At 43.2% G+C, this 56,832-nt stretch carries 68 protein-coding genes (2 of these 68 running past the window's edge); 62 read left to right on the top strand and 6 right to left on the bottom strand.

From position 1 onward, the window contains the following. The 3 genes from B9Y67_RS18515 to B9Y67_RS18505 form a co-directional block, all read left to right on the top strand. Positions 1-764: the 3' portion of a vitamin B12-dependent ribonucleotide reductase gene (locus B9Y67_RS18515; protein WP_085508845.1), read on the top strand. Its footprint begins 1,804 nt before the window's first position; only the last 764 of its 2,568 coding nucleotides appear in the window; the start codon falls outside the window, past its left edge; its stop codon occupies positions 762-764. A gap of 175 nt (positions 765-939) precedes the next feature. Beyond that, positions 940-1,368: a transcriptional regulator MntR gene (mntR, locus tag B9Y67_RS18510; protein ID WP_085508844.1), complete on the top strand. Its 429-nt coding sequence runs from the start codon at positions 940-942 to the stop codon at positions 1,366-1,368. Between the two features lie 117 nt (positions 1,369-1,485). After that, positions 1,486-2,376 carry a patatin-like phospholipase family protein gene (locus B9Y67_RS18505; protein ID WP_085508843.1) on the top strand — a complete coding sequence of 297 codons (891 nt, stop codon included), beginning with the start codon at positions 1,486-1,488 and terminating at the stop codon, positions 2,374-2,376. A 16-nt stretch (positions 2,377-2,392) separates the two neighbouring features. On the opposite strand, the gene B9Y67_RS18500 is transcribed toward B9Y67_RS18505, so the two are convergent. Next, positions 2,393-2,788, bottom strand: a complete 396-nt coding sequence (locus B9Y67_RS18500) for an SA1362 family protein (protein WP_085508842.1) — start codon at positions 2,786-2,788, stop codon at positions 2,393-2,395. Between the two features lie 33 nt (positions 2,789-2,821). Then, entirely contained in the window at positions 2,822-3,766 is a 945-nt protein-coding gene (locus B9Y67_RS18495) for a DUF1385 domain-containing protein (protein WP_085508841.1), read from the bottom strand. 146 nt (positions 3,767-3,912) lie between these two features. On the opposite strand from B9Y67_RS18495, the gene B9Y67_RS18490 reads away from it, so the two are divergent. The 29 genes from B9Y67_RS18490 to B9Y67_RS18350 all read left to right on the top strand — a co-directional run bounded on the left by B9Y67_RS18490 (position 3,913) and on the right by B9Y67_RS18350 (position 30,094). After that, the gene (locus B9Y67_RS18490; protein WP_085508840.1) at positions 3,913-4,422 is read left to right on the top strand and encodes a YqhR family membrane protein; all 510 of its coding nucleotides are present in this window, start codon (positions 3,913-3,915) and stop codon (positions 4,420-4,422) included. Positions 4,423-4,494: 72 nt separating this feature from the next. Next, positions 4,495-4,938, top strand: coding sequence for a type II 3-dehydroquinate dehydratase (gene aroQ / locus B9Y67_RS18485; protein ID WP_085508839.1), 444 nt, complete (start codon positions 4,495-4,497; stop codon positions 4,936-4,938). A gap of 2 nt (positions 4,939-4,940) precedes the next feature. After that, positions 4,941-6,002, top strand: coding sequence for a M24 family metallopeptidase (locus tag B9Y67_RS18480; RefSeq protein WP_085508838.1), 1,062 nt, complete (start codon positions 4,941-4,943; stop codon positions 6,000-6,002). Positions 6,003-6,031: 29 nt separating this feature from the next. Further along, a complete protein-coding gene (efp, locus tag B9Y67_RS18475; RefSeq protein WP_085508837.1) occupies positions 6,032-6,589 on the top strand; it encodes an elongation factor P in 558 nt (185 codons plus the stop codon). 326 nt (positions 6,590-6,915) lie between these two features. After that, positions 6,916-7,905 (top strand): stage III sporulation protein AA, encoded by a 990-nt coding sequence (gene spoIIIAA / locus B9Y67_RS18470; RefSeq protein WP_254901840.1) that lies wholly within the window; start codon positions 6,916-6,918, stop codon positions 7,903-7,905. Next, a complete protein-coding gene (gene spoIIIAB, locus B9Y67_RS18465; protein ID WP_085508835.1) occupies positions 7,850-8,362 on the top strand; it encodes a stage III sporulation protein SpoIIIAB in 513 nt (170 codons plus the stop codon). Before spoIIIAA ends, spoIIIAB begins: the two co-directional genes overlap by 56 nt. Before the next feature lie 17 nt (positions 8,363-8,379). Next, entirely contained in the window at positions 8,380-8,586 is a 207-nt protein-coding gene (spoIIIAC, locus tag B9Y67_RS18460; RefSeq protein ID WP_028783177.1) for a stage III sporulation protein AC, read from the top strand. A 6-nt stretch (positions 8,587-8,592) separates the two neighbouring features. Next, positions 8,593-8,982, top strand: coding sequence for a stage III sporulation protein AD (gene spoIIIAD, locus B9Y67_RS18455; protein WP_062446637.1), 390 nt, complete (start codon positions 8,593-8,595; stop codon positions 8,980-8,982). A 27-nt stretch (positions 8,983-9,009) separates the two neighbouring features. After that, entirely contained in the window at positions 9,010-10,176 is a 1,167-nt protein-coding gene (gene spoIIIAE, locus B9Y67_RS18450; protein ID WP_085508834.1) for a stage III sporulation protein AE, read from the top strand. A 12-nt stretch (positions 10,177-10,188) separates the two neighbouring features. Then, positions 10,189-10,794, top strand: a complete 606-nt coding sequence (gene spoIIIAF / locus B9Y67_RS18445) for a stage III sporulation protein AF (protein WP_085508833.1) — start codon at positions 10,189-10,191, stop codon at positions 10,792-10,794. Beyond that, positions 10,787-11,407 carry a stage III sporulation protein AG gene (gene spoIIIAG / locus B9Y67_RS18440; protein ID WP_085508832.1) on the top strand — a complete coding sequence of 207 codons (621 nt, stop codon included), beginning with the start codon at positions 10,787-10,789 and terminating at the stop codon, positions 11,405-11,407. The genes spoIIIAF and spoIIIAG overlap by 8 nt, the downstream gene beginning before the upstream one ends. A 15-nt stretch (positions 11,408-11,422) precedes the next feature. Further along, positions 11,423-11,971 (top strand): SpoIIIAH-like family protein, encoded by a 549-nt coding sequence (locus tag B9Y67_RS18435; RefSeq protein WP_085508831.1) that lies wholly within the window; start codon positions 11,423-11,425, stop codon positions 11,969-11,971. Between the two features lie 240 nt (positions 11,972-12,211). Beyond that, a complete protein-coding gene (gene accB, locus B9Y67_RS18430) occupies positions 12,212-12,724 on the top strand; it encodes an acetyl-CoA carboxylase biotin carboxyl carrier protein (protein ID WP_085508830.1) in 513 nt (170 codons plus the stop codon). Positions 12,725-12,737: 13 nt separating this feature from the next. After that, positions 12,738-14,093, top strand: coding sequence for an acetyl-CoA carboxylase biotin carboxylase subunit (gene accC, locus B9Y67_RS18425; RefSeq protein ID WP_085508829.1), 1,356 nt, complete (start codon positions 12,738-12,740; stop codon positions 14,091-14,093). A gap of 19 nt (positions 14,094-14,112) precedes the next feature. Beyond that, positions 14,113-14,511: an Asp23/Gls24 family envelope stress response protein gene (locus B9Y67_RS18420; protein ID WP_085508828.1), complete on the top strand. Its 399-nt coding sequence runs from the start codon at positions 14,113-14,115 to the stop codon at positions 14,509-14,511. Positions 14,512-15,330: 819 nt separating this feature from the next. Then, positions 15,331-15,711, top strand: coding sequence for a transcription antitermination factor NusB (gene nusB / locus B9Y67_RS18415; protein ID WP_085508827.1), 381 nt, complete (start codon positions 15,331-15,333; stop codon positions 15,709-15,711). A 20-nt stretch (positions 15,712-15,731) separates the two neighbouring features. Beyond that, entirely contained in the window at positions 15,732-16,586 is an 855-nt protein-coding gene (gene folD / locus B9Y67_RS18410) for a bifunctional methylenetetrahydrofolate dehydrogenase/methenyltetrahydrofolate cyclohydrolase FolD (protein WP_085508826.1), read from the top strand. 14 nt (positions 16,587-16,600) lie between these two features. Continuing rightward, positions 16,601-17,950: an exodeoxyribonuclease VII large subunit gene (xseA, locus tag B9Y67_RS18405; protein WP_085508825.1), complete on the top strand. Its 1,350-nt coding sequence runs from the start codon at positions 16,601-16,603 to the stop codon at positions 17,948-17,950. Continuing rightward, positions 17,943-18,179, top strand: a complete 237-nt coding sequence (locus tag B9Y67_RS18400) for an exodeoxyribonuclease VII small subunit (RefSeq protein ID WP_085508824.1) — start codon at positions 17,943-17,945, stop codon at positions 18,177-18,179. The genes xseA and B9Y67_RS18400 overlap by 8 nt, the downstream gene beginning before the upstream one ends. Then, positions 18,179-19,063, top strand: a complete 885-nt coding sequence (locus B9Y67_RS18395; protein WP_085508823.1) for a polyprenyl synthetase family protein — start codon at positions 18,179-18,181, stop codon at positions 19,061-19,063. The genes B9Y67_RS18400 and B9Y67_RS18395 overlap by 1 nt, the downstream gene beginning before the upstream one ends. Before the next feature lie 699 nt (positions 19,064-19,762). Next, positions 19,763-20,362: a hypothetical protein gene (locus B9Y67_RS18390; RefSeq protein WP_085508822.1), complete on the top strand. Its 600-nt coding sequence runs from the start codon at positions 19,763-19,765 to the stop codon at positions 20,360-20,362. 19 nt (positions 20,363-20,381) lie between these two features. After that, positions 20,382-22,274 (top strand): 1-deoxy-D-xylulose-5-phosphate synthase, encoded by a 1,893-nt coding sequence (gene dxs / locus B9Y67_RS18385; protein WP_085508821.1) that lies wholly within the window; start codon positions 20,382-20,384, stop codon positions 22,272-22,274. A gap of 4 nt (positions 22,275-22,278) precedes the next feature. After that, positions 22,279-23,103 carry a TlyA family RNA methyltransferase gene (locus tag B9Y67_RS18380; protein WP_085508820.1) on the top strand — a complete coding sequence of 275 codons (825 nt, stop codon included), beginning with the start codon at positions 22,279-22,281 and terminating at the stop codon, positions 23,101-23,103. Between the two features lie 160 nt (positions 23,104-23,263). Beyond that, entirely contained in the window at positions 23,264-23,713 is a 450-nt protein-coding gene (ahrC, locus tag B9Y67_RS18375) for a transcriptional regulator AhrC/ArgR (protein WP_062447998.1), read from the top strand. 67 nt (positions 23,714-23,780) lie between these two features. Further along, positions 23,781-25,523, top strand: a complete 1,743-nt coding sequence (gene recN, locus B9Y67_RS18370) for a DNA repair protein RecN (protein ID WP_085508819.1) — start codon at positions 23,781-23,783, stop codon at positions 25,521-25,523. A gap of 160 nt (positions 25,524-25,683) precedes the next feature. Next, positions 25,684-26,976 carry a SpoIVB peptidase gene (gene spoIVB / locus B9Y67_RS18365; protein ID WP_394460383.1) on the top strand — a complete coding sequence of 431 codons (1,293 nt, stop codon included), beginning with the start codon at positions 25,684-25,686 and terminating at the stop codon, positions 26,974-26,976. Between the two features lie 293 nt (positions 26,977-27,269). Further along, the gene (gene spo0A / locus B9Y67_RS18360; RefSeq protein ID WP_085508818.1) at positions 27,270-28,049 is read left to right on the top strand and encodes a sporulation transcription factor Spo0A; all 780 of its coding nucleotides are present in this window, start codon (positions 27,270-27,272) and stop codon (positions 28,047-28,049) included. Between the two features lie 127 nt (positions 28,050-28,176). After that, positions 28,177-29,148: a tyrosine-type recombinase/integrase gene (locus B9Y67_RS18355; protein WP_139823851.1), complete on the top strand. Its 972-nt coding sequence runs from the start codon at positions 28,177-28,179 to the stop codon at positions 29,146-29,148. A gap of 148 nt (positions 29,149-29,296) precedes the next feature. Then, positions 29,297-30,094: a helix-turn-helix domain-containing protein gene (locus B9Y67_RS18350; protein ID WP_085508817.1), complete on the top strand. Its 798-nt coding sequence runs from the start codon at positions 29,297-29,299 to the stop codon at positions 30,092-30,094. Between the two features lie 1,060 nt (positions 30,095-31,154). Here B9Y67_RS18350 and B9Y67_RS18345 read toward each other — a convergent pair. Continuing rightward, the gene (locus B9Y67_RS18345) at positions 31,155-31,376 is read right to left on the bottom strand and encodes a helix-turn-helix domain-containing protein (protein WP_085508816.1); all 222 of its coding nucleotides are present in this window, start codon (positions 31,374-31,376) and stop codon (positions 31,155-31,157) included. Positions 31,377-31,536: 160 nt separating this feature from the next. On the opposite strand from B9Y67_RS18345, the gene B9Y67_RS18340 reads away from it, so the two are divergent. The 23 genes from B9Y67_RS18340 (at position 31,537) to B9Y67_RS18255 (ending at position 44,561) form a co-directional block, all read left to right on the top strand. Further along, a complete protein-coding gene (locus tag B9Y67_RS18340; protein WP_085508815.1) occupies positions 31,537-31,794 on the top strand; it encodes a hypothetical protein in 258 nt (85 codons plus the stop codon). Next, entirely contained in the window at positions 31,791-32,159 is a 369-nt protein-coding gene (locus B9Y67_RS18335; protein ID WP_085508814.1) for a hypothetical protein, read from the top strand. The genes B9Y67_RS18340 and B9Y67_RS18335 overlap by 4 nt, the downstream gene beginning before the upstream one ends. Beyond that, on the top strand, positions 32,156-32,296 hold the full coding sequence (locus B9Y67_RS20810) for a hypothetical protein (protein ID WP_176224051.1): 141 nt from the start codon (positions 32,156-32,158) through the stop codon (positions 32,294-32,296). The genes B9Y67_RS18335 and B9Y67_RS20810 overlap by 4 nt, the downstream gene beginning before the upstream one ends. A 94-nt stretch (positions 32,297-32,390) precedes the next feature. Continuing rightward, positions 32,391-32,600, top strand: a complete 210-nt coding sequence (locus B9Y67_RS18330; protein ID WP_085508813.1) for a hypothetical protein — start codon at positions 32,391-32,393, stop codon at positions 32,598-32,600. A gap of 56 nt (positions 32,601-32,656) precedes the next feature. Then, positions 32,657-33,058: a hypothetical protein gene (locus tag B9Y67_RS18325; RefSeq protein ID WP_085508812.1), complete on the top strand. Its 402-nt coding sequence runs from the start codon at positions 32,657-32,659 to the stop codon at positions 33,056-33,058. A 770-nt stretch (positions 33,059-33,828) separates the two neighbouring features. Next, positions 33,829-34,044 (top strand): helix-turn-helix domain-containing protein, encoded by a 216-nt coding sequence (locus tag B9Y67_RS18320; protein WP_085508811.1) that lies wholly within the window; start codon positions 33,829-33,831, stop codon positions 34,042-34,044. 15 nt (positions 34,045-34,059) lie between these two features. Then, positions 34,060-34,296, top strand: coding sequence for a helix-turn-helix transcriptional regulator (locus B9Y67_RS18315; protein WP_085508810.1), 237 nt, complete (start codon positions 34,060-34,062; stop codon positions 34,294-34,296). Positions 34,297-34,310: 14 nt separating this feature from the next. Further along, complete coding sequence (locus tag B9Y67_RS18310; protein ID WP_085508809.1) at positions 34,311-35,222, top strand: replication/maintenance protein RepL; 912 nt, start codon at positions 34,311-34,313, stop codon at positions 35,220-35,222. A gap of 19 nt (positions 35,223-35,241) precedes the next feature. Next, positions 35,242-35,559, top strand: a complete 318-nt coding sequence (locus tag B9Y67_RS18305; protein ID WP_085508808.1) for a hypothetical protein — start codon at positions 35,242-35,244, stop codon at positions 35,557-35,559. A gap of 245 nt (positions 35,560-35,804) precedes the next feature. Continuing rightward, positions 35,805-35,945: a hypothetical protein gene (locus B9Y67_RS20805; protein ID WP_176224050.1), complete on the top strand. Its 141-nt coding sequence runs from the start codon at positions 35,805-35,807 to the stop codon at positions 35,943-35,945. Between the two features lie 21 nt (positions 35,946-35,966). Beyond that, a complete protein-coding gene (locus B9Y67_RS20800; protein ID WP_176224049.1) occupies positions 35,967-36,116 on the top strand; it encodes a hypothetical protein in 150 nt (49 codons plus the stop codon). Beyond that, positions 36,113-36,268: a hypothetical protein gene (locus tag B9Y67_RS20795; RefSeq protein WP_176224048.1), complete on the top strand. Its 156-nt coding sequence runs from the start codon at positions 36,113-36,115 to the stop codon at positions 36,266-36,268. Before B9Y67_RS20800 ends, B9Y67_RS20795 begins: the two co-directional genes overlap by 4 nt. Before the next feature lie 118 nt (positions 36,269-36,386). Next, complete coding sequence (locus B9Y67_RS18300; RefSeq protein ID WP_176224047.1) at positions 36,387-36,656, top strand: hypothetical protein; 270 nt, start codon at positions 36,387-36,389, stop codon at positions 36,654-36,656. A gap of 137 nt (positions 36,657-36,793) precedes the next feature. Then, the gene (locus B9Y67_RS18295; RefSeq protein WP_085508806.1) at positions 36,794-37,519 is read left to right on the top strand and encodes a hypothetical protein; all 726 of its coding nucleotides are present in this window, start codon (positions 36,794-36,796) and stop codon (positions 37,517-37,519) included. Beyond that, positions 37,512-37,805 carry a hypothetical protein gene (locus tag B9Y67_RS18290; RefSeq protein WP_085508805.1) on the top strand — a complete coding sequence of 98 codons (294 nt, stop codon included), beginning with the start codon at positions 37,512-37,514 and terminating at the stop codon, positions 37,803-37,805. The genes B9Y67_RS18295 and B9Y67_RS18290 overlap by 8 nt, the downstream gene beginning before the upstream one ends. Positions 37,806-37,936: 131 nt before the next feature. Beyond that, positions 37,937-38,566: a hypothetical protein gene (locus B9Y67_RS18285; protein WP_139823848.1), complete on the top strand. Its 630-nt coding sequence runs from the start codon at positions 37,937-37,939 to the stop codon at positions 38,564-38,566. A gap of 95 nt (positions 38,567-38,661) precedes the next feature. Continuing rightward, complete coding sequence (locus tag B9Y67_RS18280) at positions 38,662-38,964, top strand: hypothetical protein (RefSeq protein WP_085508803.1); 303 nt, start codon at positions 38,662-38,664, stop codon at positions 38,962-38,964. Between the two features lie 139 nt (positions 38,965-39,103). Next, positions 39,104-39,340, top strand: coding sequence for a hypothetical protein (locus B9Y67_RS18275; protein WP_139823847.1), 237 nt, complete (start codon positions 39,104-39,106; stop codon positions 39,338-39,340). Then, entirely contained in the window at positions 39,333-41,471 is a 2,139-nt protein-coding gene (locus tag B9Y67_RS18270; RefSeq protein ID WP_085508801.1) for a phage tail protein, read from the top strand. Before B9Y67_RS18275 ends, B9Y67_RS18270 begins: the two co-directional genes overlap by 8 nt. Before the next feature lie 27 nt (positions 41,472-41,498). Further along, positions 41,499-41,627, top strand: a complete 129-nt coding sequence (locus B9Y67_RS21075; protein ID WP_254901839.1) for a hypothetical protein — start codon at positions 41,499-41,501, stop codon at positions 41,625-41,627. A 202-nt stretch (positions 41,628-41,829) separates the two neighbouring features. Continuing rightward, positions 41,830-42,021, top strand: a complete 192-nt coding sequence (locus B9Y67_RS18265; protein ID WP_085508800.1) for a hypothetical protein — start codon at positions 41,830-41,832, stop codon at positions 42,019-42,021. A gap of 8 nt (positions 42,022-42,029) precedes the next feature. Beyond that, on the top strand, positions 42,030-42,383 hold the full coding sequence (locus B9Y67_RS18260; RefSeq protein ID WP_085508799.1) for a type II toxin-antitoxin system PemK/MazF family toxin: 354 nt from the start codon (positions 42,030-42,032) through the stop codon (positions 42,381-42,383). Positions 42,384-43,214: 831 nt separating this feature from the next. Next, entirely contained in the window at positions 43,215-44,561 is a 1,347-nt protein-coding gene (locus B9Y67_RS18255; protein ID WP_085508798.1) for an aspartate kinase, read from the top strand. Positions 44,562-44,604: 43 nt separating this feature from the next. Here the strand turns inward: B9Y67_RS18255 and B9Y67_RS18250 are convergent, their stop codons facing one another. The 3 genes from B9Y67_RS18250 to B9Y67_RS18240 all read right to left on the bottom strand — a co-directional run bounded on the left by B9Y67_RS18250 (position 44,605) and on the right by B9Y67_RS18240 (position 48,242). Next, a complete protein-coding gene (locus B9Y67_RS18250; protein ID WP_085508797.1) occupies positions 44,605-45,372 on the bottom strand; it encodes a 3'-5' exonuclease in 768 nt (255 codons plus the stop codon). Next, positions 45,372-47,282, bottom strand: coding sequence for a DUF294 nucleotidyltransferase-like domain-containing protein (locus B9Y67_RS18245; protein ID WP_085508796.1), 1,911 nt, complete (start codon positions 47,280-47,282; stop codon positions 45,372-45,374). The genes B9Y67_RS18250 and B9Y67_RS18245 overlap by 1 nt, the downstream gene beginning before the upstream one ends. A 735-nt stretch (positions 47,283-48,017) precedes the next feature. Continuing rightward, on the bottom strand, positions 48,018-48,242 hold the full coding sequence (locus B9Y67_RS18240; protein ID WP_062446592.1) for a DUF2627 domain-containing protein: 225 nt from the start codon (positions 48,240-48,242) through the stop codon (positions 48,018-48,020). A 158-nt stretch (positions 48,243-48,400) separates the two neighbouring features. Here B9Y67_RS18240 and B9Y67_RS18235 point away from each other — a divergent pair, with 158 nt between their 5' ends. The 7 genes from B9Y67_RS18235 to B9Y67_RS18205 form a co-directional block, all read left to right on the top strand. Beyond that, positions 48,401-50,470, top strand: a complete 2,070-nt coding sequence (locus tag B9Y67_RS18235) for a sigma-54 interaction domain-containing protein (protein WP_085508795.1) — start codon at positions 48,401-48,403, stop codon at positions 50,468-50,470. Between the two features lie 108 nt (positions 50,471-50,578). Then, positions 50,579-51,484, top strand: a complete 906-nt coding sequence (gene yqiS, locus B9Y67_RS18230; RefSeq protein ID WP_085508794.1) for a phosphate butyryltransferase — start codon at positions 50,579-50,581, stop codon at positions 51,482-51,484. Between the two features lie 12 nt (positions 51,485-51,496). Further along, positions 51,497-52,591, top strand: a complete 1,095-nt coding sequence (bcd, locus tag B9Y67_RS18225) for a branched-chain amino acid dehydrogenase (protein WP_085508793.1) — start codon at positions 51,497-51,499, stop codon at positions 52,589-52,591. Between the two features lie 30 nt (positions 52,592-52,621). Continuing rightward, positions 52,622-53,710, top strand: coding sequence for a butyrate kinase (gene buk / locus B9Y67_RS18220; RefSeq protein ID WP_085508792.1), 1,089 nt, complete (start codon positions 52,622-52,624; stop codon positions 53,708-53,710). A 15-nt stretch (positions 53,711-53,725) separates the two neighbouring features. Continuing rightward, positions 53,726-55,147 (top strand): dihydrolipoyl dehydrogenase, encoded by a 1,422-nt coding sequence (gene lpdA / locus B9Y67_RS18215; RefSeq protein ID WP_085508791.1) that lies wholly within the window; start codon positions 53,726-53,728, stop codon positions 55,145-55,147. A gap of 18 nt (positions 55,148-55,165) precedes the next feature. Then, complete coding sequence (locus tag B9Y67_RS18210) at positions 55,166-56,158, top strand: thiamine pyrophosphate-dependent dehydrogenase E1 component subunit alpha (protein ID WP_085508790.1); 993 nt, start codon at positions 55,166-55,168, stop codon at positions 56,156-56,158. Between the two features lie 14 nt (positions 56,159-56,172). Further along, positions 56,173-56,832, top strand: the 5' portion of a protein-coding gene (locus tag B9Y67_RS18205; protein WP_085508789.1) for an alpha-ketoacid dehydrogenase subunit beta. The gene runs 324 nt beyond the window's last position; 660 of the gene's 984 nt are visible here — the first part of the coding sequence; its start codon is at positions 56,173-56,175; its stop codon lies beyond the right edge, outside the window.

Raw genomic sequence — 56,832 nt, 5'->3', positions numbered from 1 at the left:
ATTTAGTAGGAGAAACCGATAAGGAAACGAACGAATTACGGCAGCAGTTTATCGATACAGGGTACATGAAACAAATGCCGGACGATATTCGTGAAGCAATACTTGAACATGGCATCCGCAACTCCCATCTGTTGACGGTAGCCCCTACAGGCAGCACAGGAACGATGGTAGGAGTTTCAACAGGACTTGAGCCATACTTCTCCTTCTCTTACTACCGAAGCGGACGGTTAGGGAAGTTCATAGAGGTGAAGGCGGACATCGTCCAGGAATATTTGGATCACCATCCAGAGCAGGATCCGGACCATCTGCCTGATTGGTTTGTAACTGCGATGGGGTTATCACCGGAAGCCCATGCGGATACCCAATGTGTGATCCAGCGCTGGGTCGACAGTTCTATCTCTAAAACTGTCAATGCTCCTAAAGGTTATTCTGTCGAGCAGGTGGAAAGTGTATACCAGCGTCTGTATCGCGGAGGTGCCAAAGGTGGAACGGTTTATGTCGACGGCAGCCGTGATTCACAGGTGCTGACGCTTAAAGCCGAAGAAAATGATTTTGAGGGCGAACAGACAGAATTTGAATTTGAAGAAGATAAAAAACCTCGGGTCGTATTAATGGATACCGTCCAGGAATTAACAAAAACGGATGTGACGATTGGGTCAGAAGTTGGTAATACTTGTCCTGTATGCCGTAAAGGGAAAGTGGAAGACATTGGCGGTTGTAATACATGCACGAATTGTAATGCCCAGTTAAAGTGTGGGTTATAATTTAAGTAATGAACCCTGTGGCAATCCAGCTGCAGGGTTTTTGCTATACGAAAAAACAAACCGGGTGAAAAGACTTTCCAATAGTTATTATGATAGGGTCTTTCTTGTCACTTTTTAGAAACTAGTGTATGATTTTTATTATACATATCCAGATAGGCAGTATTGGGGGATTAGCATGCCGACACCGAGTATGGAGGACTATATTGAACAAATATATATGCTGATAGAGGAGAAGGGATATGCACGGGTCTCTGATATTGCAGAAGCGTTGAGTGTCCACCCTTCCTCTGTAACAAAAATGGTACAGAAGCTGGATCGGGATCAATACCTGAATTATGAAAAATACCGGGGCCTTGTATTAACGGCGAAAGGGAAAAAGATAGGAAAACGTCTCGTTTACCGGCATGAGTTGTTGGAGCAATTCCTCGAAATCATTGGTGTAGCTGATGAAAACATCTATGAAGATGTTGAAGGTATTGAACACCATTTAAGCTGGAACTCCATCGATCGTATAGGTGACCTGGTGCAATACTTTGAAGAAGATGAAACAAGAATTAAAGGACTGCGGCAAGTACAAGAAAATAATGAAAAAGAAACCACATAAAACCAAGCAGTAAAGACGTACCTTGAAGAAAGGGCGTCTTTTTTTCGTGATTTTTCGGTTCTATACGAGCCTGTAACTCCTTATATATGAAACAAATGGCCTCTAAGGAGGGGACCTATGAAAATCGATGGTGTTTTTTCAGGGGGCGGGGTAAAAGCTCTTGCTTTTGTGGGAGCATTGCAGGTGGTGGAAAAAAGAGGCTATACCTTTCAAAGGATGGCTGGAACCTCTGCGGGTGCAATCACCGCCAGTCTGCTTGCAGCGGGTTATCGCGTCAATGAACTCGAAACTGTCCTAAGGGAATTAGATTTTGAAACATTCGTCGACCCTCCTTTGGTGGACCGGCTGATTCCTTTTACCAAATGGTTTTTATTGTATTTTCGCATGGGGTTATATAAAGGGGATCGGCTTGAACGTTGGTTATATGATCGCCTTGCGGCTAAAGGTGTCTATACCTTTCGTGATCTGCCTGATGGAAAACTGAAAATCATCTGTTCTGATTTGACCCTTGGAAGGATACTGGTTGTACCAGATGACTTAGAGACCTATTATAATATTGATCCTTACCAATTTCCAATTGCGAAAGCAGTAAGGATGAGTGCTGGACTTCCGTATTATTTTAGTCCAGTCAAATTACAAGGCAAGGGGAACGTCAAATCTATAGTGGTAGACGGTGGATTGCTTAGCAATTTCCCGATTTGGTCACTGGAAAATCGTGATGGAAAGCGGATCAGACCGATACTCGGTATGAAACTTAGCAATCCACCAAACCAGCTGCCGGAAAGGAAAATCAATAACTCAATCGAAATGTTCCATGCGCTTTTTTCTACTATGAAGCAAGCGCACGATGCGCGGTATATTTCTAAATCTAAGAGTGCAGATATTCTCTTTATTCCAGTAACTACAATTGATACTACGGATTTTCACTTGAATGAGAACCAAAAAGATGAGTTAATTCAAATTGGAAGAGAGCATGCGGAGATGTTTATGGGGAAATGGAGAAAATAAAAAATCGAGCTTCATCTTAAGATGAGGCTCGATTTTTTTTCTTGTTTTTATTGCCTTCGATAACGCGCAGGTGTGCAGCACTTGTTTTTCGTTTCTTTTTACTAAGGATAGGGGATGGGTTGAAGGTAGATTTTCCAGTAGGTTTTGTACTACTTTCATTCCCTTTGTACTTCTTTTTCGACTGCTTGACAGCCTGTTTGTATTTTTTCATTTCATCTGATGACCCACCTCTTCGTTTCATCAGAAAATGATTAAGCACGAAGTAAAGAACTGCTGCGATACCTACCATAATCAACAGGTTTGTCAAAAGACCCATGGCATCGGTCGCCAATTTCATTACAAGACCGACGACTGCAAGCCCAATCAAAATATAAATGACAGGAGTCATACGACTGCGTGGCATGATTTTCATGTGCCTCCCTTCCATTTTCAAATCGTTAAGAGATCACCCTACTATCTGTATACCACCTTTTCGGCCATTTTCATCATTTTCAAGCACTTTTTTAAAAGAATGTAATGCAACTTCAACTTGATCGTCTTTTGGTTCCTTGGTTGTCAGGAGCTGCAGCCACAGACCTGGATACCCTAATACCTTTAGTAGAGGAACGTTTCTTACTTTATTCGTTAGTTGTAAAACTTCAAAGGAAAGTCCAATAACGATAGGTATGAGAAAGATCCGGTTAACGATCCTCCACCACAGTGGATCTGTGGCAACGAACATGTAAACAAACATCCCAACTATAACTGTAAACAAAATAAAGCTGGATCCACAACGGTAATGGAGACGTGATTGCTTTTGTACTCCTTCTACGGTCAGTGGGGCACCATTTTCATACGCATTAATTACTTTATGTTCAGCTCCATGATACTGGAATACTCTCTTAATGATTGGTGTCATGGAAATGAAATAGATATAACCCAGTAATAAAATGAGTTTGAATAGGCTTTCCAATGCGACCTGGCCGAACCTTCCAGAGATGACAGGTTCAAAGAAGTCAGCTACTAATGCAGGAGTAACTGTGAAAATAAGCTTTCCAAAGAAAAAAGATAATACACCAATGGCCCCCACACCTAAGATCATAGCTAATTTAGAAGATTCTTCTTCTTTTTCGATCTGCTCGTCATCCTCTGGGTGTACATCATATCTTTCAGTAGAAAAATTCAAATGTTTGGTGCCATTTGCACTTGCTTGAATGAGAGAAACGAGACCTCTTAATAATGGGATCTTTTTTAAACGATTTGCTATTTTAGATTCTTTCCGTTCCAGCTCAAAATATTCAATACTTTTATCTTTTCTACGTATGGCAGTTACATAGCTTTTTTTTCCGGCGAACATAACGCCTTCTACTACAGCCTGCCCGCCGTATGCAGTTGAATTTTTTTCGGACATAGTACACCAACCTTACGTTGTAATTTACCTCTTAACTTATATTTTACAGCAAATCCCATAGTATCACTAGCCCCTTTTCTTCCTATGAGCCCTGTTTAAGAATTATTTGATGCTAAAGGGAGAAACTAGCAGATGGAGGTGTTGACATGGATAAGACACAATTAGAACAAAACCAACAGGAAAAACCAATAAGCATCATGAATAAATCTTTACTGACCGGGTTTGTCGGCGGGATGTTATGGAGTATATTCGGGGCACTATCTTACTATTTTAATTTTACGGAAGTATCGCCTGCTTCATTCTTAATTCGTTCATTCTGGCAGACTGGCTGGACGAGTTCCTTTTTAGGGGAAGTACTGGGTATCATTGGTGTCAGTCTGATATCCATAGCAGGTGCCCTTGTTTATTACTTAGCATTGAAAAAAACAAATGGTCTGGCGCCTGGTATTTTGTACGGGATAGCAGTTTGGGGGATCGTATTTTATTTATTGAACCCTATTTTTGCAGCTGTTCCTGCTCTTCCGGATATGACAAGTGATACGATTGTCACGACGATTTGCTTATTTGTTTTATACGGTACGTTTATCGGGTATTCCATATCATATGAATATCATGATCTTAATCAGCCAGCTGATGGCGATGCTTCAGGGAAATGATTATTAAAAGCCCATGGAAGTATGATAAGATTGATTTGTGTGAATATTCTACGAAGCACTGGAGAGATCATGATGAAACGCTTGCTGGTTTTAAATGGACCAAATTTAAATTTATTAGGAAAAAGAGAACCAGGTATATACGGGCATGGCACCCTGGATGATGCTGTAAAGCTGGCAAGAGAAACTGCCGCTGAAAAGGGAATCGAAGTGGATGAGTATCAATCGAACCATGAAGGTGACTTGATCGATGCCATTCAACAGGCAGAAGGGAAATATGAAGGTGTAATTTTTAATCCTGCTGCATATACGCATACGAGCATTGGCTTGCGGGATGCTATCAGTGCTATTGAAGTTCCTGTAGTGGAGGTTCATATTTCAAATGTCCATCAGCGGGAATCATTCCGGCATCAATCGATGCTCTCCCCAGTCTGCCAGGGGCAAATCGTCGGGTTCGGCCTCCTTGGTTATCGCCTGGCTGCGTTAGCATTAATGGAAAGTTTCGAAGGGAGAAGGTAAATATGGATAAAATCAGGGGCATTAGACAAAGCATACAAGACATGGATATTGACGCATTACTAGTGACGAGTGATAAAAACAGACGCTACCTGACTAATTTTACAGGAACTGCCGGGGCCGTACTAATTACAGCGGAAGAAGCGTTGCTCATTACGGATTTTCGGTACACAAAACAGGCAGAAGAACAGGCGAAAGGTTATGAAATAGTGGAACATAAGCAGTCATTAGTCGACGAGATTGCTGCCCAGGTCGACCGATTGGGAGTGAAGACTGCCGGTTTCGAACAAGACTTACTTACATACGGCAGTCATCGTCAGTACGAGGAGAAGTTAGGCGCTGAGCTCGTACCTACATCTGGTCTTGTGGAAAAGTTGAGGTTGATAAAGACAGATGAAGAGATTAGTATATTAAAGGATGCTGTTAAAATCGCAGATGACGCTTTCGACCACATCCTTTCCTACATTAAACCCGGTATCAGAGAAGTTGATGTGGCCAATGAACTGGAATTCTTTATGCGTAAGCAAGGTGCTACTTCCTCGAGTTTTGACATCATCGTAGCCTCTGGAGAAAGGTCTGCTTATCCTCACGGAGTAGCTTCGGAAAAAGAGATCCAGTCCGGAGAACTTGTCACCTTGGATTTCGGGGCATTATATAAAGGCTATTGTTCTGATATTACCCGCACAGTTGCTGTAGGGCAGATCAGTGATGAGCTGAAGGAAATTTATGATACCGTACTAGAAGCGCAGTTACGTGGTATGAAAGGGTTAGCTGCTGGAATTACAGGCAAAGAAGCAGATGACCTGACACGTGATTATATTAAAGAAAAGGGTTACGGTGAATATTTTGGTCATTCTACAGGGCATGGACTAGGATTGGATGTTCATGAAGGTCCTGGTTTGTCACCTCGCAGCGACAAAGTTTTGGAAGCTGGAATGGTAGTCACAGTAGAACCAGGTATCTATGTGCCGGGAGTAGGCGGTTGCAGAATTGAAGATGATGCTCTCATTACGGAATCGGGTAATGAGCGTCTGAGCCAATCACCTAAAGAATTAATTACGTTGTAAAGAGAACGCAGGGAAAAGGAGAGATATTAATGATTTCAGTCAATGATTTTAAAACCGGTTTGACCATTGAAGTAGATGGTGAGATCTGGTCTGTTGTTGAATTCCAGCATGTCAAGCCTGGTAAAGGTGCTGCATTTGTAAGGTCAAAACTTCGTAATTTAAGGAATGGGAATATCCAGGAGAAAACATTCCGGGGTGGAGAAAAAGTAGAGCGTGCCCATATTGAAACGAATAAAATGCAATACTTGTATTCATCCGGCGACGCCCATACTTTTATGGATAATCACACCTATGAGCAGCTCGAATTACAAACAAACCAAATCGAACGTGAACTTAAATTCTTGAAAGAGAATATGGAAGTAAGTATCCAAACCTATCAAGGGGAAGTAATTGGTATCGAGTTGCCAAACAATGTGGAACTTGAAGTTACAGAAACCGAGCCAGGTGTCAAAGGCGATACGGCAAGCGGTGGAACAAAACCAGCGACAGTCGAAACCGGACTCGTCGTCCAAGTACCATTTTTCGTAAATGAAGGAGATACACTGATCATCAACACTTCTGACGGAAAATACGTTTCTCGAGGCTAAATATAATAGAAGAGCTGTCCCATAAGTCTGCAATAGACTTTCCGGGGCAGCTTTTTTTATTTGTCCATACCAGGCAAGCTGGAACCAAATGGCCTTCTTGCTAATTTCTATGGATAAGGGAATGTATAGAGTTTCAGGGTATGAAATAGGGCTGCACCCGTAGCTGCGTGTTCCATTTTAACGTGTACATAAAAGAACACCAATCCTGTACTGGTGTTCTTTTTGTCTGCTTGTTAATAGTTTACTGGACATGATCTTTCCGTTCCAGAGATAGTCATATACCATCTCGTGGTGCATACATTTACATTAAAGAGTTGGTAGATGGGGTGGTCTTGTTGAGAGAGATTTTGAATTTATTTCCTCCCGTTATGCAGAAGGCGCTTGAGGAAGCGGTGGACTGGAAGACGGTTCATGAAATAAGGGTCAGGGTTGGACAGCCACTGGAGGTAGTCTACTACAAGGATTATGAATGGCTAGAACATCTGGTTCCTTCAGAAACGGAAAAAAACCATATTCTTAATCAAGTCAGTCAGTTTTCTCTTTATAGATTGGAAGATGAGTTGCGAGAGGGTTTTATCACAGTAGAGGGGGGACATCGGATCGGACTTGCAGGTAAAGTCAACACGAGCAATGGTGCTGTACAGGCCATCCGTTATATTTCTTCCTTCAATATTCGGATTGCAAGAGAAAAGCGCGGGGCTGCCCAGGGACTGATGGGTCGCCTTGTTCATCAAGGTAATTATTGCAATACGTTGATTATAGGGGCTCCACAGACTGGAAAAACAACTTTGTTGCGGGATATCACCTGCCATATCAGCACTGGATGGAAAGGAGTGGCAGCAAAAAAAGTTGCTGTTATAGATGAAAGATCGGAAATAGGGGCCAGCATCCATGGTGTTCCCCAACTTAATTTAGGGCGGCGGACGGATATTATGGATGCCTGTCCCAAATCAGAAGGAATGATGATGATGATCCGGTCCATGTCGCCAGACGTATTGGTGGTCGATGAAATCGGACATCAACGGGATGTAGATGCTATTCAAGAAGCAATCAACGCCGGCGTAACTTTGTATTGTACTGTGCATGGAAATAACTTAAAAGAATTACGAAAACGTCCTTCGATTAAACAGTTGCTGGACCAGCAGGTTTTCAAAAGGTTTGTCCTTTTACAGAAAAGCGGCAGTGGCAATCCGGCAGGCAGAGCGATGATTTTGGATGAAACTGAGAACATCATGGATGTGACTTCAGGAGGGAATGCGCATGAAGTGGATAGGAGCCCTGTTATTACTAGCCGCCACCACATGGGTAGGATTTGAGGTTGCACGCAAATTTAAACAGCGACCTAGACAAATTAAGCAATGGAAGCACGCCTTACAGATACTGGAATCAGAAATGGTTTATGGACAGACCCCGCTCCTGGAGGCGTGTTCCTACCTTTCTAAGCAGCTGCAGGAACCAATCTCCTGGTTTTTTCGGGAAGTTGCGTCAACCAAGCATAAAGGAGGTGTAGACTTCAGCCAGGTATGGACGGAAGAACTTGATCGTCATTGGGTCTACACTTCGCTAGGAGAAAATGAAAAAGAAATACTCAAACAATTTGGGCAGACACTTGGACAACAGGACCTTATACATCAAAGAAAACAAGTGCAGTTAGCATTAAGCCATCTGGACAGGGAGTTGGAAGAGGCTCTGAGTATTTATCATCAATACAACAAAACTGTCAAAGGACTAGGGTTCTTGACAGGCTTACTTATCGTATTGTTACTCATCTAAGGAGGAGGCCGAAGATCGTGATCCAAGATGCAACGGTTTTATTTCAAATTGCAGGAATAGGAATTATCGTAGCAATGATTCATAGCATATTAAAGCAAATGGGAAAAGAAGAAATTGCCCAAGTGGTTACTCTTGTCGGGTTCATCATCGTTCTTTTTATCGTTCTGAACGGACTAGCTGATTTGTTCCAGCAAATCAAATCGGTATTTTTATTTCAAGGATAATTTGAAATGGATATCTTACAAATTGTGGGAATCGGCATTGTATCCAGTATTTTGATATTGCTTTTAAAAGAACAAAAATCATCTTTAGCCTTCATGCTTGCTATCTTCACTGGGCTGATCATATTCCTGGCTCTCATCCAGCAAATCTCCCATATTTTTAAATTGATTGATTATATGGCGGGAAAAGCGAACATCCATGGGGTGTATGTCGAGACAATCTTAAAAATAATCGGTATTGCTTATATTGCGGAATTCGGCGCTCATTTGACAAAGGACGCAGGGTTGTCTTCTATCGCTTCAAAAATTGAGTTGGCAGGAAAGGTATTCATTCTGCTCTTATCCATACCGATTCTGACGGCTTTAATTGAAGCGATATTAGGATTTTTCCCTGGATAATGATGATAGAAGGGGGATGGGCATAAAATGAAATGGCCCTCCTTAGTTTTATTAATAGTGATAGGAATATTGATTGCACCTGACCCAATAGCTGCCGAGCCAAGTCAGCCGGCTGGACCCGAGCCACTGATGGAAAATATAGACTTTGGAGAATTAAATGAATATTGGAGTTCTATTGTCAGGGAGTATGGGGGCTATTTACCTGAATTGAAACAGATGAATATAAAAGATTTTGCCAAACAATCATCTGAGTTGACGGTCATGGATTGGTTAAAAGGATTCCTTAAATTTCTTTTTCATGAACTGATTGCGAACGGAAAATTGCTGGGAAGTTTGATTTTTCTCACTTTATTTATAACGGTCCTGCATACATTACAAAATGCTTTTGAACAAACTACGGTAAGCAAAGTTGCCTATATGATCGTTTACCTTGTTCTAATAATGCTAGCACTAAACAGTTTTCATTTGGCGGTATCTTATACCAGTGATGCTATCGATGCCATGAGTGGATTCATTATCGGGCTTTTACCACTGTTGCTTGGCATAATGGCAACGTTCGGGCACTTAGTGTCTTTATCATTTTTTCATCCTATTATAATCTTTCTTATTCAGATAAGTGGTGTCCTAATATCGAAGGTGGTATTACCGCTCTTTTACTTGTCAGCCCTGCTGTTAATGACAAGTTCATTGACAGATAAATATAAAGTGGATCAGCTGGCTCAACTGTTAAGAAATATTGGCCTTGGGCTAATCGGAACTTTCCTGACGATATTTCTAGGTGTCATTTCTGTACAGGGTGCAGCTACGGCCATACAGGATGGGGTGGCGATGAAAACGGCGAGGTTCGTTACAGGTAATTTCGTTCCTGTAATCGGCAGGCTGTTCACGGATGCAACAGATACCGTATTGGGAGCTTCATTACTATTGAAAAATACAATCGGTTTGGCGGGCGTAATCATTGTGATTGGACTAGCTTTATTCCCAGCTCTAAAAGTACTGGCAATTGCGCTCACTTTCAAAATTGCAGCGGCAGTCCTTCAGCCGATAGGAAACGGGCCGGTAGTAACAAGTATTTCTATTATCAGCAAACATATCTTATATATATTTGCTTGTTTACTGACTGTTACCTTTATGTTCTTCCTGTTAATTGCCATATTAGTGGCATCAAGTAACTTGACGATGATGGTTCGATAAGGAGGAAAAACCGTGGCATTCATTATTCAATGGGTGACGGAAATAGTTATCTTTTTACTGCTGGCAATGGTGATCGATTTCCTGCTTCCTTCGGGGCAAATGCAAAAGTATGCCAGGTTGGCAATATCTCTCATACTCGTCTTAATTTTCCTCAATCCATTGTTCCGATTATTCAATACGGATGTAAACCAGTTGATTCAAACCCAGGCTCAGACATTCTCGACTGAGATAATGGAAGAAGAAGCGTTAAAAAAATCAGTTGAAACAAAGAAAAGTGAAATACAAGCCACGCAGGATGCATATATATTAGAACAAATGGTTGTCCAAATGAAATCTCAGGCAGAAGAAAAGCTGGCCCAGGACTTCAGCGCAGAAATAATGGATATTACTTTCCTGTTCAAAGATGAAGTGAAAGACCTGGAACATCTGGAAACCGTACAGGTGTCTTTGAAAGAGGTTGAAACAGTGGAATCCATTGAGAACATTGATATTGACTTAGACAAACCTGCGCAAGAAAAGGACGAGCAGACTAAAGAAGCAATCGTATCTTATTTAGCAGAACTTTGGCAGTTGGACCAAGACAGAATCACGATTCAATGGGAGGGTGCAAATGAGTAAATGGCAGGAGATTTTTTCCTTCTTAAAAAAAGATGACGGTAAAAAGCTCAATAAAAGAGGCTATATCGTCCTAGTCGGATTGATTGGTCTTTTGCTGTTGATGGTCGGGAACATTTTTCAAAAATCTTCCCCGGACCCAATTGATTTGTCCACACAGCCAGATCCGGGCGCAGCTGCAGAAACTGCGGTTCACAACGCCGATACAGAAGAAGGGATCAAGGATCTTGAAGAAAGCTACGAAAAGCAGCTCACCCCCTTAATAGAAAATATAAAGGGAGTGAGTGAGGTGGAGGTAATGATCAACCTTGAAGCAACCAAAGAAAAGGTTTACGACAAAAACCTTATTATTGGAAAGCAGACCACTGAAGAATCAGATAAAAACGGTGGGGAAAGGAGTATCGAAGATTATTCCCGGGAGCAGCAGCTGGTGTTGGTAAGGCAAGGCGATCAGGAGCTTCCATTATTGATACAAACAAAAAAACCTAATGTCAAAGGGGTGTTGGTGGTAGCGAAAGGTGTAGATCATATGCAAGTGAAGCAATGGGTAGTCGAAGCAGTCTCAAGGGTGATGGATGTACCGAGTCATCGAGTATCGGTCATGCCTAAAAATTAATAAGGGGGAAGGGTAATGGTTAAAAAGCAAACCGTTTGGTTATTGACAATGTTAAGTCTGATGATTGTGTTGAGTGTTTATTACATGACGGCACCAGAAGGCGATGAAATGGCGTTCATTAATGATGAGGAATGGAGCCAGAACGAATCAGGAGATGACATGGCTGCTGATGCAAACAATGACGAGGGCACAATTATCAGCCAAATGTCAGCAGAAGAGATGTTTGCTGCCATCCGTATGCAAAAGCAAGATGCAAGAGACAAACAGCATGAGCAATTATCCGATATCGTAGCCTCCAGTGATTATAGCGCAGATGAAAAAAATGATGCTCTACAGGAAATGCAGCAGTTACAGGAACTTCAAACAAAAGAGTCGATTCTGGAAACCACTATTCAGGCAAATGCCCAGTATGATGATGTCTTGGTTCGAGTGGAAGAGGATGTTATTAATGTAACTGTCAAAGCAAATGAACTTTCTAAAAAAGAAACAAACAATATTATTAAAATGGCTGTCGATGAGTTTGGTGAAAAGCCAGTCAGGGTAAAATTTCAACCAGCTAACTAAATAGAAAAGATCTCTCCCGGAGAGGTCTTTTTTTATTTGTGAGATTAAACGATAAGGTGAATCAGTTCAAATGTGGTTACAGTTCTTAACACTAATGGAGTCTGACGCCGGAAATAGTTAACAAAATGGAAAACGCTTTAGTGCAAAGTTGAAGTTTCTACTGCTTTTATCGTAGAATGTTAAAAGGAGTTATTAATACCTGTTATTAAATCCGTAATAAAAAAACAAGGGGTGCCATCTATGTTGAAGGTTCAAGAAATCCGAGAATTAATTAGATTAATTGATGATTCTAAAATTGATGAATTCTGTTTCGAAACAAACGGAACAAAAGTAACCATGAAAAAACAAGGCGGACAAGTTGTCAGCCAGCAACTGCAAGAACCTGTGCAAGCTGCTGCTCCTGTTAAGGAAGAAAAGCAGCCACAACCAGAGCCGGTAAAAGAAAAAACAGAAGAAACACCTGCGCAGGAAGAGAACAAGCAAGAAGCACCAGCATCCTCCCAGTCTGATTATGATGCAGAGGTTACCTCACCGATGGTCGGTACCTTCTATGCTGCTTCCTCACCAGATAGTGATCCATATGTAAGAGTCGGCGATAAGGTAAAGCCTGACTCCGTGGTGTGCATTGTAGAAGCGATGAAATTATTTAATGAAATCGAAGCGGAAGTATCCGGAGAAATCGTAGAAATATTGGCAGAAGATGGAGAGCTAGTCGAATACGGACAGCCACTTTTCCGGGTTAAGACCGTTTAATGGGGGTAGCTGTATGATTAAAAAGTTGTTGATTGCCAATAGAGGTGAAATTGCAGTTCGTATCATAAGGGCTTGTAAAGAAATGGGCATTGAAACGGTGGCGATTTATTCAGAAGCTGATAAAGAAGCCTTACACGTTCAGCTGGCAGATGAAGCTTATTGCATCGGCCCGACACTGAGTAAAGACAGTTACTTAAATTATACAAATATTATGAGCCTGGCCAAATTGACAGATGTAGATGCCATCCACCCGGGATACGGTTTTCTCTCTGAAAATGCAGAGTTTGCGGAGATGTGCGAGGAATGTAATGTGACCTTTGTGGGGCCATCTGCATATGCTATTTCAAAAATGGGCACAAAAGATGTAGCCCGTGAAACAATGAAAGAAGCAGGTGTACCTGTAGTTCCAGGATCAGAAGGAATTATTGCAGATGAAGAAGACGGGCTGAAAGTTGCAGAGGAAATTGGATATCCTGTCATCATCAAAGCAACTGCTGGCGGTGGCGGTAAAGGAATTCGTGTTGCCCGTGACAAAGATGAACTGGTTAAAGGAATCCGTGTCACTCAAAATGAAGCAGAAAAAGCATTTGGAAATCCTGGTGTTTACATCGAAAAATTCATTGAAGATTTCCGCCATGTGGAAATTCAAGTACTAGCTGATAATTTCGGTAATGCGATTCATTTAGGAGAACGGGATTGTTCGATTCAACGTCGTTTACAGAAGTTGATCGAAGAAACTCCGTCCCCTGCCATCACTTCCGAAATCAGGGCAGATATGGGGGAAGCAGCTGTAAGAGCCGCACTTGCAGTCGATTATTCAGGAGCGGGGACTGTTGAATTTATATTTGACCAGGAGCAGAATACCTACTACTTCATGGAAATGAATACACGTATTCAGGTAGAACATCCAGTCACTGAGATGGTCACTGGTGTTGATTTAATTAAAGAACAAATCAAAGTAGCCTCAGATGAGAAGCTTGAATACACTCAGGAAGATATCACTTTTGAAGGATGGGCGATGGAGTGCCGAATTAATGCAGAAGATCCCTTCAAAGATTTCATGCCTTCACCTGGGAGAATAGAAATGTACCTGCCGCCAGGAGGTTTGGGGGTAAGGGTGGATTCTGCAGCCTACCAAGGTTACATGATCCCTCCATACTATGATTCGATGATTGCTAAATTGATCACTTATGGAAGAACGAGAGAAGAAGCTATCGACCGGATGAGCCGGGCGTTGGATGAGTATATGGTCGATGGCATCAAAACCACTATCCCATTTCATCAGCGAATGATGAAACACCCTGTTTTTGTCGGCGGAGACTTCAACACAAAATTTTTAGAGAAATATACTATAATGGATGATGAATAGTGGGGAAGGAGTGAATGGTATGAGTGAACAGCGCTTATTGAATGTAAGCAGTGATTCTTCACTAGGAAATGTTGAGATTGCCCCGGAAGTAATAGAAGTTATTGCGGGTATTGCTGCTTCTGAAGTAGCAGGGGTAGCATCTATGCGTGGAAACTTTGCTTCAGGGGTTGTAGAACGGTTAGGGAAGAAAAATCATGGGAAAGGTGTCAAAGTTGAGCTGGAAGATGACGGAATAAGCATTGATGTGTTTGTTGTTATGGACTATGGCATTGCAATCCCGGCTGCAGCTCAAAAAATTCAGGACAATATCCGCCAGGCTTTAATAAACATGACGGCATTAGAAATTAATGAAATCAATATCCATGTCGTCGGTGTCCAAATGGAATTGAAAGAAGACGAAGAAGTAGAAGAACAATAAAATAAAAGTCATAGGTCTCTCTAGCTGAGATCTATGGCTTTTTTAATTTGCAGCTCCTGTTAAATCAACGCATTGATTTTCCATAAAAGCTCCCTTTAATTGAAGACTCAGTTTCGAGATAAATTGTTTCCGTTACGATAGTAACAGTTAGGAGGTCCGGGAAATTACTCGCTTTCCATGGGCGTACGGTGAGCTTCCTCGGGCTTAAAGCCCTGCGGGATCTCACCATGTACTATCTTCCCACTGGAGTCTCTCAATTTCCCGGACCTCCTTGCGTTTATGAGAGATACGGAAACATCGGTATATCGTTCTTCAAACCAAGAGTGAGCTATGCATGAAATGTGAGCTTAAAACCGCGTCTTTATTCAATTATCCATTAAAAGTAGAAGACATCTGCAATATAACAGGGGTTCTTTTCTCCCATCCTTCGGATGGGGTGGCAGGGAAACTGCGAGACTCCCGCGGGAGAAGGGACTAGGCAAGACCCCACAGGGAGTGAAAACGACCGAGGAGGCTTGCCGGTTCCCCCGCAGGAAAGCGAGTAGTTTCCCGGACATCCCTGACGCTATTATGGTAAAGAACCCTCACTATCTTGAAACTGAGTCTTCCACAATTCGGCCCTTTAGTTGAATAAGCATCTTATGAAATAATAACTACGTTATTGTCCCCAAGATTCAATATGGCGAGATGAAAAGGGATTCATTAAAAATGATTCTTCTGAATGCAGGCCAGGTGTGGGTTTAATATAGCTTTTCGAGTGATAAAATGTTATCATGCATACGGATATAACGTTAAAGAGGATTTAAAGGAGATTAAAACATGAAACGACACCTAGCTCGCGAGAAAGCTTTTCAAGTATTATTTCAAGTGGACGTCAATGATATCGATATGGAAGAGGCAATCGAACATGTATTAGAAGAAACAAAAAGTGATGCATTTATGGAGCAATTAATCCATGGTGTTTTTGCTCAAAAGCAAGTATTAGACGAAAAAATTTCAAATCACCTGGAAAATTGGACAATAAAGCGTCTTCCACTGGTGGAAAAAACATTGTTACGAATGGCAGTTTATGAAATCGATTTTGTGGAAGACGTGCCTGAGCAGGTAGCTATCAATGAAGCAGTTGAATTGGCGAAAGTCTTCGGAGACGAGAAATCCGGAAAGTTCGTCAACGGTGTATTATCTAAAATGACCAAATAAATGTAGAGGGGTTGTTTCGTGTGGGTGCAAATATCATATATGGAAAAGAACTGGCAGCAGAGCTTCGAGAAGAAATGAAGCAGGAAGTAGCAGAGTTAAAAACAAAAAATATTATACCAGGATTGACCGTCATCATTCTCGGGGAAGATCCAGCATCACTTTCCTATGTAAGAGGAAAGCAAAAGGCTTCGGAAAAGGTCGGCATGGAATCCAACTTGATTGAAATGCCTGAAACAACTTCTGAACAAGAGTTATTAGATTTGATAGCAGAGCAAAATGCCAAGGAATCTGTACATGGCATTCTCGTTCAACTTCCGTTACCAGCACATATATCGGAACAGAAAGTGATTGAAGCGATAGATCCCGCAAAAGATGTTGATGGCTTTCATCCGATAAATGTCGGAAGAATGATGACAGGGCAGGATACTTTTTATCCTTGTACCCCATATGGGATATTAATGATGTTGAAAAAGGCGGAAATTGACATAAAAGGAAAGCATGTAGTAGTGGTTGGGCGCAGTAACCTCGTCGGTAAACCCGTAGGTCAACTGCTATTGAACGAACACGCAACCGTTACCTATTGCCATTCTAAAACTCCTGATCTGGGTTTTCATACAAGACAAGCGGATATTGTTATTGTTGCGGCAGGAAAAGCTGGGCTTGTTACTGGGGAGCATATTAAAGAAGGTGCGGTCGTTATTGATGTAGGTGTCAACCGGGTGGATGGAAAACTAGTAGGTGACGTCGACTTTAATTCAGTTGAGCCGATTGCATCCTATCTTACTCCAGTACCAAAAGGTGTTGGGCCGATGACAATTACCATGTTATTACATAACACGATTAAAGCTGCCAAAAAAATTTATAATGTCATATAAAAGGAGCTTTTCACGTGGACGATCGCTATTTAACAGTTACAGCTCTTACAAAATATATCAAGCGTAAATTTTCATCAGATCCTCATTTGAAGGAAGTATGGCTCCGCGGAGAAATTTCAAACTTCAAACATCATAGCAGGGGGCATATGTACCTTTCTTTAAAGGATGATAAAGCGAGAATACAGGCTGTGATGTTTGCGGGGAATAATCGATTTCTGAAGTTCACGCCAGAAAATGGGATTAATGTCCTCGTTAGAGGAGAAATCGGAGTGTATGAACCGATGGGCCAATATCAGTTATATATCCACGAAATGGAACCTGATGGAATAGGAGCATTGTATCTCGCTTTTGAACAATTGAAAGAAAAGCTTGAAAAAGAAGGACTGTTTGAGCCAGCCTTTAAAAAGAAGCTGCCTGTCTATCCGAAGCATATCGGCATTATCACCTCTCCTACAGGAGCCGCCATCCGGGATATTCTAACCACCATAAAGCGAAGATATCCGGTGGTGAAACGATCCGTATTGCCAGTGTTAGTGCAAGGAGAAAGAGCGAAAGATTCAATCGTCAAAGCTATTGAATATGCTAACCGTATAGGGGCATTCGATGTCTTGATTGTCGGCAGGGGCGGTGGATCGATTGAAGATTTATGGAGTTTTAATGAGGAAGCGGTTGCTCGTGCAATTGCAGAATCTCATATCCCTGTCATTTCAGCTGTAGGACATGAAACGGATTATACCATCAGTGATTTTGTAGCAGATATTCGTGCAGCTACGCCCACCGGTGCAGCGGAATTAGCGGTTCCATCACAAGTGGAGCTAAATCAAAGAATCATGGTATTGAATCAGCGTCTTCAGCGTGCTTTGTTAAATGAACACACGGCAGCATCGAAGCGTCTGGACCGCCTTAAACGATCTTATGCTTTTAAATACCCGGCACAACTGACACGTCAAAAAGAACAACAACTTGACCGGTTGATTGATTCATTGAACAAGCGTATGGAAGCACATCAAAAGCAAAAACTAGATACTTTAAAGCATATTAATACCAGGCTGCAACAGCATCACCCTGAACGACAAGTAAAACAAACGGAGGAACGGCTCGAACAATTGAGTCAGCGTTTAAACCGGGAAATAGGTATACAATTGAATGAAAAACAAAAACAGTTTAATAATTTACTGGAAAAAATGACCCTTTTGAATCCGCTGGAAATAATGAAAAGAGGGTATGCTATTCCTTTCAATGAAAACGGAAATGTAATCAGGGGAGTAGAATCGGTTCAGCCTGGAGAAGCCATCCAATTAAAACTTCAAAATGGAAGTTTGGACTGTCAGGTCTGGGGGATAGAGGAGGATGAACATGAGTGAAAACCATAAAGAGCTGAGCTTTGAAGAAGCGATTGAGCAACTGGAGTCTCTAGTAGAAAAACTTGAAGAAGGCGATGTCCCTTTGGAGAAGGCAATCAATTATTACCAAGAAGGAATGAAACTTTCGAAAACATGCAGTGAAAAATTGAATCGCGTGGAACAGCAAATGCAGCAGATCATGAATGAACATGGCGAATTCGAACCGTTTTCGGTGCAGGAGGAAGAATAGTGGATCAGTCACTTTCTTTATATTTAGAAAAACACCAGGCTCTCATCAATGATTATCTGGAAGATTATATTACCAATAAACCAATCCTGCCCAGCTTAAAAACCTCCATGCTATACTCTATCCGGGCCGGGGGTAAACGGCTGCGTCCTATTCTGATGATGGCTTCCTGTGAAGCCTTTGGCGGTAAGAAAAAGGATGTTCTCCCCGTAGCGGCGGCCCTGGAAATGATTCATACGTATTCTTTGATCCATGATGACCTGCCAGCTATGGATGATGATGATTTACGGCGGGGACAGCCGACCAATCACAAAAAGTTCGATGAAGCGACAGCTATCCTTGCCGGAGATGCTTTATTAACTTTAAGTTTCCAAGCGATCATGGAAGCGGAAGGTCTATCTGATAAACAGAAGGTACACCTGGTGAAAAAGCTTTCGATCGCAAGCGGTGCCCTTGGAATGGTGGCAGGTCAATTAATGGATATGGAAAGCGAGGGCAAAGAAATTCCACTGGAAAGCCTGGAAAAGATTCATCACTTGAAAACTGGAAGGCTGATCAGTTTCGCTTTAATGTCCGGGGCATACATTGGAGGGGCAAATGAAAGGCAGCTCCAATCGCTCGTAGAGACCGCTGACTTGTTAGGAATTATTTTTCAAATCCAGGATGATATCCTAGATGTTAGTGGTAACGCAGCTAAACTGGGTAAACCTGTGGGCAGCGATACTATTAATAACAAAAGTACTTATCCAGGTATACTTGGAATAGAAGGTTCCCTCAAAACTAAAAATATCTATGTGAATCGGGCAAAAAATTCGCTGAGAAAGGCTGAGGTGGGAAATACGATGCTGTTTACCTTGATTGATCACCTTAGCGACAGGGATCATTAATAGTATTGTTTAATTGAGGAAGTCTGACGTTTATGGTATATTATTAATTACATAAGGGATGGTGCAGTATTCTAGTCAGCCCTCCGTTCCTGAAGGCGGGCCTAAAAATCCGCCAAAGGGCATATCGATGAAGTTCCTTGTGTTGGCTTGAGGCGCCCAGCCTTGGGTCGATGCTGGGAGTTAAGGTAGTGGGGCGATCCACAAAGGCATGTGGGCGTTGACCCCGCTTCCGCGGAGGCCCATATCTGTGGTGGTTTCTTAGCCGGAAGCCACGATGGAATGGGGTATGAACCTGCTTTATATGGAGGAATTCTGTATGAGCAGCGTAGCCTGCCTTGAGTGGACTTGAGGGGATTATGGAATTAAAGATGCATAAAAATGGATGGCCACCATTTTATGCAGCCTTTTCGCCATATGAAATCAAGCCTGCAAAAGAGGCTAAGGAACGGTCGAAGGCTGTTGAGGAAATCTCCTAGACTGTTTGGCAAGACACACAATAGGAATTATAGTGCGGACTAAGTGGTAATCCAGTCCGACTTTCGGAGACGAAGTCGATCCGGGTTTAATGGGGAACCGCCAGAATGGTGACATTCGGTACCTGGATGGGAAAACCTACTGGACCTAAGCTGCAATTTTTACCTATTGGGTGACCATTCCTTTCCTTACATAAAATTATTACCAAACTGATAGAGGGTATAAATGGATAATCAATTAAAAAAATCATTAAGATTCAGTATAAGTATCGCCGTTATCACATTTGTGTTAGCGGCTATTTTTTCAGTGATTTCTTCTTCGGTGCTGAGCGGTGTATTCTGGTATATAGGGTTAGTTATCGTTTTCATTATAGTGCTGATTGGTGTTATATTTGATATGTTAGGAATTGCAGCAACTGCTGCCTCAGAACCGCCATTCCATGCAATGGCTGCAGAAAAAGTGCCGGGAGCCAAACAAGCTATTCTCATAGTCCGAAATGCCGACCGGTTCGCAAGCTTCTGTAATGACGTTATAGGGGATATTTCCGGTATCGTTAGTGGGACAGCCTCTGCTATTGTGGTTATCCAGCTGGCCAATTCCTTTGGGCATTCGGAAGGATCCACATTGCAAATAACTATTTCTGTTATCATGACTAGTATAGTTGCAGCACTGACTGTCGGCGGTAAAGCTATCGGCAAGTTTTTAGCTATTCACTCTTCTACGAAAATTATTTTTTTTGCGGCAAGAGTGATCGCATGGATTGAAAATAAATTGAAAATAAATATCGTATCGAAACCAGCCGAGGCTTCCAGAAAAACACGTTAATAAGATAGGAGGTCCATTTATGGATCTAAAAAAAATTCAAGATCCTTCGTTTGTCAGGGATCTATCCAACGAAGACTTGAAACAGCTAGCCTCAAACATCAGAACTTTTTTAATTGAAAACCTTTCAAAAACAGGCGGTCATCTTGGAGCCAACCTAGGCGTTGTGGAATTGACACTAGCACTTCACAAGGTTTACGAGAGTCCCAAAGACCGGTTTATTTTTGATGTTGGTCATCAATCCTACATTCACAAAATATTGACAGGCCGTGCAGGTCAGTTTGATACATTAAGGCAATATCAAGGATTATGCGGTTTCCCAAAACGGTGTGAAAGCGAGCACGACCTTTGGGAAACGGGTCATAGTTCCACCTCCCTCTCAGCAGCAATGGGAATGGCGATTGCCAGGGATGTAAGAGATGAAAAACATGCTATTCTGCCAATCATCGGGGACGGTGCATTAACGGGTGGAATGGCTCTTGAAGCATTGAATCATATTGGACATGAAAAAAAGAACATCACAGTGATTCTCAATGATAATGAAATGTCCATTGCCAAAAATGTCGGAGCGCTTCATAACGCTTTAGGACGAATGAGAAGTGCAGGGAAGTACAACCGGGCAAAAGATGACCTGGAATGGTTACTTAAAAAAATTCCTGCTGTCGGTGGAAGGCTTGCCCAGGCTGCCGAACGTCTTAAAGATAGTATGAAGTATTTTGTTGTGCCTGGTATGTTTTTCGAAGAACTTGGATTTACGTATTATGGTCCAGTGGATGGTCATGATTTTAACGATTTGTTAGAAAACCTTAATTATGCCAAGAAAACAGAAGGACCAGTAATCGTACATGTTATGACACAAAAGGGGAAAGGTTACCATCCGGCAGAGTCTGACCAAACAGACAAATGGCATGGGGTCGGGCCGTATAAAATCGATTCTGGAGAGAAAATCAAACCTGACGCCGCCCCGCCTGCATGGAGTTCTGTCATAACAGAAGCACTTCGTCGTGAGGCAAGAGGCGATGAACGTATAGTTGCTATTACACCAGCGATGATCCTGGGCTCTAAATTAGAAAAATTCGGTGAAGAATTTCCTGATCGCTTATTTGATGTTGGAATTGCAGAGCAGCATGCAACCACAGTCGCGGCAGGGTTGGCTACACAGGGTATGAAGCCGTTCCTGGCGATTTATTCTACTTTCTTACAACGTGCTTATGACCAGGTGGTGCACGATGTATGCCGGCAAAAACTCAATGTTGTATTCGGTATCGACCGGGCTGGACTTGTAGGAGCAGATGGCGAAACACATCAGGGTGTTTTCGATATAGCTTTTCTAAGAAGTCTGCCAAATATGACCTTAATGATGCCTAAGGATGAGAACGAAGCTCAGCATATGGTTCATACAGCAATGAAGCATGAAGACGGGCCAATTGGAATCCGTTACCCGAGAGGTAATGCGAAAGGCGTTCAGGTAGATCCGGAACATAAATTGATTGATATTGGGAGCTGGGAAGTACTCCAGGAAGGCTCAGATGCCGTCATTCTTACTTTCGGGACAACGATTGAACTGGCTTTAGAAGCAAGCGAAGAACTAAAAAAGCAAGGGATTTCAGTAAGGGTTGTAAATGCAAGGTTCATCAAGCCTTTGGATGAGGCAATGCTGCATGACATTATGCAGGCAGACCTGCCAATTCTTACAATCGAAGAGGCCGTGTTACAAGGTGGTTTCGGTTCAAGCATTCTTGAATTTGCTGAAGAAAACTTATATAGAAATCAAGTGATTAAACGTATGGGGATTCCTGATCGTTTCATTGAACATGGAAAAGTACCGGAATTACTGAAAGAAATTGACCTTACTAAAGAAGCTGCCGTTTCAAATTTAAAAGAAATGACACCAAGTAAACAAAAAAGGGCTTGAACATATGGCAAAGAAACTACGTCTGGATATATTACTCGTCGAAAGAGGCATAATAGAAACAAGAGAAAAAGCAAAACGAACCATAATGGCAGGGCTTGTGTATTCGGAAAATGCTCGCCTGGATAAGCCGGGGATGAAAGTGGAAGATGATATTCCATTACATGTAAAAGGAAAGCTGATCCCCTATGTCAGCCGTGGTGGATTGAAACTTGAAAAGGCTATTAAGCAGTTTGATTTAGATTTAAAAGATAAAATTATGATTGATATAGGTTCTTCTACAGGGGGGTTTACGGATTGTGCGCTGCAAAATGGTGTGAAGAACAGTTATGCCATTGATGTCGGATACAATCAGCTTGATTGGAAACTAAGAAACGACCCGCGTGTATATGTTATGGAACGCACCAATTTCCGTTATGTAACCCCAGAGGACTTAGAACACGGGCTTCCTGACTTTGCTTCTATTGATGTGTCCTTCATTTCACTTCGTTTAATTTTGCCAGTGTTGAAAGACCTGTTGAAAGATGAAAGTGATATCGTGGCATTGATAAAACCGCAATTTGAAGCCGGAAGAGAACAAGTAGGGAAAAAAGGGATTGTCCGCGATGCAAAGGTCCATGAAGAAGTGGTCAAGAGGATTCTTGATTTTGCTGAAGAGCAGGGTTACACGGTTGCGAACCTTTCATTCTCTCCTATTACAGGTGGAGACGGGAACATTGAGTTTTTAGCGCATTTTCGTTGGAAATCCAATAAGGAAGGTAATCGCAGCTCCGATGTCGAAATAAGTAATATTGTGAAAGAAGCACATGAGACACATCGGAAGCATGCGTAGTAATGGGGAGGGCTGCCTTGGTGTGTAGCCCTCCTTTTTTACGCCTTAAAAACCTTGAATTGGTTAAAAGATATAATGGATGCTAATTGCTATCAGGACTTGGTTTTCATCCAAGCTTGTCAAATATAGATTCGAGTGACTCAGATTGGAGGTAACTAACGTGAATAAAGGTCAACGACATATAAAAATACGTGAATTGATTACTAATAATGATATTGAAACACAGGATGAACTTGTCGATCGTTTAAAAAGTCTGGGATACAATGTTACACAGGCTACAGTTTCAAGGGATATTAAAGAATTGCACCTTGTCAAAGTACCAATGATCGATGGTCGCTATAAATACAGTCTTCCAGCAGACCAACGCTTCAATCCTTTAGAGAAACTTCGTCGTCTCATGATGGATGCTTTTGTGAGTATTGACCGGGCTGGTCATTTTATTATTTTAAAAACATTGCCTGGTAACGCCAACGCTGTCGGCGCTTTGATTGATAATCTGGACTGGGAAGAAATCATGGGAACGATATGTGGGGATGATACTTGCTTGATTATCTGCAGAAGTGAAGAACAGACCCGGTTGATTTCTGATCAATTATTAGAAATGCTGTAAGTAGAAGAAACCATAACCTGGACATTCTTAAATATCTTTGAAATGGGGAAACTGAGGTGGCTCTACAATGTTAATGGAACTTTCAATTCGTGATTTTGCAATCATTGATCAAATTTCTGTGAATTTCAGGGATGGATTGACTGTATTGACGGGAGAAACCGGTGCAGGTAAGTCGATTATCATCGATGCGATTCAGTTACTGGCTGGTGGTCGTGGTTCGGTGGAGTTTGTACGGCATGGCAGTAAGAAGGCTGAGATTGAAGGTTTATTTTCAATTGAAGGGTACCATCCTGTCTATGATAAAGGTGAAGATTTCGGGGTAGAAATCGAAGAAGATGGCATGGTGGTACTGCACCGCACCATTACTTCTCAGGGAAAGAGCATTTGCCGCATCAATGGAAAACTGGTTACGTTAGCTATACTTCGTGAATTCGGTAAAACGCTGATTGACATTCACAGTCAGCATGAAACACAATCTTTGATGGACGCGGAGCGACACATCGAACTCCTCGATTTGTACGCCCATAAAGAAATTAGTCCTGCAAAACAAGAATATAGGAAGTTGTATGATAAATTTCAAAGCTTGCAGAGGCGATACAGAGAGTTAAATGACAATGAACAGGAAATGGCGCAACGGCTTGATTTATTAGAATTCCAATGGAATGAACTTCAAGCTGCAGAGCTACAGCCAAATGAGGATATTTTACTGACAGAAGAACGTAACCGGCTGGTCAATTATGAAAAAATATACGCAGGCATTCATGGAGCGTACCAGGCTCTTTATGGGGAACAAAAAGGCTTGGACTGGGTGTCTCATGCTCTTAACGCGTTGGAGGGCGCCCAGGATTATGATGAACAGATAAAAAAAATGACCGAAGAAATGTCTAATCATTATTATTTAATGGAAGAAATGACATTCCAGCTCAGTTCTCAGCTTGAACAATTGGAATTTGATCCAGAACGGCTCGATGTCATCGAAAGTCGCTTGAATGAAATTAATCGCTTAAAGAAAAAATATGGAGAAAGCGTTGAGGAGATTCTCGAATACAGTTCCCGCATAGAAGAAGAGATGGGTGAAATTAAGAACAAGGACTCTCATTTGACCAAACTGGAAAGCGATATTAAAGATGTTGGCCAGGATGCAGCGTTAGAAGCTAAGCATCTTCAGGATATCAGGATGAAAGCATCAAAAGAACTTGCTATTGCTATCCAGCAGGAATTAAAAGGGCTTTATCTTGATAAGGCTGCTTTCGCTGTTGATATTCAAACGAAGAAAGGCCAGCAGGAAGATCCTCTTTTTGAGGGGAAGAATGTCAAACTACTGCCTAATGGGTTTGATATAGTGAAATTTTTAATTACCACCAATCCTGGTGAACCATTGAAGGAGATCCATAAAGTAGCCTCAGGCGGGGAGTTATCACGGGTAATGCTGGCATTAAAGAAAATATTCTCCAAACATCAGGGCGTGACTAGTGTCATTTTTGATGAAGTTGATACAGGAGTCAGCGGCAGGGTTGCTCAAGCGATAGCGGAAAAAATATATGGAATCGCTGAAGGTTCCCAGGTGCTTTGTATATCTCATCTTCCTCAAGTGGCGTCCATGGCTGATACACATTTACAAATTGAAAAGCATGTTACTGGAGAACGTACTGCCACATCTGTCCATGAACTGGAGGAAAAGGAAAAAGTGGAGGAAATCAGCAGAATGATTACTGGCGCTGAACTAACTGAAACTACAAAAGAACATGCCAAAGAATTATTGGAATTAGCAGCCAGATATAAGGTGGGAGATCACTCAACAACACACTGAATCCAGTGTAATGTTGTCCTTTATTATGGGAGGATTTAAACTTTTTATCCATTGATTAGCAACAGATTTGTTTCAGGAATAGTTCCCTCTTTTTTCTGAGGTTGTGTGTGTTTAAAATGCTCCTCCTTAGACCACATTAAAAGTAAACCATTCGATTGCGATGGTGTGGGTTAGAGGCGAGGAGTTGGAACATTTGAAATATAAGCAACAGATGAGAAAAGCAGCTGGATTAATCCTTTTGCTCACCATGATTGTATTACCGTTTCTAAGCCCTGTACAACAATATTTATCCATTCCCACAGAATGGACCACCTTTCAAGAACAAGGCATCTCCAGTGTGCCAGCTATAAAAGAAATCGATGAGGCTGAAGGTTCTTCGCTTCACTCTCTTCAATCAAGTGATGAGATCACTTCGTCCGACGAATTTTTCTACAATGTTGCAGGATTCCCCTTGAAAAAGATCAATGTGGACTATCTTGATGACTTCAAAGTTATACCTGGAGGACAATCGATTGGTGTTAAACTGCATACTAAAGGAGTGTTAGTTGTAGGGCACCATCAAGTCAAGACAGACTCTGAACAGGTATCGCCAGGAGAAAAAGCAGGAATACAAGTCGGCGACATTTTATTGAAGGTCAACGGTGAAGAGTTAGAAGAAATGGCTGACATGGCTCCATTAGTAAAAACAGCAGGTGAAGATGATAAAGACCTGAAATTGACCGTGAAACGTGGGGAGGAAGTGTTTGATACCAATCTTACACCCACTTACGACGTAAAAGACCAGAAATATCGTATTGGTCTTTATATCCGCGATTCAGCAGCAGGAATTGGAACCATGACATTTTATGACCCTGCTTCTAAAAAATATGGAGCACTAGGACACGTCATTTCCGATATGGATACGCAAAAGCCTATCGAAATTCATGATGGTACCATTGTAAGATCTAATGTTACTTCCATTCAAAAAGGGAGTGAAGGTGTACCAGGTGAAAAAAGGGCAGAGTTTTCCGCTGAGAGAAATCGTATCGGAGAAATCACCAAAAACAGCCCATTTGGTATATTTGGTAAATTGGATGATAGCATAACTAACGGTGTCAATGATCAGCCTCTTCCGATTGCATTGTCACATGAAGTAAAGGAAGGCCCTGCTAAGATTTTGACAGTCGTTAAAGGTGAAGAAGTACAGGAGTTCGATGTGGAGGTAGTTAGTACAGTTCCACAAAAGCAACCTGCTACAAAAGGGATGGTTGTTAAAATAACTGACCCGGAATTACTGAAGGAAACAGGTGGGATCGTTCAGGGGATGAGTGGAAGCCCAATTATACAAAATGGAAAAATTATAGGGGCAGTTACGCATGTATTTGTCAATGACCCGACATCAGGTTATGGTGTCCATATTGAATGGATGCTGCAAGAAGCAGGTATAGATATTTATAAAGATCAAGCCAGTTAAAGCCGTAGTTACTACGGCTTTTTTATATTAAGCAACTGGGTCATTGCATAAAAACATATTCCTCTTTTGGAAAATTTATGTTATTATGTTAACAGTAAAGATTTTTCGACAAAACCAGGATTCACTTATGCACTAATTGTAGAATATAATCGAAAACTAAAGAAAATAAGAGTAAATGGAAGCATTTTAAAAATAAATAAATTTTTCTCACTAAATTAAAAGGATTATCTGCACGATTGTCGAATACATTACTTGGAAGCACAGGCGGAAATTACAAGGAGGAATTAAGTAAAATGGAAAAAATCAAAATTGGTTTGGCAGACGATAATCGTGAGTTGATCAAGTTGCTGGAGGACTATTTTGAAGACATTAAGGATGTTGAAGTAGTCGGCACTTCATATAATGGAAAAGAATGTCTTGAGATGCTGAAAGAAACGACGCCTGATGTACTGGTACTGGATATTATTATGCCGCATATGGATGGACTAGCTGTTTTGAGCCAAATGAAGCAGTTGGAATTAAAGAAAAAACCTAGTGTAATCATGCTCACTGCTTTTGGTCAAGAAGAAGTAACGAAAAAAGCGGTGGATTTAGGCGCCTCATATTTCATGCTGAAGCCATTTGACCTTGATTCCCTGACGGATCAGATCCGTCAGATCCATGGTTCTAATGATCCAATCAGTAAAGCAATTGGAACAAGCGCTAAAGCTGGCCAGAAGCCTGACCTTAATACAAGCATTACTCATATTATCCATGAGATTGGAGTACCTGCTCATATTAAAGGCTACATGTATTTACGTGAAGCAATCTCAATGGTGTATAATGATATCGAACTGTTGGGATCGATCACTAAAGTATTGTATCCGGACATCGCAAAAAAATATCAGACAACTGCATCCCGGGTAGAACGTGCCATTCGCCATGCCATTGAAGTAGCATGGAACAGAGGTAATGTGGAATCTATTTCTTCTTTATTTGGTTATACCATTTCAAATACTAAAGCAAAACCTACGAACTCCGAATTCATTGCGATGGTAGCCGACCGCCTGCGTCTGGAACATAAAGCGTCATGACGCGGTTTTAAGCCGACAACTGACGCAAATAAGGCGATAAACTTGTCCGCAAACCCAAAAAACGTATATACGTAAGCCAATTTACGCCCTTCTTTATCGGCTAGTCCGGTAAGGGAGGGCTTTTTTCGTGCGCAAATTTTTAATCGAGGTCGATCGTTATATGATGGACTGTAACTCGCGGGGGCTATCCGTGAAGACATTGCGCAGCTATGAGCAAACACTGCGGCTATTTGAGCGTTATCTGTACGAGCAGTACGGCGTCGAGGATCCGGCAAAGGTTAAGACGGAACACATACGTAATTATTTTAGCTACGTAAGAGAGCGGGGCAAGTACGGGGCGCTGGCGGATGATTACACGGCTAAGACGAATAACCCGCACAACAGGCCTGACTACGGCAAACAAGTCAGCGAAACGACGTTGGCTAATTATCAGCGAAATATCAACGCCTTTTTTAACTACTTGTACAACGATAAGGCTATACGTAAAAACCCGTGCGAAGGCATCGAGAAGATTAAGCCGCAACGCAAGGTAAAGCAGTTACTTAGCGAAAATGAGCTGCACCTGTTTTTCCGTTCGTTCGACGTGTCTAAGTTTCACGAATACCGCAATTGGGTCATCGCACGGTTAATACTCGATACAGGCGCCAGGATAGGCGAATTATTGGAAGTAATGCCGGCCGATATTGACATACGCAATGGGGCGATGCTGCTACGTAAAACAAAGTCCAAGCACGATAGGTACGTCTATTACTCGCAGAAGATGGGGCGGAGTTTAAAGTCGTGGTTAGAATATCGCGACAGGTACACCGACAGCCCCTACGTTTTCCCGTCCATTCGTGGCAATAAGATGGACATACGGAACATAGAGAGCGCCTTTAAGAAGCACGGCCGGCTAGTTGGCATAAACGTACAGCCGCACCAGCTACGAAACAATTTTGCGAAATATTACCTGCTAAATGGCGGCGACTGGCTGACGTTAAGCCGTATACTCGGACATTCGTCGGTTGAGGTAACGCAACAGGCATACCTTGATTTTACCGATCAGGAAGTAGGCCGGAAATACCAGCGACATTCGCCGTTAAGCAATCTAAATATATAAACAAAAAAAAAGAAGGGCACCGCAAAGGGCACCCAACCAACCATAGTTTAAAAATAACACAAATACGTATTTTCGGCAAGTCTAATCATTAAACCGAACGTATGTTTGTGTTGGCCTTTTGTCGTGCCTCAATCGGGAGGCAATCGAAATGTATCTAACGACAGACCTAACGGAGCTAAGAGAGTACGCAACCTTTACGAAACAGTCCGACATGGACGCAACTATCTACGAATACATAGACCGACTACGTGCCGACGAGCGCCCGGCCAGCGTAATCGAGGTGCTACGTTTCTTTGGACGGTCAAGTCTTCGTGTAATCGGAGTTTCATTCGCAAAGTACGATACAATAGCGAAAGACATAGGATACAGTCGTCGTACAGTGATCCGTGCCGTTAAAACCCTCGAGTCATATGGTTTCATCGATAAGGTACCAACGTTGAAGAAGTGGAGTAGATATGGAAAAAGTCGTAAGAAGTCCGTTAATGTAATTCGTATCCTAGCGGAAGCACTAGCACCCGCGGCACCTCACGACGACACCGCAGAGGCAACCGTTGAACCTAACGAGGACAAGGTATCGACGGTAAACGACAGCCCCGAACCATCTGAATTTAAACATAACCTTAAAAGCACAGTAGATACGAAAGAACCGATAGCGACAACTATTTCTTTAAAGCACTCGTTACCGCAAGAGTTATATAACGTAATGGCACCGTTCTTTAACGTTAAGGAGTTGTATCGTGTGATAGGCGTTCTTTACCGTGCAAAAGCAACCGTTGACCGAACGATTAAGGCGGAAGACCATAACGAGTACATAGAGGCATTTTATGCGGTAATACGAAGATATAAAGCGGGAAAAGTACGTGACCTCTACGGTTACCTCTACGCTACCTGGGCGAAGTGTAGCCGAGCGATTAAGCTACGAGAGTTTGTGGAAATTTACGGTTGACAAAAACGAATCACCTCGTTCTAAACACAATATCTGGTGTGTTTTTTATTAAAAGAACACAATATATTGATTAAGATTCTTTTTATGTGGTATCTTTAGTTTAGAATAAAAAATGGAAAAATAAGACGCTGAAATATACGGATCAGCGACGGGGAGGTAACTGAATGGAAGTAAACATTTTCTTCGAAATAGGTGGCGCTAGTTTCGTAGCCATGTCCGTACTTTCCGTGCTTTATCTTAAACATAAAAATAACCCCGACGAGTAGCCGAGGTTAAAACGGGAAATTTACGAGAGACCGTTAGCTCTCACCCTGACGGTTTCTCATTTATACATACTATACCACCGTCGGCCTGGAGTGTAAACATCGAGTGTGTTACATCCGATAAAACCGACTGGAATACTCGGATATACGTACATAAGAAGGTACTGGGCATGAAACGGATATAAGGACGGAAATAGGCCGTGTCTGACCGTAACAAATTCTCGTAATGTTGGCGGGTTATGTCCGTAGGAAAGCCAGGCCAGCCGTTCACGACGGACGCCCCTCGAAAATCCTCAGCCGACCCCGCAGCCGGCCAGTCTTCGCCGTACTGTCGTATGACCCCCGATCACCCCGCCACTTTATGCAATGTTAACCGATATGCCGACGAGGTTAACGACGGATAAACCCCGTCAAATCAACGTGTATAAAAACGTGTATAATCGATAATTTTTCGCACTTCACGAATGGCTTAACCGCGCGGGTTCGCGGATACCCCCAAGTACCGCAAATCAGCATTATGTAAACTAGTTTTCGTATGTTTATACGCGAAATGTATACGCAGGGGCTGGCGGCCATGCGCGGGCTGGCGTGCGGAAATAGCCCCCCGGGCATATACGCGGAAAACTGCTGCCGGGGCTCGGGACGTTTCTTACAAGAAAAATAACTTTGACTTTATCGGACTAAAGCGGCAAGCCATGTGCGCCATAAAAACGGAATCCCATACGCGCAAGCCATTCCGAAAAATTTTTCCGCAAAATTTCAGGACCTGCGGTTTGTGCCCGCAAGGTCAGCCCCGCCTACGCGTCTTCTTCGTTGTCGACCAACGTAATCAACTCGTTTATATCCGTAATATTCAACGCGGTCGCTATCCGTTCTATATGATCGATGGATATTCGACTTACATAGCCCCGTGCTAATTGCGATATGGCCGCCTGCCTAACGCCTGCCTCCTCGGATAACTCACGCTGAGTAAGGCCGCGCTCCTTCATTAAATGGTCGAGTTTAATACGTAGTTTCATTATATGATCCCCTGCTTTCAGTATTTATTTGTATCGTACACTTTTTTCAATAAATTCGCAATTACGTATTGACGTATTATACGTAAAAGCGTATAGTAGTATACAAGTTAGATACGTAAACGCGTATCAGCGAATAAACGTATAAAGGGGAGCAATTCAAATGTGTAACGTAATGTGGGTAAGCCGCGACAATGAGATTAGTTATACGGGCAAGGTCCAGGAGCTAATAACGGAATACAAACGCGTTAACAAGGGTGATTGCGAAAAGGCTGCGGCGCTGGAGCAGGCAATTGTACGCCAGTACCTAGCTGCATACGGTCTGCCGGACTGGCTGGAGGACATTGTCGTAAACAGCCTCGAAGACCAGGCGCACGTTGATCGTATTATATTCGAGTTGCAAGGGGAGGTGAGCGCATGATTGTAACCGCGGAAAATTACTACGAACAGCTAAAGGATTTCTACGAAGATATCACGGTTAAATTTAAAGCGTTAAATGCGATGCAAAGCCGCCTTGATAAAGAGGTATCGGCCACTTATCACGAAATCGAAAAAGCTCCGTTAGATAGGGCGGACAGTTATGACTTTATCGTACGGTTAAAAGATACGTTGCAAAAACGGCGGGCAGTCAAGGACGAACTTGTTAAGCTCCAGCCTATGTACGATCTACTTCGCCACAACTTCGGCCAGCTTACCGATGAATATTTACGGCGCTGCCAGAAATCTTCGGAAGTAAGGTCGGCTATGAATTCAACGCTACCTATAGAGGAGGTGTTAGGGCGGTGACTGATCGTAGGGTTTCCTATTACACGCGTAAGGTAGCCGAATATGGCGACAGGTCACACGTTAGCTACGGTAAGCCGCGCAGGTATGAACGTCTACTTGCGTATAAGCGCGCAATGGCGGGTGAGCGCTATGTATGACCGCGTAGACATGGCGATGGTGGGCAGCTTTGTGGCGGCGTTGGTGGCGTTGTATGGGGCGCTGAGCTGGGCGTTATAACGGGAGGTTTTACTTATGATGAATTTAGTTGAGTTATTTTTTATCGTCTTTTTTGCTGGGCTTGGCTCAAGCGCTATTTTTTACGCTCTTATAATAACAATGGCCCCGCTTACAGAAATAAATAACAAAGCGGTAGAAGCGTTTGTGGCCGTTTATTACGTATTGAGCGGCGTAATTTGTACTGGCGCGTTTTTCTATATGGTAATCAGATTCGTAACTTCGTAATTACCACGCAACTACCGGCCTAGTTTACGAAGTATAAAGTATAAGGAGGCGATATTATGTACGAAATTAGAACGGCAATTACAGGCGGAGTACCATTTATCGAACTGGCAGGCACGGAGGTAGAGGCGGCCTATCGAGGCGCTGGCAATGCGATATTAATCGTAGAGGGCGGCGAGTTAACCAAGCTGATTTACGAAAACCAGGCGTGCCCGGCCGTTGGTATCGAATTAAATACGGATCAGTTTTACGCGCTACTGGCGGAGCATGGCGTATACTTAGACGAATTAGAACCGTTTAACGGCGATCAGATATTACTCGGACATTGCAGCGCATATACGTTTTGCTTTCCGTGGGAATACTTCGGTGAGTCGACGGAAATAGAGATAATGCGGCAACTGGCGGAGGAAGAGGCGAAGCAGGCGGAACTAACGCGAAGCAAGGGGCGCGTATATACGTAATTACCTAAACCCTGCGGCTAACGCCTGCACTGCGCCTGACGGCTTGTGCGCATAGTACGTATATCGGTGTTATTAACATCTTCGTATGGTAGTAGCGGAATGATAACCCTACGCGGCCACATGATCTTTATGTGGGCGCAATGAAATTTAAGATTAACAACGAGTATAAAGCGCCTTTACCGACTTTACCGCTATTAACGTTATAACCTAAACCCTGCGGCTAACGCCTGCACCTCACTTCGTTCGCTGCTAATAACTAATGACAATACGCGTATGTATATACCTCTTCGCTAAAAAAGGTTTCACCGTAAAAGGTGGGATACTGGGATATTGAAGACTTAGCAAATAGGGGCGTAAATCGAAGCATAATCGAGCATGAGCGAGTATAGGTCGAATAAACCCGTGTTACACATAGGGACGTAAAAGGCACGTATTCGCCCGATTATGGGACGTAAAAGGCACGTAATATTATCTTACCTAAAGAATAAGCGGCAAGGGCTGCGTGAATATCTGGAATTAGATACCATAAATATTACATTTATATTACAATTCACTTTTATACCTGCCAAACTGGGGCCGAATGTAACCTATCTTTATAGAGGGGTATATAATCTCTCACATTGCGTTACTGCCTCGTTATATTTACGTGTAGGCCGTTAGGTTAGGGATATCCAAACGGTTATATTAGCTCGTACGGTTTATGACTGTACGGGCCTTATTTTTAAGATTCTAAAGTAAGATAAAATTTATTAGATTAGGGGGTTTTATTAATGGATGTAAAAACGTTAAAGATTGTACGTAAGGCGCTCGGTATTAACCAGGCGCGGCTGGCACGTGAGGTCGGCGTCGGACTGACTTTCATATCGCAGCTTGAAGCGGGCTATAAGGATATACCGCCAGGCCGTAAGCAACTACTACGTGAAGCACTGCCGGTAACTGACGAAGAAATTGCAATGCTGATCGATATCCACGACCGATTAAACTAACTAGGAGGCATAACGGTGGAAAATGAGACGGTTAAGCTGATCCGTTATTACTTGCGCATGTCGCAGCCGGACTTCGCGGAGCATATCGGAGTCACATACTCGACGGTAGCGGAGGTAGAAGCAGGCAGGCGTAAGGTTACAGACGGGCTATGCGCAAAGATCGCATTAAAGTTCGACCCGACGGACGAAGGCTTTCAGGCGTTTGTTAAACGTAACCGCGAATTAAAGGCGGTATTAAAACGAAAAAACTAGGGGGATGATTGATAATGAAATGGGAGGACTTAGGACCGAAAACGAAGGCGAACGCATTACGGGCGAAGGAAAATCACGTAACTATCGACGGAAAGATATATAACGAGTTTGGACAAGAAGTTGAATTCGTAGAAACCCGTATTGTACAGACGGAAAAGCAAAGGCGTAGATACGAGGATAAAACAAAGATGGACATTCACTCGGACGAAAACGGTAAGTTTGTACTGGCGTTATTCGCGCAGACAACTACGATGGAAGATCGATTCCCAAGCCTAACAAAGCAAGACCTGGCACGCCTTATGTACGTTGGCACGTTCGTAGCTTGGGGCACTAACCGCCTGCAAAGCGGCAAACATATCATTCGTAAGCGCGACTTGCAAAATAAAATCGGAATATCGCCGAAAAGGTTCCGCGAGTTTTATAAGCGTTTGATGGACGAGGGTATTATTAAGGAGAATAACGAGACTGGCGAAATCTTCGTTAACCCGATGGTATTCTATCGCGGCGACATTAAGGCCCACGACTACGACGTAAGCGACTACGAACATATTCGCGTGTTCCGTAAGACCGTGCGCGAATTATACGAAACTTACAACGGGCGGTCAGTCGGTAAGCTGGCGATAATTTACAGCGTGCTGCCGTTCCTTAACTTCTCGACGAACATTATAAGTTATAACCCGGACGAAACAGACCCGTCGCTTATACGTCCTATGAGCGTTAAGAAACTGGCGGCGCTGCTCGGATATAAGGAAGAAAGACGCCTAAGCAGCGAGTTAAACAGCGTATGGTTAGACGGCAAGCCGGTATTCACATACGTAATTAATCCGCATGACCGTAGAGAGCGCAGAGTAGTCGTTAACCCTAGCGTTGTATATGGCGGCGGAGGTAAAGACTTGGACGCAATCAAAGCGCAGTTTGCGCAATAAAACGAGGAGGGCGAAACGTATGAATAAAGGAATAAAACATATTAGCGAAAACTTTGCCGGAAAAATAGAAGGCGAAGGACATAGCCTCGACGTTGTTTACGAGTTTGAGTCGGAGAAGGATCGGTTGGTTATTTCCGAGGCTGACGAGCATTATTATCGAATGGTCGACGGTGAGCTAGTGGAAAGCGACGTAGTTACCGAAGAATTTGCGCACCAACTAACGAACCAATGGCGGCAAGCGATCGATTATGACGACTACCATGAGGCGAGGTGGCAGCGTGGAAATGCTCGAAGTAGCGACGCGACAACAGACGATAAGGCTCGCAACGGCGAATAAAATAAATCCGCTAGTCACTGCGGAGCCTGCGGAGTGGTATCCCGTTAACTTTATCGGCGACGTTGAAACGCCTTTAGAAGAGCGGATGAAAAAATATGCCGACGAAAATAACTTGTGGGCCTTGCCGTTTAACGGGGGCTTATTTTTTATACGTTGATATCCGACTGGACCGCGGTTAGTTAAAAACCTTGTCAAGTCCGCGGGAGGATATTACGCAAATACATACTGAGAGAGGAGGGGACGGTATGGAAGCGAGCAATAACGTAGAAGCAAAGGCAATTTATACACTGGCGCTGGCAATCGTTGAAAGCACCGGTAAGACGTACGTTAGTTACGAGCTTAGGGAAGCGATTAAGGCGATGCAAGAAGAATTCAAACAAAACTAATTTAAGGGGATGGGATTAATTATGGAGATGAAAAAACAAGCGAAGCAGGTAACGCTGGAAGACTTATTGTTAGCGGTGGGGCAGATTCGATCGAGCCTATCGCGTATTGAGCGCAAGGTGGAAGCAATTGACGACAAGGTAGACGGTATCAACGGCGGTGATCGCGCATGAGGGAAATTTACACGGATAGCAGGCGGACCATTGCGCGCATAAGCAAGGATAACCGATATGAGCGAACAGTAGAAGTACGAAAAGAGGGGCGGCTAATAGCTGCCCTTTTTACGTTGAAAGCGGGTGATGACGATGAACAAACGACAAGTTAAATCGCTACAAACACGTCTGCACCGGCACGCCCGCAGTCAATGCGCTAATCACGAAGGCGAAGACGGCTGCAAGCTGACCATGCACGGCAAGTGCGTCTTATCGTTCGATGCTGATCGGGTGATAGCGAATGTATGCCCGCACTATATGAAGGCGGTCGGACCGGCAGACCCGGGGTTATTCGACGAGTACCTCGAACACTTCCCGGACAACTATCCGTTAAAGAAATCAAAGACGGAATATCCGGATACATGCGAGCGTTGTGCTGTCCGTTACAAGAAATCGAGTAACCGCCAGAAATACTGCGAGGCATGCCGCGAAGAAATAAAGCGCGAGCAAGCTAAGAAACGGATGAAAAATAAACGTTTGAAGGACTCGACAAATAAGTGACCAATACCGTTACGCTTTAGGGGCTGAAAAAGCCTGATATATGGGGGTTTTTAGGGCATTATTTCCGGTTTAGGTATAAACACCTTGCCCCCCTTGAAAATGCATTTTAAACGCGTAACGCAAAGGAGGCAGCCGAAATGAAATGTTTGTACACGACTTACGGCTACTATCGGAATGAGCCGACGGAATTGAAGTTACATGCCCGCGATAAAGCCGGCCGCCATGCGCCTATAACGCCAGGCACGACCGTATTAAGCGTAACCGACGCGGGGCATGCGTTAACAAGCGGAGCTGGCGAGGTCCTAAGCCGCGGCATTGATACGGACGTTATGCAAATTATAAGCGCAGCCAGGGCGCAAGGCTTGTCGCTTTATCCGTTAACGATCGGCATTAACACGAAGAAGGAGCGAGTTAACATGGACGCAGATAGATTCGAGGATCAATACGCGGATATCGAAGAAGGTCGGCATGTCCGCAGGTATTTCAAGGCATACCTCGATAAGACAAGCGGTCGTAAACATACGGCTATCGGCGTGATCGAATATGACGCGCGTAACACGTTAAGCATCGCCAGCTTGTACGAGGGCCAGGCGCTGAGCAACGCCGAAGCAGCGAACAAAGTAGCGGCATATGTAGAGCGGCAACTGGCGGCCGATGAAGTCGGGGTAGTGCGCATGATTAACATAAGCCTGCGCCGTAACTTCGCTGATAGATTCGCCGGCAAGCTCGTAATCAAAACGGAAAAAGCTAAGCAAGGCGCGGCGGAGGTCATAGCGTTAGCGGAGGATGCCGCGGAAAGAAAAAACGATGTAATCGAGGTATTTAACGAACCAATGACGTCAGGAGTTGAGGCGAATGTATAGCGAAGACAAGTCGGACAACGCCGGCTTAATAACCGCAAGAATCGACGTGGATCCGGGGCCGGAAGCAGGCGTAAAGAAGGTCGCCCTACTAGCGATTGAACAGGCGAGTGGCAAGACGATATTTAAAGCGACGTATAAGACGAAGCAGCGCGGCGACTTTGCGGCGTATAACAGCGCCAGGGAGTTGCTCGATCAGGTCGCTAAGTTAAACGGTATGACCGTAGACGAGGTCGACAGTAACGCAGATTTACCACAAATAAAAATGAGTACAAGGAGATGGAGATAATTATGAGTTACGAAAAAGTGTTTATGACGGAGAAAACAGAAGTAGACGGGAAAATGTATGCGGCGGGCGAGCTTTACGAATTGCCAAAGGAAACAGCGGCGGAAATTTACGAGAAGAAAGCCGCCATCGGTATGAACATACCTGAGGTAGACGCTTACCAGGATAAAGTACAGCGCGAAGTGACGAACTTTAAGCAGAAAGCGGAAGCAATCGAAAAAAGTATTGATCCCCGATACCGAGATGAAACGTTTAAACAGGCCGCAATCGACGAGCTTAAGGCGGAGTTAGACGCCAACGTAAATAATATCCAGTCGGAATACAAGGCTTTCATCGATGAGATCCGCCATGCAGCTAAGGAAGAGGCGGCCAACAAGCGCGTCGCAATCAGTAATACAGCACGCGAACAAGCAGCCCATACAGCGCGGTCACTTGCCGCAGAAATTGCAATGGGCGATGGGCAGGGCGCTATTGACATATTAGCTGAGAAATTACCGTATATGGACGATCGCACGAAACTAGCGCTATCACACGAATTGCCAAGCGTTATGCAGGCGGCAGCCGGTAAGCCTGCGTTAGAAAAGCAGCTGCGCAGTATTTATCGCGACGTAAGACAGCGTGAAAGCGCGGAGGAGGTATTCGCTAAGGCGGCGCAAAAACTGCCTGATGCATGTACACTGCCTTATACGACGTTGAAAATGGCGAACAAACGCTACTTCAATACGGATATCGAAGTAAAGCATGAGCGAAGACATAAAATCTAACCGCATACCCCGCTGCGATGATGTGAGGTCCGTCCCGTCACTCGCGGAGCAGTGAAGCAACGAAGCAACTAATAAATTAAAAGGAGAGGTTTTATATGCAAATCAATATTAATGTTAACCAATATGAAGGGAATAACTTCAGGCACGGCTACCGCGGACTTAACGCAACTGACGAAAATAACAAGCGCCTACTAAGCGATATCAGCGGCATGAGTGTCGTTGAGTTCGTCGAGAAGGCGTTAGAACAGGCGGTTAAGTCTATCGTAGACAACAGCGGCACTGCCGAAGCGATTACGGTTAACCTGCCGGCAGAGGTCGTATTACCTGCGGCACTGCAAACGCATTTAAACGACAAGTATAGCGCGGATCCCGTAGTCAGCAGCGTAACATTCGCATAATCGAGCAATTAGGGCGCCCTTAACCGGGCGTCTTTTTTATTATATCGGAAAGGAGCGGTAAAAAATGAAGCGTAAAAGCAACAGCCAGACGGCCAAGTTTCGCAAACTAACGAAGCGTCTTAACGCGCAAGTAAACGGTATGACGTACGCGAATAAACGCGGCAAGCTGGCTGAATTTGAACAGCTGGCGGAAATGGCCGGCGCAATCAATGAACGTAAATTGAACGCTGATCAGGCGCAGTCACTCGCACACATGCGTAAAGCCATTAATTACGTCCAGCAATATATCGAATATGACAACGATATTGCCGGTGAACTGGCGGCGCATGAGCTTAAGCAGGCGACAATGGTATTAGGAGGTGCGCGGCATGGCTAAAATGAACATAGAATACGTTGTGAAGGTTACGGACAAATTTTCACGCGATTTAGATCGCATGACACGCCAGGTGAAAGAGGTCGAACGAGCGATTGACTCGGTAGACACGACGGTAGCGACGACATTTAACGCTAACACTGCCGCAGCTAACAGTAAGATAGACGAAACTAACCGTAAAATCGGCGCGCTGCCTCGTATTAGAAATATATACGTCAATGTAGTAGGTAACTTCGATAATAGGTTTAATAAAATTGCGGGTCGCATGCGTACTATTGACGAAATATCCCTCGGCATGATGAAGGGCGGTTTCTTCTCGATGGCGCCAGCGTTAGGGCCGTTACTTGCCGGTGCTGCCGGCGGAGCAGGGGCGTTGGCTGCCTCGATGACTGCCGCGGGTATGGGCGCCGGAGCATTTACGGCCGTGGCAATACCGTTAGCCGCAGAACTGTATAACATCGATCAGAACATGAAGAAAGGCTCGAAAGAATGGAACGCGCTGCCGCAGTATACTCGCGACGCAGTGACGGCGCTGGGCGAGGTACAGTTATCATTAAGGGAATTCCGCGACCAGTTCCGCAAGCCTATCTTCGAGATATTTACGCAGAACCTACGGATCATTAAGGACAACCTTGGCCTATTTACGCCGGCAATATGGAGTACGATAGACGCGGTGAAAAACCTGTCTAGTTCGTTCCAAGAGTCGTTAAACAGCGCCGACGTTCACGGATTCTTTACATGGCTAGGCATGAGGGCCGGACCATACCTCGAACAACTAACGAAAACGGTCGGTAACTTTGCGATGGGCTTCCTTAATATGATGGTTGCGTTTGATCCGTTAGCGCAGTCGTTTATGGATGGCTTTCTGAACATGTCGGAGCGTTTCCGGGAGTGGGCGTCGACGCTCGAGACTAACCAGGCCTTCCAAAACTTCGTAGCTTACGTACAAGAGAACGGACCAACGATGCTGAGTCTGATCGGCAATATCATTACGACGTTGGTTAACCTGGGAATCGCAATGGAGCCGTTAGCGACGAAGGTACTAGAAATGGCTAACTCGTTCTTTGCGTGGACGAGCGAAGTATTAAAGAATCATGAATGGGTCGGACAACTAATCGGCGTGCTATTTATGTTCAGAGGTGTAATCGCGATGATAGGCCCTATTATTGCGTTTGTCACAGCGACAATAACATCCCTAACGCCGGTCGTAATTAAAATCTGGAGTTGGTTCGGCAAGTTCGGCGTAAAACTGCAAAAGGTAATGCCGATTGTCACTCGTATAGGCTTAACGATTCTACGATTAAGTAATCCGATAGGTATTATCATTACTGCGGTTATTCTACTTGCGACTGTCATCGCGTCTAACTGGGACATTATCAAGACGAAAACAATGCAACTAGTCGCTAGGGTCGTTGGATGGTTTATTAACCTTAAAAATGACGTAGTATCAGGCGTTAGCACAATGGTCGGTAATGTCGTTGGCTTTTTTAGCGACTTGAAAAACGACGCGATCAGTTATGCCGCAGAACTGGCGAACATGGTCGGGCAGAAGTATAACGACATGAAGGACGCAGCAACCGAGAAAATGAACGACATGTGGAGCAGTGTACAGGATATCTGGGGGAATATCGAGGAATTCTTCGAGGGCATTGACTTATACGAGTCGGGTAAAGCGATCATTCAGTCGGCTATTGACGGCCTTGACGCTATGAAATCGAAAGTAACCGGCAAAGTATCGGAAATCACCTCGGCTATTCGTGATTACTGGCCGTTTAGCCCCGCTAAGGAGGGCGCATTACGCGATCTTAACAAGCTAAACTTCGGCGGGCCTATCGTTGACTCACTGAAAAAGGCGGAATCACCGGCAGTACGTGCAGCTAATCGAGTAGCAGACGCAATCCGCAAGCCTTTAAACGGCATGAGTGTCGATATGCACGGCGTAACTAATCGTAAGGCAGCAAGTATTAAACGCGGCGGGTATGTCGAAGCTACTACTGGCGTAAGAGACCAGGCGCAAGGCACGGCGTTTACTCAAAACGTTACGATCAATAGCGGCCAGCCGGCGAGTCATTCGGAGGTTCTACGGAAGCAACGTCAAATTATGCGCGATGCTGCGATTGAGTTTGGCGTGTAATTAACTAAATTTATCGGGGGCGATTATATGAAAACGTTAGTATTCACGGATAATTACGAATATATGAATTTTATCGGCTGGCTGGCGGAACAGGGAAAACAGCCGGCGTATGTACGGATGGACCAGGCGGGTCATATTCGGGTCGACTTCGAGTAAAATATGTACGGGCGTCTTCCATTGCGGAGGGCGTCTATAACTTACGTTTGTATCGCATTAAAATAAGGTAAAGTACACTAAAGGATACGGGAAAGTATTAAAATTCACTAAAAAGTTGGCCAAATTGGACAACTTATAGTATAATTTACCAAATACCAATCATACTTATTACTACCGAGCGTTTAACAAGGTGGTGATATATGTGGGTAGAAAAAAGGAGGAGAAAAATATGTTAAAGAACTTCTCTAGTGAAAATCGCGAAAGAATTTACGATGCTGCTAAAAATAACACAAAGAAGAATGAAAAAGGCCTTACAGTTATTGATAAAGATGATCCTTGGAGAAAATACAGTGCCCCGAAACTCGAACTAAAAAGAGAATATAATTACTCTTAAAGAATTGTATGGGGAGAGGGATAGAACCAGCGCAAGTTAGGTATGCTAATGTTCCTAAAGAAGAAGATCCGAATGCCTTAATGGAAAGGCCTTGTGTTATTGTGGAAGTTTATGAAGAAACTAATGAAGTAGCAATTATTAAACTTACGAAAGAAAACCCCCGACCAGGGGATCCTTATGATTATGCGCTAGTTCATTGGAAACGTCCACATGCAGGCCTACCTATACCATCTACAGCTAGATGCGGGAAATTAGTATTAGTTGATGAGTCACAAATATTAAATTTACGGGGTAAACTTCACGTACAAGATGAAGTAGCAATAACGGCCAAACTTGAAGAATTCTTTGAAAAAGGTTATTAGTCACCTAAATCCAGGTGGCTTTTTTTTATTTTACTAATAAGGTATTGGGGAAGCCTGTTTATTTATTATTTAGCACAGGTCCAAAGAATACACCGTTGTCTATGCTATCGAATATGCCAACGTCTACGCCACGGCCCCTACCAACGAAATTTCACACCAAGCAACGACTAAGGAATATTCCAGTCTTAGTAATGGCGCGGGTTTAGGCTTGCCTCCTACTATTCCAAACGAACGAAACATATATACGTATATATATATGCAGAGAAACGGCCTATAACGAAATTAGTTTTGTCTTCACGGGTAGTAGGGCGGTTAGTTTCGTCAGAGAGCGCTATTCTATAAATGGCCCCCTTGCAATATTCGGTTAGTTACCGTACAATAAGACGTATAAAATAACTCGGACAAACCGATAAAGTACGTCGTCAACTGGCCGATAAATATACGTTTAAACTTGCGACAAACCCTGCCGCTAAGCCAATCCGGGGGCATCAACTCCGAATTCATTGCGATGGTAGCCGACCGCCTGCGTCTGGAACATAAAGCAAGTTAATTATGGTAAATACGTTTGCTTAAATAAGATAAAGCTTCCCACTCTTCATAAAGAGAGTGTGGGAAGCTTTTTTCATTCACTCCGGATTTTCATAAAAGTCAATTTTTCCATATAGGGTAGTTAAGGTTATTGTGTAGGCGTGTCTGTAACTTCGTAAAGGAATTATTATGATATTTTATAAAAAATCAGAATTCTCCCTACAAATAATGGAGAACCAAGTATATCTATGTTACAATTTTAAATTATTAATCACTTTATCAAAGTAGCAGGGAGATGTAATAATGAAAGTAGTAAAATTTGGGGGAAGCTCTGTAGCAAATGCAGCCCAACTAAGAAAAGTTGCAAATATTATGTTAGATGATACAGAAAGAAAAGTGGTGGTAGTATCTGCACCTGGTAAAAGGTTCAGTGATGATGTCAAAATGACTGATTTACTGATTGAACTTGCTGGTAAGGTAATAGGCAAGGAAAATCATGATGCAGCTTTATCTGCAGTCATGGATCGTTTCCGTGAAATCATCCAGGAATTGGAGCTCTCGGAGGATTTGACTGAAACGATTCAAAAGAACATCGAATATATCATCCAAACACATGAATCTGCAGAATGGACCTTAGATGCCCTCAAGTCCTGTGGAGAGGATGGTTCTGCACAAATCCTCAGCGCGTATTTACAATCAAAAGATGTAGAAGCTTCCTATGTGAATCCAAAAGATGCCGGCATTATTGTGAGTGATGAACCAGGTCAGGCGCAGGTGCTGGATGAAAGCCTGGAACAACTGTATAAACTTCGGGAACGTGATGGTATTCTTGTCATTCCGGGATTTTTCGGGTACAGCAAAGCTGGCAGATTGGTGACTTTTCCACGGGGAGGTTCTGATATTACCGGCTCTATTGTAGCCGCAGGAGTAAAAGCTGATTTATATGAAAACTTCACGGATGTAGATTCGGTCTATTGTGTAAATCCAACGATTGTTTCTAACCCTAAACAAATTACTTCCTTGACTTATAAGGAAATGCGTGAACTTTCCTATGCAGGCTTTTCTGTTTTTCATGATGAAGCTTTAATTCCCGCGTTTAAAGCAAAGATTCCAGTGTGTATTAAGAACACAAATAATCCCCAAGCGCCAGGGACCATGATTGTTTCAGAAAACGAAGCTGGTTATGGACGTGTTACAGGGATAGCCAGTGATAAAGGATTCCTGACACTTTATGTAAGTAAATATTTAATGAACAGGGAAATAGGGTTTGGTCGTCGATTACTGCAAATTTTAGAAGATGAAGGAATTTCTTTTGAACACGCTCCGTCTGGAATTGATGATATGTCTGTCATTTTACGTGAAGACCAGTTGCCTATAGACAAGGAAGAACAAGTCATTGCACGAATTAAAAATGAGTTGAATGTAGATATGGTGAACATCGAGCGGAATATGGCAATGGTCATGCTTGTTGGAGAAGGGATGAATAATACTATAGGTCTGGCAAGTCAGGCTACCCGTGCTTTCCGTGAAGCGGATGTTAATATCGAAATGATCAACCAAGGGTCATCAGAAGTATCCATGATGTTTGGCGTCTATGAAGAAGGTATGGAACGTGTTGTTCAATATTTATATAAAGAATTTTTTGAATAAAGGTTAAAAAAGCAGCCAGGAACCCTGGCTGCTTTTTTTCTGATCAGCTTGAACTTAATAGTAAGGAACCCTTCTTTTTGGATGGCTCAAGGGAGTCCAATTGTTTTTGTAAATAATAATAATCCTTTGCACCTGATTCTATAGCCCCTTTTAATAATTGCTCAAACAACTCTGCAGTCATAATCGCATCATTCAATGCATGGTGACGTTCCATCTGTTCAATATCAAAGTATCTTAATAAGGGATCCAGCTGGTGACGTATTTCAGGAAGCAGCCATTGGGCAACTAATTGGGAATCGATCACAGGAGGATTAAAGTCAGGAAGCTTCCAGCGTTTTAACATTGCACGCAGAAAACGCATATCAAACTTTGCAGGGTGGGCAACTAAAATAGAATTATCACTGAACGATAAAAAACGGTCAAACCCTTCAATGAAAGACGTTCCATTCTTTAATTGAGTGCGCGTCAGTCCGGTCAAGTCCAATGTATGCCTGCGTACAGGGCGAATCGGCCTTATAATTTGATGGAATTTTTTTATATGACAAGATTGCAGACCTTCGATTTGGATGGCACCGATCGATATAATCTCATGACCTATCTCCGGAAGAAAGCCGGTGGTTTCTAAATCGAAAATTGTATAAGTTGCTTGATCCAGCGGCTGTTGAAGTAATTCGCCTGGAGGCTGGTAATTCTCTAGTTTCCGATATAACGTATGATAAGCATCCTGCCTCCGGTATGGGCGGATTTTATAGGAATAAATTGCTTTTTCAAAGAACAGATATTTAAGTATTTGCAGGTCAATAGGAAGCATTAAACCACCCGATTCCTGTTATAACTTAATTCCAGTACTTGTTGCAGACGTTTAGCTATAATCAAGGCGTCACGAAGCAGCCTTTTTTCATCTTTTTTGAGACGGGCCAGGTTTAACTCATTGGTTAACGGCAGGTTCTCGTCTAACTGCCGCAAATTTTCCTGTAATCGGAAGGTAAGCAGGCGATGGAAAGCTAATTTAGCATTTTCGGCATCTCTAGGGTGGAATCGTTCCTGTTCGGTGAGTGCTGTCAGCCTTTTTACCGTATTAATTTCATCAATCCCGTACTTGATAGAATAAATTCGGATAGCATTGACAATCTGCATTATCGCAGATTTCTTTAAATTTAACCCTCTTTTTTTGCCTATGCCGGTGATCCTGCCGAATGGCTGAATCGGTACTCTGAATCGTAAGGTATCCTTCATTAATAACTGATGAAGATTTAAGGAACGTTGGATTCTTTTCACGACATATTCCCGAAGTTCATAGGCGAGGGAATAGTCACCGAATACCGGCCGAAAATCGACAAAGATAGTAAAATCCCTTATTTCCTCTCCATCCATTTTTTCGATCCATTCATTTATGCTGTTATACCATTCCTCTGTAGATTTCCTCCATTTTTCTTCTTTTGCCATAATTCCTCCGGTGCATAATGGAAAGCCACAATAATGAAGCATGTGATTAATCTTTTCGCCCAATCGTTTAAAATAGTTTTCGATTTTTTCGGCGGCATGCAGGTGTTTATAATCTGCCAGTATCAGACCATTGTCCTGGTCTGTACTGAAAGCTTGTTCTTTTCTCCCCAGACTCCCCATCACTATAAAACAATAGTTGATTGGAGGAGCGCCATACCCTTCTTTTACCATCTCTTCCTCAGCAATCTGAATAATTTGTTTGTGGATACGTTCATTATAATTGGATATTAATTCTGTGATGTCATAGGCATACATGTTCTCACCGACAAGACTGGCCACAAATTGTTGGAAGCGTTGATTATTGCTGGGAGATAATAATTTTAGCTCTTCTACACTAGTGGCATTTGAAATCCTGTAAGTCAAATCGAAATATACAGAGTTTTGAATCGTAAAGAAAGAGGACTGCCTCAACACCCCTGCAATGGTATCCCGGTGCAGGACCGGGATAAGCTCCGTAGGGTGATGCTTCAAGTAACTTAATGCATCATATATAAAGGACTGAGAGGCAATGGCGAACGATTCTTCGGTCGCATATGCTTTTACCGGCCTGGTATGTCCATTTTCAAAATAAGCCTTTAAAATTTCTGAATAACCAATCATACCGAGCATAGTCTGACGGTCTTCACTTACGATCAAGGCTTCTACCTTTTCTTCCTGGATAATCCTGGCTGCTTGTTCCACCGTTTTTTCTGGATGAATGAAAGTGGGCGGCTCCATAAAGGTATCGGCACGCTTTTTAAACAATTCTTTCTCATCATTTTCATCAGATGTAGAACTTTTATATTTAATCTCATTATAGAGCGATTTCATCATGTTGCTGATTTCATCGACGACTACTTTTGAGAAGTGTGTATTGGTGGACATGACATCAAAGAATTTCGATTTATCAAAACGTAGTGTCTTGGTCGCTTCAAGTGCCTGTACAGAAAATTTCATCTCCCCGCTTGTCAGCATCATCATGACACCTACCAGGTCTCCGGGATAAAAAAAGTTGACGGACAACTGCTGACCATTCGAACGGTGCATAATATTCTTGGCAAGTCCTGATAATATAAATTGCACCTCTATTGTATCTTCTTCTTGATCTTCATGGATAATGAATTCATTTTTATTATATTCATTCATGGAAGCATCACCGAAAATTTCATTGAATTCTTCAGGTGTTAACAAGTTGAAGGGATACTGCTCTTTGAACATATCCTGGTAACTTTCCATCTAAAAACTCCTTCGTGATATTCTTAGTAGTCTTAGTATAGCAAATTAAGTATAACGAATGCTTCCCAAGCCGTTTAAAGGAATTCTCCCCGAGGTTTCGCTAACTGTTTTTGTTGATTATTCATAATAGCCTTATTCCACAATAGGGCCGAATTGTGGAAGACTCAGTTTCAAGATAGTGAGGGTTCTTTACCATAATAGCGTCAGGGATGTCCGGGAAACTACTCGCTTTCCTGCGGGGGAACCGGCAAGCCTCCTCGGTCGTTTTCACTCCCTGTGGGGTCTTGCCTAGTCCCTTCTCCCGCGGGAGTCTCGCAGTTTCCCTGCCACCCCATCCGAAGGATGGGAGAAAAGAACCCCTGTTATATTGCAGATGTCTTCTACTTTTAATGGATAATTGAATAAAGACGCGGTTTTAAGCTCACATTTCATGCATAGCTCACTCTTGGTTTGAAGAACGATATACCGATGTTTCCGTATCTCTCATAAACGCAAGGAGGTCCGGGAAATTGCGAGACTCCAGTGGGATGGACATGAGCGGTGAGATCCCGCAAGGCGAAGCCCGAGGAAGCTCACCGTACGCCCATGGAAAGCGAGTAATTTCCCGGACCTCCTAACCGTTACTATCGTAACGGAAACAATTTATCTCGAAACTGAGTCTTCAAGAAAAGGGAGCTTTACTGGAGAAATGCAATGTTGGTTTTAACCAATAAAAAAAGAGCTCTTTAGCTCTTTTTAAAATTTCCCATTCGTATTTTTCCTCTTACTATCCCGGTGACGAATAAATCCTGCTATAAACCCTATACCGCCTAATATAAATAAAACCCCAAATATGAATTGGATAGAAATATGAAAAAAGATGGGATGCATAATACCAAATAACGTGTCCCGGATTAGTTTAATTCCTAATGTAGCAATAATACCCGGAATCAGCATAATTAATAAAGCTATCAATCGCATTGTGCTTTATCTCCCTTTAATATCAATAATTTATTGCAAAACCTTTCACTGCTTTTTAGTATAGCAAACAAGCTTTTTTCTGAAAACATTTTTATCTTGCTAATAAATGCAGGTTAGATTATGATGAAAGTACGCAAAAAATTGCAGGAAGTGGTACAGTGAAACGAGTACTAATCGTAGGAGCGGGAAAAGGCGGAACTGCGTTATTAAAGTTGCTGAAAGCGACTAATCGAATGGAGATTGTCGCTATTGTAGATATTAATGATCAGGCGGATGGTTTGCGTCTGGCTGCCGAACTCGACATCCAGACGGGTTCGGACTGGAAGCAATGGATACATAAAGACATTGATATAGTCATCGAAGCCACTGGGGATGAGAAGACATTTGAAGCTATCCTTTCCAGAAGAAAAGGGAAAACGGTAGTGATCCCAGGGGCGGTAGCCTATATCACCGCTGAACTTTTAGAAGAAAAAGAAACGTTATTGACTGAATTGAAAACGCAAACAATTAATCAGGAACTGATATTAAACAGTATTCATGATGGAATGATTGTGATAGATGAACAGGAAAACGTGACGTTCATGAACCGTAGTGCTGCGAAGATTTTAGGGATGGATAAAAAAGATGCACTTAAGCGGAAAGTGGATGAGATCATAACATCCACCAGACTTCCTCAAATCATGAAAACGCGCCGGAAAGAGGTTAACCAGAAGCTCATACTGGAAAATGGCAAAAAGGTGATTACCACTAGAATTCCTATTATAAATAGTGCTGGTGAAGTGATGGGTGCCTTTGCTGTTTTTAAAGATATTACCGAAGTGGTGGATCTTGCAGAAGAAATAACTGATCTCAAGGAAGTAAAAACGATGTTGGAAGCGATTATCCAATCTTCCGATGAGGCAATCACGGTCGTTGATGAAGATGGGAAGGGATTGATGATTAATCCTGCCTACACCAGAATTACGGGGCTTACGGAAAAAGATATTGTAGGAAAGCCGGCAACCGTGGATATTTATGAAGGCGAGAGTATGCACATGAAGGTACTTCAGACAAGGAGACCTGTTCGAGGTGTGAGGATGAAAGTCGGTCCTGCCAAAAAGGATGTCATTGTCAATGTTGCGCCGGTAATCGTGGATGGAAAGCTGAAGGGGAGTGTCGGTGTCCTGCATGACGTGACTGAAATTAAGTCATTGACCAGTGAGTTGAAACGGGCAAGGCAGATTATCAGGAAGCTGGAAGCGAAATATACCTTTGATGACATTATTGGCACTTCGCAAGAAATGACGCTTGCATTAGAACAAGCGAAGGTGGGAGCGAAAACGCCTGCCACGGTTCTTTTAAGAGGAGAATCTGGTACAGGAAAAGAACTTTTTGCTCACGCCATCCATAATGAGAGCGGCAGAAGGCATAATAAGTTTATCCGGGTCAATTGTGCAGCTATTGCAGAGTCGCTATTGGAAAGCGAGTTATTCGGTTACGAAGAAGGTGCCTTCTCGGGCGCCAAACGAGGCGGCAAAAAAGGTTTATTTGAAGAAGCGCATAATGGCAGTATTTTTTTGGATGAAATCGGAGAGCTATCACTTCAAATGCAGGCAAAATTACTCCGTGTGCTGCAGGAAAAAGAAATCGTACGGGTTGGCGGAACTAAGCCAGTACCGGTGGATGTGCGAATCATAGCAGCCACGCATGTCAATTTAGAGAAAGCGATCATGAACAAGAGCTTTCGGGAAGACCTCTACTACCGACTTAATCGACTGCCTATTTATATACCTCCATTAAGGGAGAGGATTGAAGATATCCCGTTATTAATTGAGTATTTGATACAGAAATTGAACGAAAATTATGGGCGCAACGTTAAGAGGCTGGATGACGATGCATTAGAAAAGCTTAAAGGTTATAACTGGCCGGGGAATGTAAGGGAACTTGAAAATATTATCGGAAGAGCAATGATTTATATGGAGAACTATGATGAAGTCATTCAACTTTCTCATATCCCGCCTTTAAAGCATACGACTCCAGAAAGAGAGGGGCAAAAAGATGCCGGACAAGTATGGCTGGGAGAAACATTGCAGGTGGCTGTGGACGCATACGAGCGAAAATTGTTGGCTGAAGCTTATCAGGCACACAATTATAATAAAACACAGACAGCAAAGGCCCTCGGAATATCGATTAGAAATCTTTATTATAAACTTGATAAATACAATTTAGACAAAAATAGCATGCAATAAATTGCATACACGATAATCTTTGCATGGGTGAAAGACAAACCGGGAAGCGTTTTCATTGGATGGAAATTTGGCATGAAATTTGCATGTTAATAGTGAAGAGGTGAGAGTTTGCGTACTTTAGAAACATTACTCAAACAATTGGATAACAACGCTGTAAAAACTGTTGCCGTAGCTCAAGCGGCAGATCGTGAAGTACTGAAAGCTGTCAACAAAGCTATAGAAAACAATCTCTGTCGTTTTTTGCTGGTTGGGGAACATAAAGAAGTCGAGAAGCTTGCGGGCGAGATTGGACTAAGTTTAAATCACCCCTCAATCGAAGTCTTGGACTCCAACCAGGAAGAGGCGGCAGCTGTTGCGGTGAAAGCAGTAAAGACAGGCCGGGCACAAGTAGTTATGAAAGGTAACCTTTCCACCAAAGAAATATTGAAGGCGGTACTTCACAAAGATTATGGGCTTCGTACAGGGAATGTATTATCCCACGTAGCCCTGTTTGAAATACCGAACCAGGATAGACTGATATTCCTGACGGATTCTGCGATGAACATTGCCCCTTCTTTGGAAGAAAAGGCACAAATCATTGAAAATACAGTTTCAGTGGCGAGGAGTTTAGGGATTGAACAACCGAAAGTAGCAGTCCTGGCTGCAGTTGAGGTAGTGAATCCTTCCATGACTGCAACAATGGATGGGGCGCTGCTTACCCAGATGGCGAATAGGGGCCAACTGAAAAATTGCCAGGTGGATGGACCGCTTGCGTTTGATAATGCCGTAAGTATAGAAGCAGCCGAGCAAAAGGGGATCACCTCCCCTGTTGCTGGAAAAGCAGATGTACTGTTAGCTCCAGCTATTGAAACAGCTAATGCGTTGTATAAATCTTTTATGTATTTTGCCAATGCGAAAGTTGCCGGAATTATAAGCGGAGCTGCAGCACCAATCGTTCTCACCTCTCGTGCTGATTCAGCAGAGAGTAAAATATATTCACTCGCACTTGCTTTACTATCATCTGATACACATTAGGAGGAATACGAGATGGAAATTTTCACTTATATGAAAGAATATGACTATGAGCAATTGGTATTTTGTCAGGACGAAACTTCTGGTTTGAAAGCGATCATTGCTATTCATGATACAACGTTAGGCCCTGCATTAGGTGGGACCAGAATGTGGACGTATGATTCCGAAGATGCGGCTATTGAAGATGCCCTTCGTCTTGCCAAAGGTATGACCTATAAAAATGCAGCTGCAGGCTTGAACCTTGGTGGCGGTAAGACTGTTATTATCGGAGATCCTAAAAAAGATAAGAACGAAGAAATGTTCCGTGCGTTTGGACGGTATATTCAGGGACTTAATGGCCGTTATATTACGGCTGAAGATGTAGGGACTACAGTGCAGGACATGGATTTAATTCATGAAGAAACAGATTATGTAACCGGTATTTCTCCGGCATTTGGTTCTTCAGGAAATCCTTCGCCTGTGACGGCTTATGGTGTATATCGCGGAATGAAAGCTGCTGCCAAAGAGGGATTTGGAACAGATTCACTAGAGGGAAAAACAGTAGCAGTACAGGGCGTCGGAAACGTCGCTTACAACCTTTGCCGCCATCTTCATGAAGAAGGCGCAAGTTTAATCGTAACGGATATCAACAAAGATGCCGTTCAACAGGCTGTCGAGAACTTTGGCGCCAAAGCGGTTGATCCTGATGAAATATATGGCGTTGACTGTGATATTTATGCGCCATGTGCCCTGGGTGCAACAATCAATGATGATACAATTCCACAATTGAAGGCTAAAGTTATCGCTGGAGCGGCTAACAACCAGCTGAAAGATACATCACATGGTGATATCCTCCATGAAAAAGGAATCGTTTATACGCCTGATTACGTCATCAATGCCGGAGGGGTAATTAATGTTGCCGACGAGTTGAATGGTTATAATAAAGAGCGGGCGATGAAGCGGGTAGAAACAATTTACGATAATGTATCCAAAGTGTTCGAAATATCCAAGCGGGACAATATTCCGACATATGCAGCTGCTGACAAAATGGCTGAAGAACGTATTCAGCGCATGCGTCATTCAAGAAGCCAGTTTTTGCAAAATGGACACCATATTCTCAGCAGAAGATAAACAGCGAAGGTTGATCGGAGGTTTAAGGCAGTGCAGCAAGCTTACAGAATACTTGTTATTAATCCAGGTTCGACATCTACAAAAATCGGAGTCTTTGAGGAAGAAACTTGTATTTTTGAAAAGACAATCCGCCACAAGACTGAAGAGGTGGCGGGTTTTTCGAGAATCATTGAGCAATTTGAGTTTCGGAAACAAGTGATATTAGATGAACTGGATAAAGAAGGAATTAATATCAGTAAATTGAGTGCCGTGTGTGGTCGTGGCGGTTTGTTACGACCTATTGAAGGTGGTACGTATGAAGTCAATGATGCAATGCTTGAGGACTTAAAAGCCGGCTATAATGGCGAGCACGCCTCTAATTTAGGTGGCATCATTGCGAATGAAATTGCGCAAGGGCTTAACATACCAGCTTTTATTGTGGACCCGGTAGTCGTCGATGAACTACAGGAGATTGCAAGGGTTTCAGGGGTTCCTGAAATTCCAAGAAAAAGCATCTTCCATGCATTGAACCAAAAAGCCGTAGCTAGAAGAGCAGCAAGTGACTTGAGGCAAACTTATAAAGAATCCCGCCTGATTGTGACCCATATGGGTGGCGGTATTACAGTAGGGGCACACAAAAATGGCAGGGTTGTCGATGTGAACAACGGTTTGCATGGCGACGGTCCTTTTTCTCCGGAACGTGCAGGGACGGTACCCGCTGGTGATCTCGTTGCCATGTGTTTTTCTGGACAGTATTACCGGGATGAAATTATGAAGAAGCTAGTCGGAAAAGGCGGATTAATGGCCTATTTAGATAGCAACGACGCGGTAGAAATAGAAAAGCGTTTGGAACACGGCGATAAAAAAGCAGCATTGATTTATGACGCGATGGCTTATCAAATAGCAAAAGAAATTGGATCAATGAGCACGGTATTGGAAGGGAAAGTCGATGCTATTGTGCTGACTGGGGGTCTGGCGTACGGGAAAGGCTTTGTTGAGCAAATATCTGAAAGAGTCAAGTGGATTGCTGATATCCTGGTTTATCCTGGCGAAAATGAGCTGGAAGCTCTGAATGCCGGCACATTACGCGTGCTTCGTCAGGAAGAACTGCCCAAGCATTATCCAAATTTCACAGAATAGAAAGGAGAGTCAACCATGGCTCAAGATTATGATTTAGTCATACTGGGTGGAGGTACTGGTGGATATGTCGCAGCAATCAGAGCCTCTCAGCTTGGTTTGAAAACAGCAGTTGTCGAGAAGGGGAAAATGGGCGGTACCTGCCTGCATAAAGGCTGTATCCCTTCCAAAGCACTGCTCAGAAGTGCTGAAGTATACCGGCAGACAAAAGAAGCGGACGAATATGGAATTATCACGGAACCGCCTAAAATCAACTTCGATCGTGTTCAGAAGAGAAAACAGTCGATCGTGGATACCTTACATAAAGGGGTAGAAGGCCTGATGAAAAAGGGGAAAATCGATGTGTATGAAGGGTTTGGCCGAATTTTAGGTCCCTCGATTTTTTCTCCAATGCCGGGCACCATTTCGGTGGAGATGAATAACGGGGAAGAGAATGAAATGCTGATTCCCAAAAACGTTTTGATTGCTACCGGCTCTAAACCCAAAACCCTGCCAGGTCTCGATATAGATGGCGAATATGTGGGGACTTCCGATGAAGCACTTGAAATGGAAGAACTTCCAAAGTCGATCATTATTGTCGGCGGGGGAGTCATTGGGATCGAATGGGCTTCCATGCTTGCTGATTTTGGTGTGGAAGTGACTGTCATCGAATATCTTCCGCAAATCCTGCCTACAGAAGATCAAGAAATAGCTAAGGAAATGCAACGGTTGATGAAGAAGAAAGGCATCAAAGTTGTAACTGGTGCAAAAGTACTTCCAGACACACTGAAAAAAGACGGCAACGTGGTTATCCAGGCTGAAGTTAAAGAAAAGCAGGAGACTTACGAGGCTGATAAATTATTAGTATCTGTTGGCCGTTCAGCAAACGTGACTAATATCGGGCTGGAAAACACGGATATCAAAGTCGAAAATGGCTTCATTGAAACGAATGATTATTACCAGACCAAAGAAAGCCACATCTATGCCATTGGTGATGTTATTGGAGGCCTTCAGCTTGCCCATGTCGCTTCACACGAAGGAATAACGGCTGTCGAGCATATGGCAGAGAAAAAGCCGGACAAATTGAAAGCCGAAGAAATACCGACATGTATCTATTCTAATCCTGAAGTTGCCAGTGTGGGATTGACAGAGCAACAAGCCGAAGAAGCTGGTTACGAAATCAAAAAAGGGAAGTTTTCCTTCAAAGCAATCGGTAAAGCGTTAGTGTTCGGTGAATCGGATGGTTTTGTCAAAATTATTGCTGATAAAGAGACTGATGATTTATTAGGAATCCATATGATCGGCCCGCATGTAACTGATATGATTTCGGAAGCCGGTCTTGCCAAAGTTCTCGATGCGACTCCATGGGAGATTGCTGAATCCATCCATCCTCACCCGACTTTATCGGAAGCAATCGGGGAAGCGGCGATGGCTGTTGATGGTAAACAAATTCACGGATAATGCAAAGGAGGGGTTGAAATGGCTGAAAATCGCCATGAAAAACTTGGTTTAACGGATGAACAAGTATTAGACATGTACCGGACGATGCTTACAGCTAGAAAAGTTGATGAAAGAATGTGGCTATTGAACAGAGCAGGAAAGATCCCATTTGTCATTTCCTGCCAGGGGCAAGAGGCAGCACAGGTTGGGGCAGCCTATGCGCTTGACCGGGACAAAGATTATGTCCTTCCATATTACCGGGATATGGGGGTTGTGCTTGCTTTTGGTATGACCGTGCAAGAATTAATGCTTTCCGGATTTGCTAAAGCGGAAGATCCTAACTCAGGAAGCCGTCAAATGCCAGGACATTTTGGCCAAAAGAAGAACCGAATTGTCACTGGTTCTTCTCCAGTAACGACCCAGGTCCCCCATGCTGTTGGTATCGCGCTTGCTGGAAAAATGGAGAAAAAGGATTTCGTTTCCCTCGTTACCTTTGGAGAAGGTTCTTCAAATCAGGGTGATTTCCATGAAGGGGCAAACTTTGCCGGGGTTCACAAACTTCCTGTCATCTTTATGGTAGAAAATAATAAATACGCTATTTCTATTCCAGTGGAACGTCAACTCGCCTGTGAGAAAGTATCCGACCGTGCTATTGGATATGGGATGCCTGGTTATACAGTGGACGGGAATGATCCGCTGGAGGTTTATGAAGTAGTCAAGCAGGCAGCCGAACGCGGCCGTAACGGTGAAGGTCCTACACTAATTGAAGCCGTTTCTTATCGCCTGACTGCCCATTCCAGTGATGATGATGACCGTACGTATCGTGAAAAAGAAGAAGTAGAGGAAGCGCGCAAGAAAGATTCCATCATTACATTCGGCAATTACTTGCGTGGACTGGGTATTTTGACTGAAGACCTTGAGAAGGAAATGAACGAAGAGATCACTAAGTTGGTCAATGATGCGACAGATTATGCGGAAAACGCACCGTATGCTGAGCCGGAATCTGCGTTGAAGTACGTATACGAAGAGTAAGGAGGGGAACGACAATGCCAGTAATTTCTTATATCCAAGCAGTTACACAAGCGTTGCGTGAAGAAATGCAGCGTGACGAGAAAGTGTTTGTTTTAGGGGAAGACGTCGGGAAACGCGGCGGTGTATTCCGCGCTACAGATGGGTTATACGATGAATTTGGCGGAGACCGGGTACTCGACACTCCACTAGCTGAATCCGCAATCGCCGGAGTTGGAATTGGTGCTGCTATGTACGGAATGCGGCCCGTAGCCGAAATGCAGTTTGCTGATTTCATCATGCCTGCGGTCAATCAGATAATCTCTGAAGCGGCTAAAATCCGCTACCGTTCCAACAACGACTGGAGCTGCCCAATTACTATCCGTGCTCCTTATGGAGGCGGGGTTCATGGGGCTTTATACCATTCTCAATCCGTTGAGGCTGTATTTGCCAACCAGCCAGGGTTGAAAATCGTTATGCCTTCCACTCCTTATGACGTGAAAGGGTTATTAAAAGCAGCTGTTCGCGATCCTGATCCCGTGCTGTTCTTTGAACACAAACGGGCGTACCGTCTAATTAAGGGAGAGGTTCCGGAAGAGGATTACACGCTTCCGATTGGTAAGGCGGATGTAAAACGTGATGGTTCTGATATTACCGTGATTACATACGGTTTAGCTGTCCATTTTGCATTACAGGCA

This window comes from Thalassobacillus devorans (assembly GCF_900176565.1).
Lineage (GTDB): Bacteria > Bacillota > Bacilli > Bacillales > Halobacillaceae > Thalassobacillus > Thalassobacillus devorans_A.
Note: the sequence above shows the minus strand (reverse complement) of the source record. Positions and strands in the feature narration are given on the sequence as shown.

What these genes read in the sequence shown, in the direction of transcription:
- mntR (WP_085508844.1), top strand. Translation starts at nt 940, where the DNA reads ATGCCGACACCGAGTATGGAGGACTATATTGAACAAATATATATGCTG.
- B9Y67_RS18505 (WP_085508843.1), top strand. Translation starts at nt 1,486, where the DNA reads ATGAAAATCGATGGTGTTTTTTCAGGGGGCGGGGTAAAAGCTCTTGCT.
- B9Y67_RS18500 (WP_085508842.1), bottom strand. Translation starts at nt 2,788, where the DNA reads ATGAAAATCATGCCACGCAGTCGTATGACTCCTGTCATTTATATTTTG.
- B9Y67_RS18495 (WP_085508841.1), bottom strand. Translation starts at nt 3,766, where the DNA reads ATGTCCGAAAAAAATTCAACTGCATACGGCGGGCAGGCTGTAGTAGAA.
- B9Y67_RS18490 (WP_085508840.1), top strand. Translation starts at nt 3,913, where the DNA reads ATGGATAAGACACAATTAGAACAAAACCAACAGGAAAAACCAATAAGC.
- aroQ (WP_085508839.1), top strand. Translation starts at nt 4,495, where the DNA reads ATGAAACGCTTGCTGGTTTTAAATGGACCAAATTTAAATTTATTAGGA.
- B9Y67_RS18480 (WP_085508838.1), top strand. Translation starts at nt 4,941, where the DNA reads ATGGATAAAATCAGGGGCATTAGACAAAGCATACAAGACATGGATATT.
- efp (WP_085508837.1), top strand. Translation starts at nt 6,032, where the DNA reads ATGATTTCAGTCAATGATTTTAAAACCGGTTTGACCATTGAAGTAGAT.
- spoIIIAB (WP_085508835.1), top strand. Translation starts at nt 7,850, where the DNA reads ATGAAGTGGATAGGAGCCCTGTTATTACTAGCCGCCACCACATGGGTA.
- spoIIIAD (WP_062446637.1), top strand. Translation starts at nt 8,593, where the DNA reads ATGGATATCTTACAAATTGTGGGAATCGGCATTGTATCCAGTATTTTG.
- spoIIIAE (WP_085508834.1), top strand. Translation starts at nt 9,010, where the DNA reads ATGAAATGGCCCTCCTTAGTTTTATTAATAGTGATAGGAATATTGATT.
- spoIIIAG (WP_085508832.1), top strand. Translation starts at nt 10,787, where the DNA reads ATGAGTAAATGGCAGGAGATTTTTTCCTTCTTAAAAAAAGATGACGGT.
- B9Y67_RS18435 (WP_085508831.1), top strand. Translation starts at nt 11,423, where the DNA reads ATGGTTAAAAAGCAAACCGTTTGGTTATTGACAATGTTAAGTCTGATG.
- accB (WP_085508830.1), top strand. Translation starts at nt 12,212, where the DNA reads ATGTTGAAGGTTCAAGAAATCCGAGAATTAATTAGATTAATTGATGAT.
- accC (WP_085508829.1), top strand. Translation starts at nt 12,738, where the DNA reads ATGATTAAAAAGTTGTTGATTGCCAATAGAGGTGAAATTGCAGTTCGT.
- B9Y67_RS18420 (WP_085508828.1), top strand. Translation starts at nt 14,113, where the DNA reads ATGAGTGAACAGCGCTTATTGAATGTAAGCAGTGATTCTTCACTAGGA.
- nusB (WP_085508827.1), top strand. Translation starts at nt 15,331, where the DNA reads ATGAAACGACACCTAGCTCGCGAGAAAGCTTTTCAAGTATTATTTCAA.
- B9Y67_RS18400 (WP_085508824.1), top strand. Translation starts at nt 17,943, where the DNA reads ATGAGTGAAAACCATAAAGAGCTGAGCTTTGAAGAAGCGATTGAGCAA.
- B9Y67_RS18390 (WP_085508822.1), top strand. Translation starts at nt 19,763, where the DNA reads ATGGATAATCAATTAAAAAAATCATTAAGATTCAGTATAAGTATCGCC.
- dxs (WP_085508821.1), top strand. Translation starts at nt 20,382, where the DNA reads ATGGATCTAAAAAAAATTCAAGATCCTTCGTTTGTCAGGGATCTATCC.
- B9Y67_RS18380 (WP_085508820.1), top strand. Translation starts at nt 22,279, where the DNA reads ATGGCAAAGAAACTACGTCTGGATATATTACTCGTCGAAAGAGGCATA.
- recN (WP_085508819.1), top strand. Translation starts at nt 23,781, where the DNA reads ATGTTAATGGAACTTTCAATTCGTGATTTTGCAATCATTGATCAAATT.
- spoIVB (WP_394460383.1), top strand. Translation starts at nt 25,684, where the DNA reads ATGGTGTGGGTTAGAGGCGAGGAGTTGGAACATTTGAAATATAAGCAA.
- spo0A (WP_085508818.1), top strand. Translation starts at nt 27,270, where the DNA reads ATGGAAAAAATCAAAATTGGTTTGGCAGACGATAATCGTGAGTTGATC.
- B9Y67_RS18350 (WP_085508817.1), top strand. Translation starts at nt 29,297, where the DNA reads ATGTATCTAACGACAGACCTAACGGAGCTAAGAGAGTACGCAACCTTT.
- B9Y67_RS18345 (WP_085508816.1), bottom strand. Translation starts at nt 31,376, where the DNA reads ATGAAACTACGTATTAAACTCGACCATTTAATGAAGGAGCGCGGCCTT.
- B9Y67_RS18340 (WP_085508815.1), top strand. Translation starts at nt 31,537, where the DNA reads ATGTGTAACGTAATGTGGGTAAGCCGCGACAATGAGATTAGTTATACG.
- B9Y67_RS18335 (WP_085508814.1), top strand. Translation starts at nt 31,791, where the DNA reads ATGATTGTAACCGCGGAAAATTACTACGAACAGCTAAAGGATTTCTAC.
- B9Y67_RS18330 (WP_085508813.1), top strand. Translation starts at nt 32,391, where the DNA reads ATGATGAATTTAGTTGAGTTATTTTTTATCGTCTTTTTTGCTGGGCTT.
- B9Y67_RS18325 (WP_085508812.1), top strand. Translation starts at nt 32,657, where the DNA reads ATGTACGAAATTAGAACGGCAATTACAGGCGGAGTACCATTTATCGAA.
- B9Y67_RS18320 (WP_085508811.1), top strand. Translation starts at nt 33,829, where the DNA reads ATGGATGTAAAAACGTTAAAGATTGTACGTAAGGCGCTCGGTATTAAC.
- B9Y67_RS18310 (WP_085508809.1), top strand. Translation starts at nt 34,311, where the DNA reads ATGAAATGGGAGGACTTAGGACCGAAAACGAAGGCGAACGCATTACGG.
- B9Y67_RS18305 (WP_085508808.1), top strand. Translation starts at nt 35,242, where the DNA reads ATGAATAAAGGAATAAAACATATTAGCGAAAACTTTGCCGGAAAAATA.
- B9Y67_RS20805 (WP_176224050.1), top strand. Translation starts at nt 35,805, where the DNA reads ATGGAAGCGAGCAATAACGTAGAAGCAAAGGCAATTTATACACTGGCG.
- B9Y67_RS20800 (WP_176224049.1), top strand. Translation starts at nt 35,967, where the DNA reads ATGGAGATGAAAAAACAAGCGAAGCAGGTAACGCTGGAAGACTTATTG.
- B9Y67_RS20795 (WP_176224048.1), top strand. Translation starts at nt 36,113, where the DNA reads ATGAGGGAAATTTACACGGATAGCAGGCGGACCATTGCGCGCATAAGC.
- B9Y67_RS18295 (WP_085508806.1), top strand. Translation starts at nt 36,794, where the DNA reads ATGAAATGTTTGTACACGACTTACGGCTACTATCGGAATGAGCCGACG.
- B9Y67_RS18290 (WP_085508805.1), top strand. Translation starts at nt 37,512, where the DNA reads ATGTATAGCGAAGACAAGTCGGACAACGCCGGCTTAATAACCGCAAGA.
- B9Y67_RS18285 (WP_139823848.1), top strand. Translation starts at nt 37,937, where the DNA reads ATGAACATACCTGAGGTAGACGCTTACCAGGATAAAGTACAGCGCGAA.
- B9Y67_RS18280 (WP_085508803.1), top strand. Translation starts at nt 38,662, where the DNA reads ATGCAAATCAATATTAATGTTAACCAATATGAAGGGAATAACTTCAGG.
- B9Y67_RS18275 (WP_139823847.1), top strand. Translation starts at nt 39,104, where the DNA reads ATGACGTACGCGAATAAACGCGGCAAGCTGGCTGAATTTGAACAGCTG.
- B9Y67_RS18270 (WP_085508801.1), top strand. Translation starts at nt 39,333, where the DNA reads ATGGCTAAAATGAACATAGAATACGTTGTGAAGGTTACGGACAAATTT.
- B9Y67_RS21075 (WP_254901839.1), top strand. Translation starts at nt 41,499, where the DNA reads ATGAAAACGTTAGTATTCACGGATAATTACGAATATATGAATTTTATC.
- B9Y67_RS18260 (WP_085508799.1), top strand. Translation starts at nt 42,030, where the DNA reads ATGGGGAGAGGGATAGAACCAGCGCAAGTTAGGTATGCTAATGTTCCT.
- B9Y67_RS18255 (WP_085508798.1), top strand. Translation starts at nt 43,215, where the DNA reads ATGAAAGTAGTAAAATTTGGGGGAAGCTCTGTAGCAAATGCAGCCCAA.
- B9Y67_RS18250 (WP_085508797.1), bottom strand. Translation starts at nt 45,372, where the DNA reads ATGCTTCCTATTGACCTGCAAATACTTAAATATCTGTTCTTTGAAAAA.
- B9Y67_RS18245 (WP_085508796.1), bottom strand. Translation starts at nt 47,282, where the DNA reads ATGGAAAGTTACCAGGATATGTTCAAAGAGCAGTATCCCTTCAACTTG.
- B9Y67_RS18240 (WP_062446592.1), bottom strand. Translation starts at nt 48,242, where the DNA reads ATGCGATTGATAGCTTTATTAATTATGCTGATTCCGGGTATTATTGCT.
- bcd (WP_085508793.1), top strand. Translation starts at nt 51,497, where the DNA reads ATGGAAATTTTCACTTATATGAAAGAATATGACTATGAGCAATTGGTA.
- lpdA (WP_085508791.1), top strand. Translation starts at nt 53,726, where the DNA reads ATGGCTCAAGATTATGATTTAGTCATACTGGGTGGAGGTACTGGTGGA.
- B9Y67_RS18210 (WP_085508790.1), top strand. Translation starts at nt 55,166, where the DNA reads ATGGCTGAAAATCGCCATGAAAAACTTGGTTTAACGGATGAACAAGTA.